Below are 46,095 nucleotides of genomic sequence, written 5' to 3' on the forward strand. Positions count from 1 at the left end.
CACACCCTGATAACGTTCACCCTCTTTCGGGGAGATGGTAATGACCAGATAGCCGTTGCCGACCATCGTTTTCAGATCCGCATCGTCCGCAATATCGCCCTGCACGCGCGCGACGCCACGCAACTGCTGCTGGTTATTGCCGTTGATCACCGCCAGCTGTAAAGGGCCATCGCCCTGCAGCTGAACGGTAATATCACCAGCAAACTTCAGCGTCGCGGTCAGCAGGCTGGTGGCGACCAGCAGCTCCGCCAGCACCGTTTTCACCGGCTGTGGATAGGTGTGATTGGCCAGAATCTGTTCCAGGGTTTCCGACACCGTCACCAGCTCGCCGCGTACGGCATAGTTTTCAAACAGATAACGATGTAATTGATCGTGTTGAGTCATAATCATCTCTCTTTCTGGCGCGAGTTACTCACTCTCGCCGTGTTTAAATCTCATCAGGTCGCGGCGCTCTTTCTTGTCCGGACGTCTGTCAGGGTGCGGCATGGTCAGGGCGTTCATTTTGCGCGCCAGGGCCACTTTTTCACGCTTCTCGATACTTTCCGCCGTCTCTTCATACAGGGCGACGGCTTCACTTGCCGGGCGGCGCTGTTCGGTAATACCGACAATCCGTACCGTACGCTCGTCATTGCCCTGGCGCAGCGTCAGCATGGCGTCCAGCTCGACAATTTTCCCGGGTTTGCTGCGTTGTCCGTTGTAATGCACCTTGCCGCCTTCAATCATCTCCCGCGCCAGTGCGCGGGTCTTGTAAAAGCGGGCGGCCCAAAGCCATTTGTCCAGTCTGACGGTTTCGCTGGGCTTCTCTTTCATCGCCTCTCCTTCGGGGTAAGCGAAGGGATCAGTCGCCGGTAATCATTCAACCCTGGGTGGCGCAGATACTGCTTTTCCGCCAGCCCGGAGTCGGGATTGGTAATGCCCAGGCAGTAACGAATGCCAAATTCCCTCGCGGCATCCAGAATCGCCTCGCTGTCGTCGACAAACAGCGTTTTATGGGCCTCAAGGCCAGTCTCCTCCGCCACGGCGCGCCACAGGCGCTGATCCTCTTTCGGATAACCAAATGTGTGGGTGGAAAGTAATAAATCAAGGTGCGCATCCAGGCCGGTGTGTTTGAGCTTCACCGCCAGATTGTGGGGATGGGCATTGGTCAACAGAATGCGTCGCTTACCGCAGGCCTTGAGCGCATCAAGGAACGGCACCGTATCCTCGCGCAGCGTGGCGCGCGGACCCTGTTCGCTGGTCATCGCACAAATATCCAAACCCAGGCGCTCGCTCCAGTAATCCAGACAGTACCAGTTTAGCGTATGCTGCACGGCGTGATACTCCTGGCGCATGGCGTCTTTCGCCTCCTGCAGATTGAGGCCGCGGGCGGCTCCCCAGGTTTCAGGCACCAGCGTTTGCCAGAAATAGTTGTCGAAAGCGAGGTCCAGGAGCGTGCCGTCCATATCCAGCAGAACGGTATCGACCTCCTGCCAGGCGATATCAAAATGCATGATGACTCTCCAGCGAGCAGAAAATGGGCGACAGGGTATCATACCCTGTCGCCGGGAAAATTAATCTTGCGGGTCAGACGCGGGGAGCAGTACCGGGTTCAGGCAGCTTTCGTAATATTTCTGAATCTCTTCCATACGCTGGCGATGGCGTTGATAACGACGCAGCGCCTGTACGCCGTGGTAAGCCATGCATCCCAGCATCGACAACAGCAGCAGCGTAATGCCCAGATAGCGCCACAGTCCGCTGCGGTCGGGGATGCGGTGCAGATTGATATGCTGGGTGCCGTTGGCGTCGGTAAACAGATTGGTGACGATCCCTTCGGCGTGGAAAGGGGTATGCATGAGCATACCGGCCAGCCGCCGCAGCTCGCTCCACTGCTCATGTGCCGGATAATCATACAGGCTCACCGCCGGCCACGGCTGATTGACCAGCACGCTGCCTTCATCGCTGGCGATCAAGAAACCGCCGGGCGCCGGGCTGTTTAGCGCCTGCGCGGCTCGCGAAGTTTCACGCATTACAAAGGGGGCGGTGGAAGTGGTCACCAGATTCTCCAGCGACTCCGCGCTGACCGGGCGCAGCAGCACGTTCACGCCGTCCAGTTTTCCGGCGGTGGCGCGCTTGGTTAATGCCTCCCAGTTACGGGTATTCCCGAGATTGACCAGCGCGTTTTTCAGGCGCAGGCAGTCATCCTTTGCCGAGCAGAGATCGTTGGTTTTCAGGACGATATCGCCGAAATCATCCAGCAGCACCATGCCTGATTTCTGAATCGCGGAGCGCAGCGCCGGGCTGACGCGGGAGTCATCGTCGGTTTCCGGGTGCAGCTGGCGCTGGACGGACTGCATCAGGGCGGTCGCTTTGCTGACAATATCAGACTCCGGCAGCGGCAGAGGAGGGGCGTCGTTCCATACAATCTGTGAACAATCGAAAGGCAGGAACGGCGAATCCTCTTTGGCCGACCAGCTACCCGGCGTACGGATATTACACATCCCGGTGCCTGTCAGGCGCAGCGTATCGCCAATGCGCACATGGGCTTTTGCCAACTGGTCGACGGTAGTCGCTTCAATCGTCTGGGCGCCCTTCAACCACGACAGGGTGAACTTAAACGGCATATTTAGCGGTACGCTGACCCACAGCATGATCACCACTACCAGCGCGCCGGCGGCGATAATCGCGCTGCGCAGCCAGTACTGTAGCGGGAAGTTTTTCACTTCATCATGGAGCGACAGGTAGCGTCCCTGGCGGGCCACGTGACGGTTGAGATAGATATCAATATCGGTCTGCTGCCCCAGGTCCTGGGCTATCCATGGCTGCCAGTGGCGCGGATAGATAAGATCGATAATGCCCAGCGAGATATTATTGATATGTTCTTGATCGTTTTCGCCAAACAGTCCCCAGCGCTTGGGAACGCCACGCAGGCAGTGGATTTCGCGCAACGCGGCGCGGCGCGGCGGGGCATAGATCCCCCCCACGCCAGCGGCGAGAAGCAGTACCCCCGCGGCCACCAGCCAGGGGGTAAAAACGGCTGGCCCAATCAGGCTGAAATAAAAGAACAGAAAGGAGGCGACGATCAGGATCGCTTCGCGCAGCCCATCCGGCCGGTTGAGGGCGTGTTCTTCCCGACTTTCCCGACGGATCTGCCGTAGCTCTACCTGTTCGCTCTCTTCGCCGCGAATGGAGGCCTGGGTGGCCGATGCGCGTTCCAGGGCGTAGCTTTGCGCCTCCTGACGATAGTCGCTCAGGCTATGTCCGTTAAGGGTGATAACCAGCGGCAGGCTGTCGGTGGGGATCAGCTCAACGCTGTTTTCGTCGTTGATATGCTGTTCCCAGAACGGCGGCAGATGGACTTCCACCGAATCGAGAAAGTAGCGCCATTTATTCGGCGCGTCGGTAGTGATCCCGTAGCGAGTGATGGCTCGCGTCACCGCGTAGACCGTATCACTCTGTTCATTCAGCGCCAAAGCGACGGGTGCGGTCGTTGCGCCGGACGCCGGGACCTGCAGGGTGCGACTGAGCTCCGCAAGATACTTTTCGATAGCCTGACGCTCATCGGCAGGAAGCGGCCGCGTAGTGGCGTCGCTAAAGGCGTGCAGTAGAGGAAGGCGTCGGCGTCTGGCGTGAGACCGGTACCACCATCCGATGAGCAATACGCAGATTAGCAGAGCTGTAAGGAAAATCAGAAAGGTGCCCATGCCCATCCCATCATAGTTATTTTTTTCTTACGATATCGTCGGTGAACGTGAAGACTAACGTCAAGCTGCAGTGTTAGTGGCGCACCTGGTTACAGGGTAGTGAATATGTCATGCAGCAACGTATAAGCTTACCAAAAACGTTAATGCGCAGAAATCGGTAAATTCTCAAACAGAATTCAAGCTATTGACTTTTTTATCTTTATTACTTTCCCCTTTGCCGGTAAAAGGTTACAACTCTGTAAATAAGTAGCGATTTGGATTGCCGAAAGCGTGTTGCGTATCGCACAATGACTGCTTAATCACAGCATAGACCGATGACAATGAGCAAATCATTACAAAAACCCACCATTCTCAATGTTGAAACTGTCGCCCGTTCGCGCCTCTTTAATGTCGAAAGCGTCGATCTGGAATTCAGCAACGGTGTGCGTCGCGTTTATGAACGTATGCGGCCATCCACCCGTGAAGCGGTGATGATTGTGCCGATTGTTGATGATCACATTATTTTGATTCGCGAGTATGCCGTCGGCACGGAATCCTACGAGCTGGGTTTCTCCAAAGGGTTGATTGACCCGGGTGAAACCGTGGATGAAGCAGCGAATCGCGAGCTGAAAGAAGAGGTTGGCTTTGGCGCCAATAAGCTGACGTTTCTGAAGAAGCTCAGTATGGCCCCCTCTTACTTCTCCAGCAAAATGAATATCCTGGTGGCGGAAGACCTCTATCCTGAGTCACTGCCGGGCGATGAACCTGAGCCGCTGCCGCAGGTGCGCTGGCCGCTGGCGCAGCTGATGTCGCTGCTGGATGAAGAAGATTTTAACGAAGCCCGTAACGTCAGCGCGCTGTTTTTAGTGCGCGAGTGGCTGCTGGCTCAGGGCCGGCTCTGAGAGAAAGCGCGCCGTTAGCAGCAATAAAAAAGCGCCCGCAGGCGCTTTTTTTGTCAGAACAGTTCGTGGGTTTCACCACCGCCGTCAGTCAGGGTGGTGCCCACCTCATGGACCGCCTGCTGCGTGGGCTGGGTTCCTTCAATGAAGTATTCCGCGCGGCTGTTGCCCCCGTTAGCCAGCTGACCAGTGCTGCGGTCAATATTCACCGTGACGATCCCCGGCGGCGGGGTTAACGGCTCTTCCGGCACTCCTTCCAGCACGCTCTTCATAAAGCTGTCCCAGGCCGGCTGGGCACTTTTAGCACCCCCCTCATAACCGGAGATCTGATCTTTAATCGCCCCGGAGGCGGTGGTGCGGCCAAGATCGCGACGATGATCGTCAAAGCCGATCCATACCGAAGTCACTACACCTGGGCCGTAGCCTGAGAACCAAGCATCCTTCGAGCTGTTGGTGGTCCCGGTTTTCCCGCCGATGTCATGCCGCTGCAGATCGCGTCCGGCACGCCAGCCGGTTCCCATCCAGCCCGGTTCGCCAAAGATGTTGCTGTTCAGTGCGCTTTTTATCAGGAACGACAGCGGCGTGTTAATCACATGCGGCGCGTATTCCTGGGCGCCGCTCTGTGCAACCAGCGACTGGTTGGCCTGCTCCAGCTGCGGCTGTGGCGGCACGTTGCCGTTCTGCGGTTCCGTCGAGGTGGCGACATCTTCCACATCTTTATTTTCCAGCACGTTGGATTTTGGCGTATCACCGTAAATGACCGGTAAATCACACTGCGGGCAGGCGATTTTCGGACGTTCTTCGAAGAGAACGCCGCCCTGATCATTCTCAATCTTACTGATAAAGAACGGGTTGACCAGGAAGCCGCCGTTGGCCATCACCGAATATCCGCGGGCAACCTGCAGGGGCGTAAAGGAGGCGGAGCCCAGGGCCAGCGATTCTGTGTGGACAATGTTTTGCGCCGGGAAGCCAAAGCGCTGCAGATACTCGGCGGCATAGTCAACGCCCATGGCGCGCATAGCGCGCACCATCACCACGTTTTTCGACTGTCCAAGCCCCTGGCGTAAACGAATCGGACCGGCATACTGCGGCGGCGAGTTCTTCGGCCGCCAGTCGGATCCTGCGCCTGCGTCCCAGCGCGAGATCGGCACATCGTTGAGCATACTGGCCAGCGTTAAGCCTTTATCCATCGCGGCGGTATAGAGGAACGGCTTAATGTTGGAGCCGACCTGACGCAGCGCCTGAGTGGCGCGGTTGAACTTGCTCTGGTTAAAGTCAAACCCGCCGACGAGAGCAATAATCGCGCCGTTTTGCGGATTAATGGAGACCAGCGCTGAGTTGACGTCCGGGACCTGTGACAGCCACCAGCCGTCAGCCACTTTACGAACCCAGATCTGCTGCCCGGCCTGCAGGACGTCGTTGACTTTACGCGGGGTCGCCCCCTGCTGCGTATCCGAGATAAAGCGCCGGGCCCAGCGCACGCCGTCCATCGTCAGAGAAACCGAGTCGCCGTTAGCCAACAGCGCGACGGCCTCCTGGGCATTCGCGGAAGTGACCACCGCCGGGAAAAGCGGGCCGTAGCCAGACTGACGCTTCAGCGAGTCGATGATTTTCTTCGTCTCCCACGGCGTTTCACCGACTTTCCACAGCACGCTGGCCGGGCCGCGGTAGCCGTGACGCATATCGTAATCCAGCACGTTATTGCGTACCGCCTGCTGGGCTGCCTGCTGATTCTTGCGAGTAATGGTGGTGTAAACCCGGTAGCCATCTTCATAGGCCTGCTCGCCGTAGCGATTCACCATCTCCTGGCGCACCATTTCGCTCAGGTAAGGGGCGGAGAAAGCGATTTTCGGCGCGTGATAGCTGGCGTCGATCGCTTCGCTGCGCGCCTCATCATATTGCGCCTGGGTGATGTACCCCTCGCTCAACATACGCGACAGCACCACGTTGCGACGGGCGGTCGCGCGATCCATGGAATAGAGCGGGTTAAAGGTAGAAGGCGCTTTCGGCAGACCGGCAATCACCGCCATCTCACTCAGGGTCAACTGGTCGATAGGTTTGCCAAAATAGACCTGCGCCGCGGCGCCGACGCCATAGGCGCGGTAGCCGAGGTAGATCTTGTTCAGATACAGCTCAAGGATTTCATCTTTGTTCAGCAACTGCTCGATGCGGATAGCCAGAAAGGCCTCTTTAATCTTACGCATCAACGTCTTCTCGGGGCTGAGGAAGAAGTTACGTGCTAACTGCTGGGTGATGGTGCTGGCGCCCTGGGAGGCATGGCCTGAAAACATCGCCACGCTGGCGGCGCGGAAAATACCCACCGGATCGACGCCGTGGTGCTCATAGAAACGGCTGTCTTCAGTGGCGATAAACGCTTTCACCAGCTCGGGGGGAATTTGCTGCAGCGTCACAGGGATACGGCGTTTTTCGCCATATTGCGCAATAAGCTCACCGTCGGCGCTATAGACCTGCATCGGGATCTGCAAACGCACATCCTTCAGGGTTGCGACGTCGGGGAGTTGCGGCTCTATGTATTTGTAGAGGCCAAAAATCGAGCCTGCTCCCAGCAGTACGCAACAGACTGCAAGGATCAATAGATACTTTACGAACTTCACCGGTGTTTTCCCATTTAGTTTTATTTGGGCAGTTTATAAACAAACGCGCGGTAGTATAAAGGCAAGCCAGGTGCATTGATATAGCCGGACAGTTTTGCCGGATAAGGAGATCGTAAGCATGGCTTTCAGAAACTGGCGGATCGGGATGCATATCCAGCAGGATAGCATCGCCATTGTCGCGCTATTGCATGAACGCTCACACTGGGCGCTGCGCCGCTGGTGGCGTATTCCGCTGCCGCCAGGCCTGGTACGGCAGGGGATGGTGGTGGACGTCAGCGCCCTTGGCGCACAGCTTAGCGCCTGGCGGCGGGAGCTACCGGTGCAGCATCAGGTCAGTATCGCTTTCCCCGCCGTTCGCACGCTGCAAAAGCGCCTGCCTTATCCCCAGTTCGCCCTGCGGGATCGTGAACAGGCGACGTGGATAGCCAGCGCGATGACCCAGCAACTGGCGATGCCCGCCGCCTCCTTAAGCATTGATTATGCTCCCACCTCGCGGGATGACGGTTGGCAGGTCACGGCGGCGCAGCGGCTGGACATCAATGTCCTGCGGGCGCTGGCAGGACGGCTACGACTGCGGGTAGCGGCCATCGTGCCGGATGCCAGCGCGCTCGGCGCGTTTGTCCCCTTGCTGAACCCGCAGTCGCAGGGCCTCGCGTGGCGGGATGAAAATCACTGGCTATGGGCGACGCAGGAGGCCTGGGGTTGTGTCACCTGCGATGAGGTGAAGTCGTTAAGCCAGCTGGCGGAGCAGCTTCAGGTTCCTTTGCGTCTGTGCGCTGACGCTGGCGACGAGGCCAGCAACTTAGATGTCTGGCAGGTCATTCACCGCCGGCAGCCTCCTCTGCCGGTCGATGGCGATCGCTACGCTATCGCCCTTGGGCTGGCGCTGGGGAGTGAACACCATGACGCATGCCGTTAATCTTCTCCCCTGGCGCGACCTGCGGCGGCGCCAGCGCCTGCGCTTCATCCTGCTGATTGCTACCGGCATTATGCTGCTGGGATTGATGATCCTGCAGGTATGTCGCACGGTCCGTCTGCAGCATCTCGCCCTGGCGACACTCCACGCGACGGCCGACGCGCAGTTGCTCGCCTCGCTTAAACAGCGCGAGCTTCCAATGCGCGAGGCGTGGCAGCAGCACCAGCGTCATCGTCAACAGCAACGGCGTAGAGCGGCGATCGCCGCCTGGCAACCCAGGCTGCTGGCGCTGGCGGCAGATCTGCCCGCGCAGGCGTGGCTGACGCGGCTGGATTACCAGGGCGCGGTTCTGACCGTGAACGGCCTGGCCCTCAACCTTCAGGCGCTGGCCGGACTGGAGCGCATTCTGACCAATGTGGCGGGATTCGCGCCGGCAAAAGCGGGCGGAACGCAGCGCGACGCCGAGGGACGCTGGCAGTTCAGTTTTACCCTTGCAGAAGAGCGTGCCGATGTGGATTAGCAGCCGGCGCAGCCAGGCGGTGCTGCTGACCCTGTTCGCGATGGGGGGGCTGGGCTTCGGCGTTACGCTCTGGTGCGCTGACGGGCCGCCGCTGGCGGCAGTGTCCCGCGACCCCGTCCTGCAGATGCAATGGCGTCGGGTGATGGCATTGCGCATACCCGCCGGTGAAATCCCAGTGGAGGGCATCGACAAGCAGCCGTTTTCGCCGATAGCCATTCCGCTTGCCGGGGTGAAGCTTATCGCCTGGCGACCTCAGGGTAGCGGGGGCGAGATGGAGCTGACCCTGCCCTGGCAGACGCTGCCCGCGTTTTTTTCCTGGCTGGCGCGCTGCGGGATGAACCCGCGATCGTTCTCGCTGGAGCGTGAGGCGCAGGTGCTCCGCCTGCGTTTGCAACTGGAGGCGGAAGATGGGACGTAAACGCTGGGCTTTACTGTGGCTGCCGCTGTCGCTGCTGGCGGCCGAGCGCGATCCATTTCAGCCGGTAGAGGATCCCTGCCGCACGGTGCAGTTATCACAATGGCGCTATGGCGGCGCGGCCGGGGATGGCGCAGGCTGGACGGGGTTTCTGCAGGACGGGAGCGGCAAATGGCGGCGGGTGCGCATGGATGATCAATTGCCCACGGGCTGGCGGGTGAGCCGGCTGACGGCCGGTGAGCTGGAGATCGCCACGCCTGCGGGGTGTGAACCGCCAGCGTGGCGCTGGCAACGTGAAGGGAAACAATATGATGCGATGGATAAGCCTGCTGCTTCTGCTTCTGCTGCTGCCGCTGGCGGCGGGCGCCGCCCGAAATGAAAAGACAATTTCGCTGGTGGTCGATGACGCGCCGGTGGCTCATGTGCTGCAAGCGCTGGCCGAAATGAACCACAAGAACCTTGTTGTGGCGCCGGACGTTAGCGGTACGCTCTCCCTGCATCTGCAAACGGTTCCCTGGACCCAGGCGTTGCGGGCGGTGGCGGATAGCGCAGGCCTCTCTTTGCAACAGCAGGGAACGGTCATCTACGCGCATACCCAGGCCTGGCAAAAGGCGAATCAGGCGCAGCGTGAAGCGGAACAGGAGAAACGCCTGCAGAACCTGCCCCTGCAGGCCGAGAACGTGACCCTGCACTATGCCGATGCCGAGGAGCTGGCTAAAACGGGCGGTAAGTTGCTTAGCGCCAGGGGGCACCTGATGGCGGACAAACGGACCAACCGTCTGCTGATCCGCGATGATGCCCGGCATCTGCCGGCGTTGAAAGCCTGGGCGCAGGAGATGGATTTGCCCGTCGGACAGGTGGAGCTGGCCGCTCATATCGTGTCGATGAGCGAAACCAGCCTTCGCGAGCTGGGGGTGAAGTGGCGGCTGGCGGAGGCCGGAGGCTCGCCGGGATCAGGACAAATCACCACCCTGAGCAGCGATATGTCGGTGAACGATGCCAGCACCCGTGCGGGGTTTAACATCGGTAAGATTAACGGTCGCTTACTCGAACTGGAACTTTCCGCGCTGGAGCGCAAGCAGCAGGTCGATATTATCGCCAGCCCTCGTTTGCTGGCCTCGCATATGCAGCCCGCCAGCATCAAGCAGGGGAGCGAGATCCCCTATCAGGTTTCCAGCGGTGAAAGCGGCGCCACGTCGGTGGAGTTTAAAGAGGCCGTGCTGGGCATGGAGGTGACGCCGACGGTGCTGCAGCAGGGAAGAGTGCGGCTGAAGCTGAGGATCAGCGAAAATACGCCGGGTCAGGTGCTGAAGCAGGATAATGGCGAGGCGCTGGCCATCGATAAACAGGAGATAGAAACCCTGGTGGAAGTTCGCAGCGGCGAGACGTTAGCGTTGGGCGGCATCTTTTCGCAGAAAAACAAAACCGCCCGCGACAGCGTCCCGCTGCTTGGCGATATCCCGGTGCTGGGGCGTCTGTTTCGTCGCGACGGGAAAGATAATGAACGCCGTGAACTGGTTGTCTTTATTACGCCACGGATTCTGGCGGTACGTTAAGCAGGTTTTTCATGCTAAACACGTTTCAGGTGTTTGACGTGAGGACGGATTTAGCATACAAGGGGTACCGATTTGAGAGTCGGGTACGACATCAATCCTCCCTTTATTGTCCGGCGATTTTATTCAGTTGCCAAACCAGCCGGAGTATTGAGATAATTTTTAGTCTGACTCTCGCTCTATTGCATATGAGGTTTCAGTTCATGCCCTGCGGCGCTGGGTGTCTGCGAAGCGGGTTTATCATTAACGAATAGTCTTAGTAGTACCGAAAAAATGGCAGAGAAACGCAATATCTTTCTGGTTGGGCCTATGGGTGCCGGCAAAAGCACTATTGGGCGCCAGTTAGCCCAACAGCTCAACATGGAATTTTACGATTCCGATCAAGAAATTGAGAAACGCACTGGCGCTGATGTGGGCTGGGTCTTCGATGTTGAAGGCGAAGAAGGCTTCCGCGACCGTGAAGAAAAAATTATCAATGAGTTGACGGAAAAACAGGGGATTGTGCTGGCGACTGGCGGCGGCTCTGTAAAATCCCGTGAAACGCGTAACCGTCTCTCCGCCCGCGGCGTGGTGGTCTACCTGGAAACGACAATCGAGAAGCAGTTGGCCCGTACGCAGCGCGATAAAAAGCGTCCTTTGCTACAAGTCGATGCGCCGCCTCGTGAAGTGCTGGAAGCGCTGGCTGACGAGCGTAACCCGCTGTATGAAGAGATCGCCGATGTGACTATCCGCACAGACGATCAGAGTGCGAAAGTCGTCGCGAACCAGATTATTCATATGCTGGAAAGCAATTGATTCTGGCTTAATAAAAGTGCGTCAGAGTAAAAGTCACTGAGGTGGACGTCGCGTTATGGAGAGGCTTACTGTTACCCTCGGGGAACGTAGTTACCCGATTACCATCGCGGCTGGTTTGTTTAACGATCCAGCTTCCTTCCTGCCACTCAAGTCGGGCGACCAGGCTATGCTGGTCACCAACGAAACGCTGGCGCCGCTTTATCTGGATACCGTCCGCTCTGTGCTGGAGCAGGCAGGGGTCAACGTTGACAGCGTGATCCTGCCCGATGGCGAGCAGTATAAAAGCCTGGCGGTGATGGATACTGTTTTTACCGCGCTGTTGCAAAAACCGCATGGCCGCGACACCACGCTGGTGGCGCTTGGCGGTGGCGTAATCGGTGATTTAACCGGTTTCGCCGCGGCAAGCTATCAGCGCGGGGTGCGTTTTATCCAGGTCCCTACCACTCTGCTGTCACAGGTCGATTCGTCAGTCGGCGGCAAAACCGCAGTGAACCATCCTCTCGGCAAAAATATGATTGGCGCCTTCTGGCAGCCGGTTTCGGTGGTGGTTGATCTTAACTGTCTGAAGACCCTCCCGGCGCGTGAACTCGCTTCCGGACTGGCTGAGGTCATCAAGTACGGTGTGATCCTCGACGGCGAATTCTTCAGCTGGCTGGAAAACAACATTGATGCGCTGCTGGCGCTGGATGAAAAAGCGATGGCGTACTGTATTCGCCGTTGCTGTGAGCTGAAAGCGGAAGTTGTGGCTGCTGACGAGCGTGAAACCGGGTTACGTGCTTTACTCAATCTTGGACATACCTTCGGCCATGCTATCGAGGCGGAAATGGGCTACGGTAACTGGCTGCACGGCGAAGCGGTGGCGGCAGGTATGGTGATGGCGGCGCATACGTCCGAACGGCTGGGGCAGTTCCGCGCGCAGGATACACAGCGCATTATCGATCTGCTCAAGCGTGCAGGCTTACCGGTACGCGGCCCGCAGGAGATGAGTGCGCAGGCGTATTTGCCCCATATGATGCGCGATAAAAAAGTACTGGCGGGCGACATGCGGCTGGTGCTCCCGCTCGCAATAGGAAGCAGCGAGCTGCGCGGCGGAGTGCCGCATGATGTGGTTCTTGGCGCGATTGCTGATACTCAGCAGGCGCAACAATAAGAAGGTCTGGCCGCGTTCGCGCGGCGTTATCATTTCGGGTGATGTGCAATAATCGTGAGCATAAGCCTTTTAGTGGGGTGTTAAATGGATGATTTCAAACCAGAAGACGATATGAAAGCCGATCGCAACGATCGTCGTGCTGGTCGTTCCCGTCAGTCTTCCGAGCGTGATGCCGATCCGCAGATCAATTTTGACGACGTCGATCTTGATGCCGATGAAGGCCGTCCGACGCGCGCCGGTAAGGCCCGTCGCGAGCGTGAAGAGGAAGAGTTCGAAGAAGAACTGGATGCGGAAGACGAGGAACTGCTCGAAGAGCAGCCTGTAGAGCGTCGTCCGCGCAAGCGTAAAAAAGCGCCGGCCAAACCTGCCTCCCGTCAGTACATCATGATGGGCGTGGGGATTCTGGTGCTGCTGCTGTTAATCGTGGGTATTGGTTCTGCGCTGAAATCGCCATCCTCGTCCAGCCAGCAGACCGCTTCCGGCGAGAAGAGCATTAATTTGTCTGACGATCAGTCCACCAGCACGCCTGCTGCCGGTCAGGATCAGACTGCTGCGGCCAACACCACCCCACAGCAGGACGTAACGGTTCCGCCTATTGCCGCGAACCCGACGCAGGGCCAGGCAGTATCAGAGCCGCAGGGCCAGCAGCGTATTGAAGTTCAGGGCGATCTGAACAATGCGCTGACCCAGCAGCAGGGCCAGCTGGACGGCGCCGTGGCTAACTCGACGCTGCCAACTGAACCGGCAACCGTCGCGCCGATCCGTAATGGCGCCAATAGCACTGCGGCGCCGCGCCAGGCGACCGAGCGTCAGACGGCTGCAACGCCGCGTCCGACAGAGCGTAAGCACACCGTTATCGAAGCGAAGCCGCAGACGAAGCCTCAGGCCGTGGCAAAAGCGCCGGTAGAAACGAAGCCGGTTCAGCCGAAGCATGTTGAAAGCGCGGCGACTACCGTCCCGGCGAAAACCACCGTAACCGAAAGCAAACCGGTGGCAACAGCGCAGAGCAAACCGGTAGCAACAGCGTCCACCACCACTGCCGCGCCAGCCGCAACGGCAGCGCCAGCCGCGAAGAGCGGTAAAACGGCAGGTGACGTGAGCTCAATGAAATCTGCGCCGTCGGGTAACTATACCCTGCAGCTCAGCAGCTCCTCTAACTACGACAACCTGAACAACTGGGCGAAGAAAGAGAAGCTGGATAGATATGTTGTCTATGAAACGTCGCGTAACGGCCAACCGTGGTACGTGCTGGTGAGCGGTATCTATGCTTCGAAAGAAGAAGCGAAACGCGCTGTCACCTCGCTGCCGGCGGACGTGCAGGCGAAAAATCCATGGGCAAAACCACTGCATCAGGTACAGGCTGACCTGAAATAATGCCGTGGGGTAGTCTTAAGCGCAGGATGCTGTCGGAGCTTTCTCCACAGCCGGAGAACGTGTAATTAGTTAGGCAGCATGAAAAAGAATCGCGCTTTTCTGAAGTGGGCAGGGGGGAAGTACCCCCTGCTTGACGATATTAAAAAGCATTTGCCGGAAGGCGAGTGCTTAATCGAGCCCTTTGTGGGCGCCGGGTCGGTATTTCTCAATACCGACTTTTCTCGTTATATCCTCGCGGATATCAACAGTGACTTAATTGGCCTGTACAACATCGTTAAATTGCGTACCGACGAATACGTCGCCGCTGCGCGTGAGATGTTTGTCCCGGAAAACAACGTCGCTGAGCGCTACTACCAGTATCGTGATGAATTCAACCAAAGCCAGGATCCGCTGCGTCGCGCGGTGCTGTTCCTGTATCTGAATCGCCACGGCTACAACGGCCTGTGTCGCTACAATCTGCGCGGCGAGTTTAATGTGCCGTTTGGCCGCTATAAAAAGCCCTATTTCCCCGAGGCAGAGCTCTATCATTTCGCCGAGAAAGCACAAAACGCCGAGTTTTACTGCGAATCGTATGAAGAGTGCATGCAACGTGCAGATAGCCGCGCGGTGGTATATTGCGATCCACCCTATGCGCCGCTGACGGCGACGGCGAACTTTACCGCCTACCACACCAACAGCTTCAATCTGGAACAACAGGTACTGCTGGCGCAAAAGGCGGAATCGCTGATGAAAAAGCGGATCCCGGTGCTGATTTCCAACCACCGCACACCGTTGACGCAGGAATGGTATAAAAACGCGGCAGAAACACATATTGTGAAGGTTCGGCGCAGCATCAGCAGCAACGGTGGTACGCGTAAAAAGGTGGATGAGCTGTTAGCGCTCTACCGTCCGCCTAAGACCAAATAAATTTCAAGGAGATGCGGATGAAGCAGTATTTGATTGCCCCTTCGATTCTGTCAGCTGATTTTGCCCGTCTGGGTGAGGATACCGCGAAGGCGCTGGCGGCGGGTGCGGATGTCGTGCACTTCGACGTCATGGACAACCACTACGTGCCGAATCTGACGATTGGCCCGATGGTGCTGAAGTCGCTGCGCAATTACGGTATTACCGCGCCAATCGACGTCCACCTGATGGTAAAGCCGGTCGACCGCATCATTCCTGATTTTGCCGAAGCCGGCGCCAGCATCATCACCTTCCATCCTGAAGCCTCCGAACACGTCGATCGCAGCCTGCAGCTGATTAAAGAGCACGGCTGTAAAGCGGGCCTGGTGTTTAACCCGGCGACGTCCCTGAGCTACCTCGATTACGTGATGGATAAGCTGGACGTGATCCTGCTGATGTCGGTTAACCCGGGCTTTGGCGGCCAGTCCTTTATTCCCCAGACGCTGGATAAACTGCGTGAAGTACGCCAGCGCATCGATGCTTCTGGCTACGATATTCGCCTGGAAGTGGATGGCGGCGTGAAAGCCAGCAATATTGGCGAAATCGCCGCGGCGGGTGCGGATATGTTTGTTGCCGGTTCGGCGATCTTCGGTCAGCCGGACTACAAGAAAGTGATTGATCAAATGCGTAGTGAATTAGCGAAGGTGAGTCATGGATAAATTACAGGCGATCCGCGGCATCGCGTTTGATCTCGACGGCACGCTGGTGGACAGTGCGCCGGGTCTAACCTCGGCGGTTGATAACGCCCTCTACGCCCTGGAGTTGCCGGTGGCGGGAGAAGAACGCGTTGTCACCTGGATCGGCAACGGCGCCGATGTCCTGATGGAGCGGGCGCTGACCTGGGCTCGTCAGGAGCGTGCGACGTTACGGGCGGCGATGGGTAAGCCTTCCGTCGACGATCATGATATTCCGCAAGACGAACAGCTGCGCATTTTGCGTAAACTGTTTGACCGCTATTACGCCGAAACGGCGGAAGAGGGTAGCTTCCTGTTCCCGGCGGTGGCCGATACGCTCGGCGCGCTGCATGCCAAAGGCCTGCCGCTGGCGCTGGTCACCAATAAGCCGACGCCGTTTGTCGCCCCGCTGCTGGACGCGCTCGATATCGCGAAATATTTTACCGTGGTGATTGGCGGCGATGACGTGCAGAACAAAAAGCCGCATCCGGAACCGCTGCTGCTGGTGGCGGAAAAGCTCTCTCTGGCTCCTGCCGAGCTGCTGTTCGTCGGCGATTCGCGCAATGATATTCAGGCGGCCAAAGCGGCAGGCTGCTGCTCTGTCGGCCTGACCTACGGTTATAACTATGGCGAACCGCTTGCGCTGAGCGAGCCGGACTATCTCTTCGACCAGTTTAATGAACTCTTACCCGCTCTCGGGTTACCGCACAGTGAAACTCAGGAATTGAAACATGACTAAGCCCATCGTTTTTAGTGGCGCACAGCCCTCAGGTGAACTGACCATTGGCAACTACATGGGTGCGCTGCGTCAGTGGGTAAACATGCAGGACGATTACCACTGCATCTATTGCATCGTGGACCAACACGCCATTACCGTGCGCCAGGATCCGCAGCAGCTGCGCAAGGCGACCCTGGATACCCTGGCGCTGTATCTGGCCTGCGGCATCGATCCGCAAAAAAGCACCATCTTCGTTCAGTCGCACGTGCCGGAACACGCCCAGTTAGGCTGGGCGCTGAACTGCTACACCTATTTCGGCGAACTGAGCCGCATGACCCAGTTTAAAGACAAGTCCGCACGCTACGCGGAAAACATCAACGCCGGTCTGTTTGATTACCCGGTACTGATGGCCGCTGACATTCTGCTGTATCAGACCAACCAGGTTCCGGTAGGGGAAGATCAGAAACAGCACCTGGAACTGAGCCGCGATATCGCCCAGCGTTTTAACGCCATCTATGGCGATGTCTTTAAAGTGCCTGAGCCGTTTATTCCGAAGTCCGGCGCACGCGTGATGTCGCTGCTGGAGCCGACCAGAAAGATGTCCAAGTCCGACGACAACCGCAACAACGTCATCGGCCTGCTGGAAGATCCGAAATCGGTGGTCAAGAAGATCAAACGCGCGGTGACCGACTCCGACGAGCCGCCGGTGGTACGCTACGACCTGAAAGAAAAAGCGGGTGTCTCCAACCTGCTGGATATCCTCTCCGCGGTCACCGGGAAAACCATTCCTGAGCTGGAGCAGCATTTTGAAGGCAAAATGTATGGCCACCTGAAAGGTGAAGTCGCTGAAGCGGTGTCGGGTATGCTGACTGAGCTGCAGGAGCGCTATCACCGTTTCCGTAACGACGAAGCGTTTCTCAACCAGGTAATGAAAGACGGCGCAGAGAAAGCCAGCGCGCGCGCTTCTCAGACCCTGAAAGCGGTATACGAAGCGATTGGTTTTGTCGCCAGGCCGTAAGCGACGCAACAGCTAAAAAGGCGGGATATTATCCCGCTTTTTTTATGTCTGTCGTCCACGCGGGGGAGGCGAAGGTTAGTGGTTCGAGAACCAGTTCAGTTTATCCCGCAGGCCAACCACGCGACCGACGATGATCAGCGCCGGACTAGCCATCTGCTGCGCCAGGATATCCAGCTGCCCTAAGGTGCCGCTGACCACTTTTTGCGACACGGCGGTGCCGTTCTCGACGATGGCGGCGGGCATATCTTCAGCCATGCCGTGAGCAATGAGCTTCTCGCGGATCGCCGGCGCCTGGTTCAGACCCATGTAGAACACCAGGGTTTGCTTCTCCACCGCCAGGTTCGCCCAGTCCAGTTCGCCGCCGGTTTTCAGGTGGCCGGTGACCAGGCGGACGCCCTGGGCGAAATCGCGGTGTGTTAACGGGATCCCCGAGTAGGCGGAGCAGCCGGAGGCGGCGGTGATGCCTGGAACAACGGAGAAGGGGATGCCCGCCTCACAAAGGGTTTCCAGCTCTTCCCCTCCGCGGCCAAAGATAAAGGGATCGCCGCCTTTCAGCCGGACCACGCGTTTTCCTTTTTGCGCTTCACGCAGCAGGATCTGGTTGATCTCCTCCTGCGGGACGCAGTGGTAGCCAGAACGTTTGCCGACGAACACCCGGTCGGCATCGCGACGCACCAGATTCATGATGTCGTCGGAAACCAGCCGGTCATAAACCACCACGTCAGCCTGCTGGATCTGCTGCAGACCTTTGAGCGTGAGCAGCCCGGCGTCGCCGGGGCCGGCGCCAACCAGCACCACCTCGCCGCGATGCTCCAACGGCTCCGTCAGCAGCTGCTCGGTGGTATCCGCCACCGCCTGCCGATCGTCATTGGCCAGCGACTGCGCCAGCCGGTCGTTCACAAACAGCTTCTCCCAAAAGCGGCGGCGTTCGCCCACGCTGGCAAACTGCTGCTTAACGCGCGCGCGCAGATGGCCGGCATAGCGGGCCAGCTGGCCGAGATGCAGGGGTAAGACTGACTCCAGCTTCTCGCGCAGCAGGCGCGCCAGCACCGGCGATGTCCCGCCCGAAGAGACGGCGACCATCAGCGGCGAGCGGTCGATGATGGACGGCATAATAAAGCTGGCCTGGCGCGGGGCATCCACCACGTTACAGAAGATACGCCGCGCTTCGGCTGCATCGCTGACCTGCTGGTTCACCGTCTCATTATCGGTAGCGGCAATGGCCAGCCAGCAGGTGTCCAGCAGCGAGGGGATAAACTCCCCCTGCACCAGGGTTAGCATCTGTGAATCGGCCCACACCTGAAACTGCGGGGTGAAGTCGAGCGCATTGACCGTGACGTTTGCGCCAGCATCCAGTAGCAGACGGGCCTTGCGTTCGGCGACATCCCCGCCGCCAACCAGTAAACAATCCCGCTGGCGCAACTGGCAGAATATGGGTAAGTGATCCACAGAATAACCTCATGAAAATAAGGGGTAGAAAATGCGTGGTCGTAGAATAGCAGCAAAGGTAATACAAAACATGCGACTTATCCCGCACTCATGCGTTGTCGGTCAGAAGTGTTGCTTATGTCTCCCCCCGTAGCCGGGGGGAGGAAGAGGACTTACGCTTTAAGCTGCACCTGGCCGTCTTTCACCCGGGCGTCGAAGCGGGCGATGGAGTGGCTGGCATCTTCCATGCACAGGCCGTCGCTCAGGCGGAAGCGCTGCTTTTTCAGCGGGCTGGCAACCCATAGCGCGCCGTCATGTTCGGCGATAATCCCGCGAGACAGCACGCTGGCGTTGAAGAACGGGTCAATGTTGCTGATGGCGAATACCCTGTCGTCCTGGTAGGGACGGAAGACTGCCACCTGCTGCTGGCCGAGCAGCGCGCAGACGCCGGTGGCCGGCAGGATGTCGTCAATTTTGCAGATGTTTACCCACTGGCTCATACGTTTTCCTCCACCAGCGTGACCGGGATGCGCTCATAGGGCGTGGCCGGGCGGTGCTGGTCACGTTCCGGCACCACCTGTACGTTCGGGTCGCGCTGGTCGCTGTTGATAAAGTGTTTGAAGCGGGTCTGCGCCGCCGGGTTGTTGACGGTTTCGGTCCACTCGCAGGCGAAGGCGGCGCGCAGGCGAGCCAGCTCCTCTTCCAGATGGTCGTTCAGGCCCAGCTTGTCATCGATGATGACGCTGCGCAGATAGTCGATGCCGCCTTCCATGTTGTCCAGCCACGGCGCGGTGCGGGTCAGCTTATCGGCGGTGCGGATGTAGAACATCATAAAGCGGTCGAGATACTTAATCAGCGTCTCGCGATCAAGGTCCGCGGCCAGCAGATCGGCGTGGCGCGGCTTCATCCCGCCATTACCGCACACGTACAGGTTCCAGCCTTTCTCGGTGGCGATGATCCCCACGTCTTTGCCCTGGGCCTCCGCACATTCGCGGGTGCAGCCGGAGACGCCGAACTTCATTTTGTGCGGGGTGCGGATGCCTTTGTAGCGGTTTTCCAGTTCCACGCCGAAGCCGACGCTGTCGCCGACCCCGTAGCGGCACCAGGTGCTACCGACGCAGGTTTTCGCCATCCGCAGCGCTTTGGCGTAGGCGTGGCCGGTTTCGAAGCCCGCTTCAATCAGCTGACGCCAGATCTCCGGCAGGTCGTCTTTCTGCGCGCCAAACAGGCCGATGCGCTGGGAGCCGGTGATTTTGGTGTACAGATTGAATTCACGCGCGATACGGCCCACGGCGACCAGCCCTTCCGGCGTGATTTCGCCGCCAGCGGAGCGCGGGATCACCGAGTAGGTGCCATCTTTCTGAATGTTGGCAAGGAAGTTGTCGTTGGTGTCCTGCAGCGGCGTGTGCTGCGGTTTGAGGATGTACTCATTCCAGCAGGAGGCCAGCAGAGAGCCGACGGTCGGCTTACAGATCTCGCAGCCATAACCCTGACCGTGTTTTTCCAGCAGTTCGTCGAAGGTTTTAATGCCTTCCACGCGGATCAGGTGGAACAGCTCCTGGCGGGAGTAAGCGAAGTGTTCGCACAGGTTGTTGTTGACCTCGATGCCCTGTTTCGCCAGTTCGGCATTGAGCACCTGCGTCACCAGAGGGATACAACCCCCGCAGCCGGTTCCGGCTTTGGTTTCCGCTTTCAGCGCCGCGACGGTGTGGCAGCCTTTGTTGATGGCGGCGATCAGGTCGCCTTTACTGACGTCAAAGCAGGAGCAGATCTGCGCGCTGTCCGGCAGTTTATCGACGCCGATCGACGGCTTGCCGCTGCCGGCGTGGGCCGGAAGGATCAGCGAATCCGGATTTTCCGGCAGCTCGATAGCGTTGAGCACCAGTTGCAGCAGATTGCCATAGTCGCTGGTGTCGCCGACCAGCACCGCGCCGAGCAGCGTTTTATTGTCGGCGCTGACGATCAGGCGCTTATAAACTTCTTTGCTTTCGTCGAGATAGACGTAGCTGCGGGCGCCCGGCGTACGGCCGTGGGCATCGCCGATCCCGCCCACGTCCACACCCAGCAGCTTCAGCTTGGCGCTGAGGTCGGCGCCGGTGAAGCTGTTTTCACTGCCGAGGAGATGGTCGACGGCCACCTGGGCCATTTTATAACCCGGGGCGACGAGGCCATACACGCGGTTGTTCCAGCTGGCGCATTCCCCGATGGCGTAGATGTCCGGGTCGGAGGTCTGGCAGCTATCGTTGACCATGATGCCGCCGCGCTGGGCGACCGCCAGCCCGCACTGGGTGGCCAGCTTATCGCGCGGGCGGATCCCGGTTGAGAAGACGATGAAATCGACCTGCAGCTCGCTACCGTCGGCGAAGTGCATGGTTTTACGAGCCTCGGTGCCCTGCTGGACGATCTCTTTGGTATTTTTACTGGTGTGAACTTTCACGCCCATGCTTTCAATTTTGCGCCGCAGCTGCTCGCCGCCCATCTGGTCGAGCTGCTCGGCCATCAGCATCGGCGCGAACTCGATCACGTGGGTTTCCACGCCGAGGTTTTTCAGGGCGCCTGCGGCTTCCAGGCCTAGCAGGCCACCGCCGACCACCGCGCCGCGTTTGCTGCGACGGGCGCAGGATTCAATCGCGTTAAGATCTTCAATGGTGCGATAGACGAAGCAATCCTGAGTTTCCGCGCCTTTAATTGGCGGGATCCAGGGGTATGAGCCGGTCGCCATAATCAGCTTGTCGTAGAACACGGTGCGCCCGGCGCTGGAGTGGATCACCTTCTCCTGGCGGTTGATGGTGATCGCCCGTTCGCCGACCAGCACCTTGACGCCGTGTTTCTCATAGAAACCTTCGCGCACCAGCGACAGCTCTTCTGCGGTATGGTGGGAGAAATAAGACGACAGGTGGACACGGTCGTAGGCGATACGCGGTTCTTCACAGAACACGGTAATGTCGAACTGTCCGGCAGGCGCCTTATCGAGAAGCTCTTCGATAAAGCGATGGCCAACCATGCCGTTACCGATGATAGCGATTCTGACTTTGCTCATTTTTGCCTCGATTTCTTTTCTATTACCGCCTACCTTAACGATTCAGCCATCAGGCTTATTGATGCAAATCAATGACAACTTCACCTACCACTTAATGGGTATATAATTGATTTGTCTGTATTTTTCTAAGTTATGGAAAACGCTGGCTTTTCCTTTTTGCTGATTTTGTGTACAAGAATTGGATGGGCCGCGATTGGGGTTGGGCAGAAAACTAGCCATATTGAATGGAGAAGGTGATATGACAGCAGCGCCGCTTTGGTTAATTCAGAACGTACGCCTGGCAGACCGCGACGGCCTGTGGCAAATAGCGATTGATAAGGGCCGCTTTGGCGAGATCACGCCGATGGGCGAGGCGCGCGACGAAAGCTACGAGGTGTTGAACGCTCGCGGCGGGCTGGCGATCCCGCCTTTTATTGAGCCGCATATCCACCTGGATACCACCCAGACGGCCGGCGAGCCGCACTGGAACCAGTCCGGCACCCTGTTCGAGGGGATTGAGCGCTGGGCGGAGCGAAAAGCGCTGCTCAGCCATGAGGACGTCAAAGCCCGGGCGTGGAAAACCCTGAAGTGGCAGATCGCCAATGGCGTGCAGTTTGTCCGCACTCATGTCGACGTCTCCGATCCCACATTAACGGCGCTGAAGGCGATGCTGGAGGTCAAACGGGAGGTCGCGCCATGGGTCGAGTTGCAGATAGTTGCTTTTCCACAGGAGGGGATCCTCTCTTACCCCAATGGCGAAGCGCTGCTGGAGGAGGCCCTCAAGCTGGGGGCGGATGTTGTTGGGGCCATCCCGCATTTTGAGTTCACCCGTGAATATGGGGTGGAGTCGCTGCATATCGCCTTCCGGCTGGCGCAAAAATATGATCGCCCGCTGGATATTCACTGCGATGAAATTGACGATGAACAGTCGCGCTTTGTTGAAACCGTTGCCGCGCTGGCGTTAAAGGCGGGGACAGGGGCGCGGGTGACGGCCAGCCATACCACCGCCATGCACTCCTATAATGGCGCTTATACCTCGCGCCTGTTCCGCCTGCTTAAGCTCTCCGGTATCAACTTTGTCGCCAATCCGCTGGTGAATATTCATCTGCAGGGCCGGTTTGATGACTATCCGAAGCGACGGGGGATTACCCGAGTGAAGGAGCTGATGGCGGCGGGGATCAATGTGTGCTTTGGTCATGATGACGTCTTTGACCCGTGGTATCCGCTGGGGACCGGCAATATGCTGCAGGTCCTGCATATGGGGCTGCACGTCTGCCAGCTGATGGGCTACCAGCAGATCAACGACGGCCTGAAGCTTATCACCGACAACAGCGCCCGCACATTTGGCCTGGAGGATTACGGCATAGTCAGCGGCAACCCGGCTAACCTGATCATTCTCCCGGCGGAGAATGGCTTTGAGGCCGTCCGCTGCCAGGTGCCTGTGCGCTGGTCAATTCGCCAGGGAAGGGTGATCGCGACCACACAGCTGGCGCAAACCTGGATCCAGACCGACCGCGGTGGCGAGGAGCTCTCTTTTATGAGGAACAGCCCCCTTGCGGACGCAAAGGGGCCGAAGGCTTAGTGAGACGCCGCCTGAGCGTTGTTCTGGCGGTGACGGGAGACGAAGCCGAGGATAAAGCACATCACGAATACCACGGCATAGAGGCCGTTAGCGGTGTGCAGCGCTGCCAGTGGACCGCTGGCAGCCACAATCGGGCCGGTGACCACGAAAGTGAGCATGGTGCCGATGGTGCCGCAGGTGAGGATAAAGTTCACCAGCTTCGGCGAAGCGACCCGCGTCTGCTGCGAGCCGAGCGTAATGATCGAGGTGTAGATGGCGCTGGAGAAGAAGCCCAGGGTCAGAATAAACCACGGCATATGCTCCGGGGAACCATTGATAAACAGGTACATCAGCACCGTCGCGAGCCCGGCGAGGACGGTTAAGATACGCTGCAGGTCGAAGAAGCGCAGGATGAAGCTGAATGACCACATGCCGATCATGTAGGACATCCAGAAATCGCTCACCAGTTTACCGGCATCCCCGAGGCTCATGCCCAGGCTCTTCGCATATTCCGGTACCCAAGAGATAAAGCCCAGCTGACCGAGGATGTAGCACAGCGCCGCAACGGAGAGGAACAGCACGCCGATGCCCCACTTCTCTTTCACTACCGGCTGGCTGTTTTCGCTCTGCGCTTTTTTGCCCAACACCGGAAAATCACAGCCGAAAGTCAGGACGAAAATGGCGACATACACCAGACCAATACAGGCGTAGACCCAGTACCACTCGATGCTGCGCGCCAGCAGGACGGCGGCGACCATCGGGAAAATCATTCCCGCCATGCTAAAGAAGGAGTCGGTAAACAGCAGACGCGCTCCGCGCTGACGGCCTTCATACATATGGGTGATCAGGAAGGTCCCGATCGACATGGTGATCCCGCTCACCAGCCCGAGAACGAACATCGACGCGGAAAACAGCGCCAGGCTGTGGCTGAGCATCAGGCCGGCCACCGCCAGCACCATCAGAATAAAGCCAAAGCGCAGCTGAGTTTTCAGCGGCACGATTTCCATCAGCCAGGCATTGAGGAAGATAGAGATCAGAATACCGGCGTTCAGAAAGGTAAAGGTGTTGCTCATACTGGAAACGGGCAGATGGAAATAATCCGCAATGTTACCCATCACCATCCCGGTGACGATCACCAACGCGCCGGTCAGGGCGTAGGAGAAGAAGCTGATCCATGTGAGCTTAATACGGTTGCTGTTAGTCATGACTGGCCTGTGAATAGAAAGGTAAAGCGCGTTGACGCTGCGCCGGGCGGACAGATTTTATTCGTTCAGGTGATGTAATCAAATGTTTATTGTGAAAGTGGTTATCTTTTGCATGGTTTAATGTGACATGCATCACACTTTATTCGCCGCACAGGAGAACGTTTGCGCGGTTACAATTATTACAGCTAAGTAAAATTTGGTAAAAGGCTGGCCCAGGATGCAAAGGCTCTTTAGAATCAAGGCACTCGCTTTTATTCTGCTCCGTTAAGGAATTTCCATGCTCAAATCAACACTGGCGGCGATGGCTGCCGTTTTCGCCATTTCAGCGTTCTCCCCGGCCATGGCGGCAAAGGGCGATCCGCATGTGCTGCTGACCACCTCGGCAGGGAACATTGAGCTTGAGTTAAACAGTCAGAAAGCCCCGATTTCCGTGGATAACTTCCTGAAGTACGTCAACAGCGGCTTCTACAACAACACCACCTTCCACCGCGTGATCCCGGGTTTCATGGTGCAGGGCGGCGGCTTTAACGAGCAGATGCAGCAGAAACAGCCTAACCCGCCGATTAAGAATGAAGCAGACAACGGCCTGCGCAACACCCGCGGTACCATCGCGATGGCGCGTACCGCCGACCAGGATAGCGCCACCAGCCAGTTCTTCATCAACGTGGCGGATAACGCCTTCCTTGACCATGGTCAGCGCGACTTTGGCTATGCGGTGTTTGGCAAGGTAGTGAAAGGTATGGACGTCGCGGATAAGATCTCCCAGGTCCAGACCCATAACGTCGGCCCATACCAGAATGTGCCGACCAAACCGGTTGTTATCCTCTCTGCGAAAGTGCTGCCCTAATCCTTCCACGGCGCGGTGTGCTATCGCCGCGCCCGGTTGCCTCCCGGCATAACCTGAAATTGCTGCTTATACTTGTGGCACACAGGGGACGATAAGGGGGGCGACGATGCGTCCACTCACCGAAAAGCAAAAATCCCGACTCTGGGAACAGACACGCAATACCAATTTTCAGGCCAGTCGTCGCCTTGAAGGCGTGACGGTGCCGCTGGTTACGTTGACTGCCGAAGAGGCGCTGGCGCGTCTGGCGACGCTGCGGAGGGAGTATGAGCGATAAATTCGGCGATGAACGCGATCCTTACCTCTACCCGGCGCTGAATGTCCTGCGCAACCGCCTCGGCATCCGGCAGGCTAAAAATCTGCAACAGGCCGCCTTTGAGATGACGGCGTTGCGGGCGGCAACCTTGCCGCTGGGGCCGCGGGTGCGCGGCTTACCCTATCTATGCGCGATTCATCATCAGCTGTATCAGGATCTGTTTGACTGGGCCGGCCGGTTGCGTGAAGTGAACCTCTATCTGGGCGATACGCCGTTCTGCCACTTTGCCCGGATCGAGGAGGAGGGGAACGCCCTGATGCAGGCCCTTGAGCAGGAGGATTATCTCAATGGCCTGCCGCGCGAGACCTTTATCGAACGCCTGAGCTGGTTCTATGGCGAAATTAATGTGCTGCATCCTTTTCGTCTTGGCAATGGCCTGACCCAGCGCATTTTCTTTGAACAGCTGGCGATACATGCCGGCTACCTGCTTGACTGGCGTGACGTCGACCCCGCCGGCTGGAGCGCGGCCTGCCAGCAGAGCGCGATGGGCGATCCGGCTCCGCTGGTGGCGATCTTTCGCAAAGTGGTAAGCGAAGCGCGGGAATCTGAGTAGAATAGCCCGGTTTTGATTGTTCCGGAGCCGCTATGATCCTGCTTATCGATAACTATGACTCTTTCACCTGGAATCTGTATCAGTACTTCTGCGAACTGGGTGCGGAAGTACTGGTCAGGCGCAATGATGCGTTGACGCTGGAGGAGATAGCTGCGCTGGCGCCGGAGAAAATCGTGATCTCGCCAGGCCCCTGCACGCCGAATGAGGCGGGGATTTCCCTCGCGGTTATCCGCCACTATGCGGGGAAAACGCCGCTACTGGGCGTCTGTCTCGGGCACCAGGCGATAGCCCAGGCGTTTGGCGCGACCATCGTACGGGCGGCACAGGTGATGCATGGTAAAACCTCGCTTATCGAGCATAACGGCGAAGGGGTGTTTCAGGGGCTGAATAATCCCCTGACGGTGACCCGTTATCACTCGCTGGTGATTGATCCGCCGACGCTCCCGCCCGAGTTTATCGTTACCGCCCGCAGCGCCAGCGCTGAGATTATGGGGATCCGCCACCGCGATTGGGATCTTGAGGGCGTGCAGTTTCATCCGGAAAGCATCCTCAGCGAGCAGGGCCATCAATTGCTGGAAAACTTTCTGAAGCGGTGATTTTCAGTTGCCATTGACTGATTTTTTATGCATATTTTGTGATTATATTTTCATGATTACATCTGCATAACGAAGAGGGATGGGCAAGACATGGCAACTGAACAACCGGCAATCACCCGCGCCACATTCGATGAAGTTATTTTGCCGATTTATGCACCAGCAGAATTCATCCCGGTGAAAGGGAAAGGCAGCCGCGTCTGGGATCAGCAGGGCAAAGAGTATGTTGATTTTGCCGGTGGTATCGCGGTGACGGCGCTCGGCCATTGCCACCCGGCGCTGGTAGCGGCGCTCCACGAGCAGGGCGAAACGCTGTGGCACACCAGCAACGTCTTTACCAATGAGCCAGCGCTGCGTCTGGGACGTAAACTTGTCGAGGCCACCTTCGCCGAGCGCGTGGTGTTTATGAACTCCGGTACGGAAGCCAATGAAACGGCCTTTAAGCTGGCGCGTCACTATGCGGTGACCCGCCATAGCCCGTATAAAACCAAAATCATTGCCTTCCATAATGCCTTCCATGGCCGCTCCCTGTTTACCGTTTCCGTCGGTGGGCAGCCGAAGTACTCCGATGGTTTCGGCCCGAAACCGGCGGATATTGTCCATGTTCCCTTCAACGACCTGCAGGCGGTAAAAGCGGTGATGGATGACCACACTTGCGCAGTGGTGGTGGAGCCGATTCAGGGCGAAGGCGGCGTGACGGCAGCGACGCCGGCCTTCCTGCAGGGGCTGCGTGAGCTGTGCGATCAGCACCAGGCGCTGTTAGTCTTTGATGAAGTGCAGTGCGGTATGGGGCGTACCGGATCGCTGTTCGCCTATATGCATTACGGTGTGACGCCGGATATTCTGACCAGCGCCAAAGCGCTCGGCGGCGGCTTCCCGGTCAGCGCCATGCTGACCACCCATGAGATCGCCAGCGCCTTCCATGCGGGTTCCCATGGCTCAACCTACGGCGGCAACCCGCTGGCCTGCGCGGTCGCCAACGCCGCCTTCGATCTAATCAATACCCCGGCGGTGCTGGATGGCGTGAGCGCGAAGCGCGAACTGTTCGTCAAACACCTGCAGCAGCTGGATGCTGAATTTGATCTGTTCAGTGATATTCGCGGGATGGGCCTGCTGATTGGCGCCGAACTCAAGCCGCAGCACAAGGGCCGCGCGCGTGATTTCCTCTATGCCGCTGCGCAAGCCGGCGTCATGGTGCTCAACGCCGGGCCGGACGTGATGCGTTTTGTTCCCTCGCTGATCATCGACGAGCAGGATATCGCCGAGGGGATGGCGCGTTTTGCCCAGGCAGTGGCAAAGGTGATTAACGGCTGATCTTCCGCAGCCAGATGCCATGATGCGGCCGCTGACGCCATGCCACTGACGAAATGGTATGCATGGTGTTCAGATGGCCCAGAATGCGTTGCAGGTGTTGCTCCAGGGTGCTTAACGGACCGTTCGGCACCTCTGTTTCCGGCGACTCCAGAATATTGGCATCCCCTGCGCTGCCGGGACCATCGCTGTCCAGCCGCTGCTGGCAGCGTTGCAAGGCAATCTCACAAGATTCGAGATAGCGCTGGGCAAGATCCGGGGTGAGCATCGTATGCTCCCGGGCCAGGGTGGTCATAGCGTTGATGTGTTCGACGATGAACTGACTGTGCGTCACCCACAGCTTCATATCTTCCAGGTAGTGGGTATTAAACCCGGGCTCCTGCATCGCCTGATTCAGGGAGTTGTAGAGCGCGTTATGCGCCTGGTTGACGCGCATGCGTTGATAGGCCAGCGCGGGGGCTTTTGGATCGGCGCTGAGGATCAGGCGAATCGCCTGCTGGTCGGCCTCCAGCGCATCGTGGGCGTTTTTTTTCAGCAGGCCGCTCTGCCACTGCGGCCACAGCCAGACCATCCCGCCGAAGGCGATCAGGCAGCCGATAAGCGTGTCGATAAGCCGGGCGATAATAAACTGTTCGCCGTTGAGCGTCAGCAGTTGCAGGGTATACACCGCCGTCACCGTAAAGCCTACCATCGCCCAGCCATAGTGTTTACGGATGATCAGATAGCTGAGCAGGGTAATCAGCAGCATGCCACTCAGGGTATAGCTCTCCGGAACGTGAAAGTGCAAGGTTAGCCCGGCGATGACCAGACCGGCGAGCGTTCCCGCCGCCCGGTGAACAATTCGCACCCGCGTGGCGCCGTAGCCATTTTGCGTGACGAAGAGTACCGTCATCAGGATCCAGTAGGGCTTCGGCAAATGCAGGGCGTTGCCCATCAGGCTGGCGACACTCAGCATCACGCTGATGCGGGCGGCATTGCGCAGTGCGGGTGATTTCAGCGACAGATAATTCTTTAGCGCGGGAAACAGCGGTAAACGACGCTCTTTGTCGGCCATCAGATCCCGGGCATACAGGGGGCGCTGGGTATGCAGCACCCGGGCGATACGGCTAAAGTGCCAGGCGCAGAACTGACCGACCGGGTTGTCCGGATGCTGGCGGGCGATCTTTTCCAGAGCCTCAATCTGTTTATCCATCTGAAAGCGCTGCGGAAAGCGATGATAGAGAATATCATCCGCCAGCACGCGCAGGCGGGCAGCGACGGTTTGCGCATTCCAGCGGATCACCGCTTCGGCATGGCTGCGTTCCACCAGCTTTTGCACCTCTTCTGGCTGATGCAGGCTAACCGAAATATGTTCCTGTAGATCCAGCCCAACCTGGAACGCCCGCAGCAGACGCTTGTGGTCGTTGCGTTGGTTGGCGGCCAGCATATGCATCTGCTGATAGCACTGGGTAATCAGGTCGACTACCTTCTGCTGGCGGGTGAGCAGCGGCGGCAGGGCGGTCGACGGATCGGTATGCTGGGTCAACAGACTGTATTTGGCTTCACAATAGTCAGCCAGTTCCCGGTAAAGCAGGCTGAGCGACTCCCGCAGCGGCTGTTCGCGCCACAGCCAGAACCAGAGCCAGTTAAACACGCCGTACCACAGCGTACCGAAAGCGTAGATCAGCAGTGGTTCCCAGATGGGCATATTGCCCGCCAGGCTCAGGGTAAAGATAGCGGCGATCAGCGACGCGGGCAGCAGGCGCGCGTGCAGCGAACTGATCTCCGCGGTGACGCCGAGCAATAGCGCCAGGCCGCTGAGAATAAGCGGCAGGGGAATGGCCTGAGCGAGCAGCAACTGCACCACCAGACTGCATCCGGCAAACAGACAGCCGCCGATAATCAGACGTTTGAAAAAGCGCTTATGTGGGGTATCAAGACCGGCAATGTTGCAGCAGGCGGGCACTAAGGAAAACAACAGCCCCTGCTGGAGATGGCCGAGCAGAAGACCGATGGCCACAGGCAGACACAGCACCAGCGTTTGCCGCAGTGCATAGTTGACTTCCGGGTGGTAAATCAGCCTGCGCCACATGAGGGAAAAACAAAAACGGCGTACTGCAGGAGCAATACGCCGCTTAGCAACTTAACGGGTGCCGTAGACGACGATAGTTTTACCGTGTGCGGAAATCAGGTTCTGATCTTCCAGCATTTTCAAAATACGGCCAACTGTTTCACGAGAGCAGCCGACGATCTGACCAATTTCCTGACGGGTAATTTTAATTTGCATACCGTCCGGGTGGGTCATGGCATCAGGTTGCTTCGCCAGGTTCAGCAGCGTCTGGGCGATACGGCCCGTCACGTCGAGGAAGGCGAGGTTGCCCACTTTCTCAGACGTGACCTGCAGACGGCGAGCCATTTGCGAAGAGAGGCGCATCAGAATGTCCGGGTTAACCTGGATCAGCTGACGGAATTTCTTATAAGAGATTTCGGCCACTTCACATGCGGTTTTCGCCCGTACCCAGGCGCTACGCTCCTGACCCTCTTCAAACAGGCCTAATTCACCGATGAAATCGCCCTGGTTGAGGTAGGAGAGGATCATCTCTTTACCTTCTTCATCCTTGATGAGTACAGCCACGGAGCCTTTAACGATGTAGTACAGCGTTTCTGCTTTTTCACCCTGGTGGATCAGCGTGCTCTTTGATGGGTACTTATGAATGTGGCAATGAGACAAGAACCATTCAAGGGTAGGGTCTGTTTGCGGTTTGCCAAGCACCATGCGCGGTTATCCTCTGTTATAAGCTATCTCCGGGCGCCGACACTACACGGCGTCCGGGCATGCAATCGTATTGTTTCCCTATACCTGGGAAGCTGGCTGATGATTTTTCGACAGCCCGTAATGTGAACTCCTCTGCATACATGCAGTACATCAATGTAATACTGTAGCATCCAGACTGTTTTAGCATAGCTTTCGCCGCATGTCTCCTGGTGTCTCGCTTCAGCATGACGCAGGTCGCCTTCCGTTGCGAGAATTGTTATGTGCGCGTAATCTGACAGGAAAATTGCGATACTGGAGTTAAATTTTATGCAAGCGCGTGTGAAATGGGTTGAAGGGTTAACCTTTATCGGGGAGTCCGCGTCAGGACACCAGATTCTGATGGATGGCAACTCCGGGGATAAGGCACCCAGCCCGATGGAGATGGTGCTGATGGCGGCGGGCGGTTGCAGTGCGATCGATGTGGTTTCTATTCTGCAAAAAGGTCGCCATGAGGTGACCAACTGCGAAGTGAAGCTGACGTCGGAGCGCCGCGAAGAGGCGCCGCGTCTGTTTACGCATATTAATCTGCACTTTATCGTCACCGGTAAGGCGCTGAAAGATGCCGCGGTCTCCCGGGCGGTGGATCTGTCGGCAGAGAAATACTGCTCGGTGGCGCTGATGCTGGAAAAAGCGGTGAAGATCACCCACTCCTATGAAGTGATCGAGGCGTAGTCTTCGCCTGCCGTTGTGAAGCATCTCAACCCCGGCCTGGCCGGGGTTTTTTCTTTTAGCCGATCTTGCGGCCTTCCATCAGGCGCTCGACCAGCGGCGTCATGATAAGCTCCATCGCCAGCCCCATTTTACCGCCCGGCACCACCAGCGTGTTCATGTGCGAGATAAACGACCCCTGCAGCATCGCCAGCAGCCAGGGGAAGTCGATATTCTGCAGGTTACGGAAATGGATCACCACAAAGCTCTCGTCCAGCGAGGGAATAGTTTTCGCGGCAAACGGGTTGGAAGTGTCTACCGTCGGCACGCGCTGAAAGTTGATATGGGTGCGGGAAAATTGCGGGGTAATGAAGTTGATGTAGTCTTCCATCGAGCGGACGACTGAGTCCATCACCGCCTCCCGGGAGTGGCCGCGCTCGCTGGTGTCGCGAATAAGCTTTTGGATCCACTCGAGGTTAACGATAGGCACTACGCCGACCAGCAGGTCGACATGGCTGGCGACATCATGATGCGGCGTGACAACCCCGCCGTGCAGCCCCTCATAGAACAGTACGTCTGTCGGCTCCGGCAGCGGCTGCCAGGGGGTGAAAGTCCCTGGCACCTGATTCCACGGTACGGCTTCGTCATAGGTGTGCAGGTATTTCCGCGACTGGCCTTTTCCGTGGCGGCCATAGTCGACAAAGGTCTGCTCCAGCAGGCCAAAGTCGTTCGCCTCCGGGCCAAAGTAGCTGATATGTTTGCCCTGATCCCGCGCCTTGCGGATCGCCATGTCCATTTCCGGGCGGGTGTAGCGATGAAAGCTATCGCCTTCCACCTCCGCGGCGTGCAGGTTTAGCTGCGCGAAGATTTTGCGAAAGGCAAGGCTGGTGGTGGTAGTGCCCGCGCCGCTGGAGCCCGTGACGGCGATCACCGGATGTTTGGCAGACATAACAACTCCCTGGTTAAACGATGTAGTGGCGTCGCCTTAGCCGTTAAACAGCGCGCGCGGCATAATATTGACCGTCTCATGCAGTTCCGACCACACAAGAACCGCCTCTCCGCGTTTCAACTGCTGTTTTACATCGGCGACTTTATCGGCAAGTGAACGTTCATGTTCACCATAATCGGTGCCTTCACGTAACACAAAGCTTTCAATCAGGTTATCCAGCGTTTCGGGATCCAGATCCTGCCAGGGAATAATCATACGGGGACCTCCAGCCAACGGTTTAACCAGTCCGGGATGCGTCTTTCCAGCCACATCTCCGGCTTACGCAGGGTGCCGCCGACGAAACCAACGTGGCCGCCTTGCTCAGTTAATTGATACTCAACGTTCGCCGGCAGTTGCTCCTGCGGTGGTATGGAGTGGTGATCCATAAATGGATCGTCTTTCGCGTGAATGATGAGCGTTGGCTTAGTGATATCGCTGAGCCGCGGCATGGCGCTGCATTGCCGGTAATAATCCAGCGCATCGGCGAAACCATGGATTTTGGCGGTGATCATATCGTCAAATTCCCGGATGCGGCGCATCCCTTTAAGCTGGCGTAAATCGACAGGCAGTGAGCCAGGATACGCTTTCAGCTTGCGTGAGGCATTGGCTTTTAACAGATTGAGCAGATAGCGCTGATAAACCCGCGAGAAGCCCTTATCCATATGATAGCTGCAGGCTTCCAGCATAAAAGGCGCGGAGACGATCACCGCCGCATCCAGCGGGCAGCGGTCGCCTTCTTCTGCCAGCAGGCAGCCCAGCATATTGCCGCCCAGTGAATAGCCGACGGCCGCGGTCGGCGCGGGGCCAAACTCGCGCTGTAGCCAGTGCAGAAACCAGGTGCCATCTTCTGTTTCGCCGGAGTGATAGATGCGGTTATTGCGGTTAGGTTCGCCGCTGCAGCCGCGGAAATGCATAACCACGCCCAGCCAGCCGCGCTGCATCGCCGCATGGATCAGACCATGGGCGTACGGGCTGTGCAGGCTTCCTTCGAGACCATGAAAGACGACGAGGCGCGGCTTATGGCGCGCCTGATGCGGGTCTTCGCTCCAGGCCAGATCGACAAAATCGCCGTCCGGCAGCTCAAGGCGCTGCCAGTGCGGGGTAAAGCGCAATTTACGGCGGATCAGCCGCGGCAGCATGGTTTGCAGATGACGATTGCCCACGCCGCGCATCGGATGGAACTCACGCGAATCGTTTTCGGGGGGCGTCATGTCTGTGGGGATGATTTCAACCATAGCACCAGAACAATTAATAAACGTGATGATGACTATACCGCGCAGGGCGCACAGGGGTTAGCCAATATGTGGTCTTGTGGCCAGCGACGCCAGGTTACAGCAAAAACAAATCATTGATGTCACTGATGGCAGGCCATGGAGAGGGCAGAAACCCACCCTGCCAGCGGCATCGTACGCGCAGGCAGGATGAGGAAGTCAATATTAGCCTTCCTGAAGCATCTGCTCCAGCTGCTCCTGGGCCTCCAGCCAGGCCATTTCACACTCCTCCAGCCCGGACTTCGCGCTGGCCTGCTGCTGCAGGCATTCGGTTAGTTCGGCTTTACGTGAGGCGTCATAAAGCTCACTGTCGCCAAGTTTTTCTTCCGCACTGGCCAACTGCGCGTTGAGCTTGTCCATCTCTTTTTCCAGACGGGCGATCTCTTTGCGCAGCGGTTGGGTCTGGCTGCGCAGTTCCGCTTCCCGACGCTTCTGGTCCTTGCGCGCCTGGGCGCTGTTGCCGCTCTCTTTTGGCGCGTCGCTGCTCTGTGATTCCTGTTTTTGCGAATCGCTGAGCCACTGCTGATAATCTTCCAGATCGCCGTCGAACGGCTCGACTTTACCGTCATGGACGAGGTACAGATCGTCGGTGGTGGAACGGATCAGGTGACGATCGTGCGACACGACAACCAGCGCTCCCTCAAAGTCGATCAGCGCTTCGGTTAAGGCCTGACGCATATCGAGGTCAAGGTGGTTGGTCGGTTCATCGAGCAGCAGCAGGTTAGGGCGCTGCCAGACGATCAGGGCCAGTACCAGGCGCGCTTTTTCTCCACCGGAGAAGCGGCGGGTCTCTTCGCTGACCTTATCGCCCTGAAAACCAAAGCCGCCCAGATAATCACGCAGCTTTTGTTCCAGCTCCTGCGGCGCCAGGCGAGCCAGATGCTGTATCGGTGATTCATCGGCCCGCAGGAACTCCAGTTGATGCTGGGCGAAGTAGCCGAGCTTGATACCTTTTGCGAGACCGATCTCGCCGCTCACCGGCTGGAGTTCACCCGCCAGCAGCTTAATCAGAGTCGACTTCCCGGCGCCGTTGCGGCCCAGCAGGCCGATGCGCGAGCCCGGCACCAGATTGAGCTTGATGGAGTCGAGGATAATACGCTCGCCGTAGCCGGCGCTGACTTTCTCCATCTTCAGCAGCGGGTTAGGCAGACTCTCTGGCTGGCGGAAACTGAAGTGGAATGGGTTATCTACGTGCGCCGGGGCGATAAGCTCCATCCGCTCCAGCATTTTGATACGGCTTTGCGCCTGCTTGGCCTTGGTGGCCTTCGCGCGGAAGCGGTCGATATAACTTTGTAGATGCGCAACGCGCTGCTGCTGGCTTTCGTACATCGCCTGCTGCTGAGAGAGACGGGTAGCGCGCTGCACTTCGAACGAGCTGTAGTTACCGGTGTACTCAAACATCGTCTGCTGTTCGATATGGATAATTTTGTCGACGATAGGATCGAGAAAATCGCGATCGTGGGAGATCAGGATCAGCGTACCTGTGTAACCCTTAAGCCATTTTTCGAGCCAGATGACGGCATCGAGGTCGAGGTGGTTAGTCGGTTCATCGAGCAGCAGCAGATCGGAGCGGCAAATCAGCGCCTGGGCGAGGTTAAGGCGCATACGCCAGCCGCCGGAAAAATCGCTGACTGGCCGCTCCAGCTGTTCGTTGCTGAATCCCAGACCGTGCAGCAGGCTGGCAGCGCGCGAACGGATGGTCCAGGCGTCGATGGCGTCCAGCTTGCCGTGGACCGTGGCGATGGCATGGCCGTCGTTGCGCTCATTTGCCTGCTGGAGCGCGGCTTCCAGCTGGCGGTATTCACGATCGCCATCAATAACATAATCGATAGCCGGCTGAGGCAGCGCCGGGGTTTCCTGATTCACCCATGCCAGCTGCCAGCTGCCTGGAAAGGTCATACTGCCGCCGTCAGCGCTTATCTCGTTTTTCAAAAGCGATAGCAGCGTCGATTTCCCGCAGCCGTTTTTGCCCACCAGACCGACCTTTTGGCCAGGGTTGATGGTAGCGGTGGCGTTGTCCAGCAGGACGCGTACGCCGCGACGAATTTGTAACGAGGAGAAAACAATCATAAGGCGCCGTATGTTCAGACTATGTTAATTTGTCATTATGATAATGTAGTGTGGAAGCGAATCGCTTCACCGGGCCGCCATGGTAGCCCAAAACGAAGACGATACACAAAGTCATTCTGGCGGTGTCAGAACACCGGGGATGCGCAGGCCGCCAGAAGACCTACGGGAGGGGAATGATGTCTCAGACAGCGAAAGTGTTGCTGCTGTATGCCCACCCAGAATCTCATGATTCCGTGGCCAACCGGGTTTTATTAGAGCCGGCCTTACAGTTGCCGAACGTCACCGTGCACGATCTTTACGCGCACTATCCGGATTTTTTTATCGATATCGCTCATGAACAGGACCTGCTGCGCCAGCATGAGGTGATTGTTTTCCAGCATCCTTTATATACCTGGAGCTGTCCGGCGCTGCTCAAGGAGTGGCTGGATCGTGTGTTAAGCCGCGGCTTCGCCAGCGGTGCCGGAGGAAACGAACTGGCGGGAAAGTACTGGCGTAGTGTGATCACCACCGGCGAACCTGAGAGCGCCTACCGTCGCGATGCCAATCGCTATCCGATGAACGATATTTTACGTCCTTTTGAACTGACCGCCGGCATGTGCCGTATGCACTGGATGAGCCCCATTATTGTCTACTGGGCCCGGCGGCAACAGCCAGAGGAATTGCGTAGCCGCGCTCGAGCCTACCGGGACTGGCTGGCCAATCCCCTTACCGCCGGAGGTATACATGGCGGGATCTGATTTGCTGCTGGCGGGCGTTCTTTTTTTGTTCGCCGCCGTTATTGCCGTACCTCTGGCCTCAAGATTGGGTATTGGCGCGGTGCTGGGCTATCTGCTGGCCGGGATTGCGATTGGCCCGTGGGGACTTGGGTTTATCAGCGATGTGGATGAAATTCTCCATTTCTCTGAGCTCGGTGTGGTGTTTCTGATGTTTATCATCGGCCTGGAGCTTAATCCGGCCAAGCTATGGCGGCTGCGGAGCTCCATCTTCGGCGTCGGCGCGGCGCAGGTGATGCTCAGCGCGGCGATCCTTGGCGGTCTGCTGATGACGACCGGGTTTTCATGGCAGGCGGCGGTGGTCGGCGGGATCGGCCTGGCGATGTCTTCCACCGCCATGGCGCTGCAGCTGATGCGTGAGAAGGGAATGAGCCGCAGCGAATCGGGGCAGTTAGGCTTTTCGGTCCTGCTGTTTCAGGATCTGGCGGTGATCCCGGCGCTGGCGCTGGTGCCCCTGCTGGCCGGTTCCGCGGATGAGCATGTTAACTGGCTGACGGTCGGTATGAAGGTCCTGGCCTTTGCCGGGATGCTGATTGGCGGACGCTATCTGCTGCGGCCGGTGTTCCGTTTCATCGCCAGCTCAGGGGTCAGGGAAGTATTTACTGCCGCCACGCTACTGCTGGTCCTTGGGTCGGCGCTGTTTATGGAGGCGCTGGGGTTGTCGATGGCGCTGGGTACCTTTATCGCCGGCGTGCTGCTGGCGGAAAGCGAGTATCGCCACGAACTGGAAATCGCTATCGATCCGTTCAAGGGGCTGCTGCTTGGGCTGTTCTTTATCTCCGTCGGCATGGCGCTGAACCTTGGCGTGCTGTATACCCATCTGCTGTGGGTGGCGGTGAGTGTGGCGGTGCTGGTGGCGGTAAAAATGCTGGTGCTCTATCTCCTGGCCCGTCTCTATGGCCTGCGAAGTTCAGAGCGGATGCAGTTTGCGGGCGTATTAAGCCAGGGCGGTGAGTTCGCGTTTGTCCTCTTTTCGCTGCCCGCCTCTCAGCGGTTGTTCCAGCATGACCAGATGGCGCTGCTGCTGGTGGCGGTGACGTTATCGATGATGACGACGCCGCTGCTGATGAAGGGGATAGATAAGCTATTGTCGCGACGGCTGAATCCGGCAGATGATACCGATGAGGCGCCGTGGGTGGAGGATGACAAGCCGCAGGTGATTATTGTCGGGTTTGGTCGCTTTGGTCAGGTTATCGGTCGCCTGCTGATGGCCAATAAGATGCGTATTACAGTGCTGGAGCGGGACATCAGCGCGGTGAATCTGATGCGAAACTATGGCTACAAAGTCTATTTTGGCGATGCCACCCAGCTGGAGCTGCTGCGCTCGGCGGGAGCGGAAGAGGCGCAGTCGATCGTCATCACCTGTAATGAGCCGGAAGACACCATGCGGCTGGTGGAAATGTGTCAACAACACTTTCCACATCTGCATATTCTGGCCCGCGCACGCGGTCGCGTTGAGGCGCATGAGCTGCTGCAGGCCGGTGTGACGCAGTTTTCTCGTGAAACCTTCTCCAGTGCACTGGAACTGGGGCGCAAAGCGCTCATCACCCTGGGGATGCATCCTCACCAGGCCCAGCGCGCGCAACTGCACTTCCGACGGCTCGATATGCGAATGCTGCGCGAGTTAATGCCAGTGCATACTGATACGGTACAGGTATCTCGCGTGCGGGAAGCCCGACGCGAACTGGAAGAGATTTTTCAGCGTGAAATGCAGAAAGAAAGTCGGCAGCTGGACGGCTGGGACGAGTTTGAATAAAGGTAAATCATATGGCAGTGCGTAAACGTTTTATTGCCGGGGCGAAATGTCCGGCGTGCCAGGCGCAGGATTCGCTGGCGATGTGGCGTGAGAATAATGTCGATGTCGTTGAATGCGTTAAGTGTGGTCACCAAATGCGTGAGGCGGATAAAGAGGCCCGCGAGCATGTACGCAAAGAGGAGCAGGTGATTGGCATTTTTCATCCCGACTAGCGTTATCCGTCGGCTTTTTTTAAGCTAGAGGGTACACGGCTGCAGAATTCCGCTACAATCTGCGCCACTATTCTTCCCATCTCAGGAGATATCATGAAAGTAGCAAAAGACCTGGTGGTCAGCCTGGCCTATCAGGTACGTACAGAAGACGGTGTGTTGGTTGATGAGTCTCCGGTAAGCGCGCCGCTGGATTACCTGCACGGTCACGGCTCCCTGATTTCCGGCCTGGAAAACGCGCTGGATGGCCACGAAGTGGGCGACAAATTTGACGTAGCTGTCGGCGCTAACGACGCTTACGGCCAGTATGACGAAAACCTGGTGCAGCGTGTACCGAAAGACGTCTTTATGGGCGTTGATGAACTGCAGGTTGGTATGCGCTTCCTGGCGGAAACCGATCAGGGTCCAGTACCGGTAGAAATCACTGAAGTTGAAGACGACCACGTTGTGGTTGATGGCAACCACATGCTGGCTGGCCAGAACCTGAAGTTCAATGTGGAAGTTGTCGCTATTCGTGAAGCAACGGCTGAAGAGCTGGAGCATGGTCACGTGCATGGCGCTCATGGCCACGATCACGATCATGACCATGGTCATGACGGTTGCTGCGGCGGCCACGGCCACGATCATGGTCACGACCATGAACACGGCAAAGGTGGTTGCGGTAACGGCGGTTGCGGTTGCCACTAATGGCGTCGCGTTCGCGCGGATAGCCAAAAAAAGCGGGGAAACCCGCTTTTTTTACGTCTCAATAATGGGGAGGCGGCGTCTCTTCTGCCTGAGAGGCGATATGGGACGGTTGGGTCGCCTTCAGTTTCTCGATCATCAGACGCATATGCTCCCGCATCTTCGCCATCTCTATCTCGTGGGCGGTCACGGTTTTATTGAGGTCTTCGATGGTGATTTCCTGAAACGCCAGCCGGCTTTCCAGCTCTGCAAGGCGCGTTTCTAATGTGCTATCGTGCATGGGTAACCTCTTTAGTCTGATCCTGCGAGCGGATTCTACTTAAGTTTCTCTTTTCGCGCAGCATCGCTGCGTCTGACAGGAAACTTATTCATACAAAAATAGTCCTAAAAGAGGCGATATTCAGGAACGTCCGTATGTAGATTTTAACGGCAACGTTCTATAGTACGTTTTTTGCTTTTTACGATAACCCTGGGGTGAGAGGCCCCGGCCCTGGAGAAATGGATGAAATCACTGTTTAAAGTAACGCTGCTGGCGACCACAATGGCCGTCGCCCTGAATGCACCGCTGACCTTTGCTGCGGATACGGCGGCGAAGGCAGCCCCAGCGGCTGAGAGTAAATCGGCATTTAAAAATGACGATCAGAAATCCGCCTATGCACTGGGCGCGTCTCTCGGGCGTTACATGGAAAACTCCCTGAAAGAACAAGAAAAGCTGGGCATTAAGCTGGACAAAGCCCAGTTGATCGCCGGCGTACAGGACGCGTTTGCCGATAAGAGCAAGCTGTCCGACCAGGAGATCGAACAGACTCTGCAGGCCTTTGAAACGCGCGTGAAGACCGCGGCTCAGCAGAAAATGGAAAAAGACGCGACTGAGAACGAAGCCAAAGGCAAAACCTTCCGCGATAGCTTTGCTAAAGAGAAGGGCGTGAAAACCTCGAAAACTGGCCTGCTGTATAAAGTCGAGAAAGAAGGCACTGGTGATGCGCCGAAAGACAGCGACACCGTGGTGGTTAACTACAAAGGCACCCTGATCGACGGTAAAGAGTTTGATAACTCTTATACCCGCGGTGAGCCGCTCTCTTTCCGCCTGGACGGCGTGATCCCGGGCTGGACGGAAGGCCTGAAGAACATCAAGAAAGGCGGTAAAATCAAGCTGGTCATTCCACCGGATCTGGCTTACGGCAAAACCGGCGTTCCGGGGATCCCGGCCAACTCTACGCTGGTCTTTGACGTAGAACTGCTGGATATCAAACCGGCGCCGAAGGCGGATGCACAGCCGGAAGCCGCTGGCGACGCGAAAGCCGCAGACGCGAACGCTGACGCTAAGAAGTAATCGGGTTCAGGCCGCCGTCTCGTCAGAGGCGGCGGCTTTTTTATTGAGCGCAGATATAATTAAAACTGGAAAGATCCTCAGGCGCTGTATTACTTTAGATAGCTTAATAATGATGATGAGCCTGCCCTGACAATAACGACAGGCTCCTGAAAAGGAGTGCTTTTTTTCATGTCCAGGTCGCTTTTAACCAACGAAACCAGCGAGCTTGACCTGCTGGATCAACGTCCCTTTGACCAGACCGATTTCGATATTCTTAAATCTTATGAAGCGGTGGTGGACGGGTTGGCGATGCTCATCGGTTCGCACTGTGAAATCGTGCTGCATTCTTTGCAGGATCTTAAATGCTCTGCCATCCGTATCGCCAATGGTGAACATACCGGCCGCCAAATCGGTTCACCGATTACCGATCTTGCGCTGCGCATGCTGCACGATATGACGGGCGCCGATAGCAGCGTTTCCAAATGCTACTTCACCCGTGCCAAAAGCGGCGTACTGATGAAGTCGGTGACGATAGCCATTCGCAATCGCGATCATCGGGTGATCGGTCTGCTGTGCATCAACATGAATCTGGATGTGCCTTTTTCCCAGATCATGAGCACCTTTATTCCGCCAGAAACGCCGGAGGTCAACTCACCGGTGAACTTTGCTTCCTCGGTTGACGATCTGGTCGCGCAGACGCTGGAATTCACCATTGAAGAGGTGAACGCCGATCGCAGCGTGTCTAATAATGCGAAAAACCGCCAAATCGTGCTGAATCTCTACGAAAAAGGGATCTTCGATATCAAAGACGCCATTAACCAGGTGGCCGATCGTCTGAATATCTCCAAGCATACCGTCTACCTCTATATCCGCCAGTTCAAGAGCGGCGATTTCCAGGGGCTGGATAAGTAATGCGTTTTGCCCTCACGGTGACTGGCCCTGCCTATGGGACCCAGCAGGCGAGCAGCGCCTGGCAGTTTGCCCAGGCCGTATTGCAGGAAGGTCATGAACTGGCATGTGTTTTTTTCTATCGCGAAGGCGTACTCAACGCTAATCAGCTGACGGCGCCCGCCAGCGATGAGTTCGATCTGGTGCGCGCATGGCAGTCACTGCACGATGAACAAGGTGTGGCATTGCACATCTGCGTGGCGGCAGCCTTACGTCGAGGCGTAACGGACGAACGTGAAGCGCAACAGCTCGCGCTGGCCAGCCACAATTTGCAGCCGGGTTTCACGCTGAGCGGGCTCGGCGCGCTGGCGGAAGCCGCGCTCACTTGCGATCGGATGGTGCAGTTCTGATGAAACGTGTGGCTTTTATTTTTTCCTCCGCGCCGCACGGCAGCGCCGCCGGCAGGGAAGGGCTCGATGCCTTATTAGCAACCTCCGCGCTCACCGACGAGATTGGCGTGTTCTTTGTAGGCGACGGCGTTTTTCAACTGCTGCCCGATCAACGGCCGGGTGCAGTGCTGGCTCGCGACTACATAGCCACCTTTAAACTGCTGTCACTGTATGATATCGATCAGTGCTGGCTGTGTGCCGACTCCGCGCGGGAGCGCGGTCTGGACCCCGCTACTCCGTGGGCGGTGGATGTCGAATGCCTGGCGCCGGATGCCCTGCGCGCCCGTCTGCATGAATTTGATGTGATTTTGCGTTTCTGAGGTCCCCATGCTCCATACGCTCAGTGTTTCTCCCTGGCATGCCGATATCGCAGCAATGCTTCGCGTGATGGATCACGGCGACGATCTGTTATTGCTGTCTGATGGCGTCACGGCGGCCATCGCCGGCGGTCGCTTCCTTGAGATCCTGCAATCCGCCCCCATAACCCTCTATGTGCTGCAAGACGACGTTGACGCCCGCGGGCTGGCTGGTCAAATTGCGGACAGTGTCGGTAGGGTTAGCTATACTGATTTCGTCAGACTCACGGTAAAACATGCCGGTCAGCTGGCCTGGTGATGGCGGGATCGTTGTATATTTCTTGACACCTTTTCGGCACCGCCCTAAAATTCTGCGTCCTCATATTATATGAGGCGATTTATTACGTGTTTACGAAGCAAAAGCTAAAACCAGGAGCTATTTAATGGCAACAATTAACCAGCTGGTACGCAAACCACGCGCACGCAAAGTTGCAAAGAGCAACGTGCCTGCGCTGGAAGCCTGCCCGCAGAAACGTGGCGTATGTACTCGCGTATATACCACCACTCCTAAGAAACCGAACTCCGCACTGCGTAAAGTTTGCCGTGTGCGTCTGACTAACGGTTTCGAAGTCACCTCCTACATCGGTGGTGAAGGTCACAACCTGCAGGAGCACTCCGTGATCCTGATCCGTGGCGGTCGTGTTAAAGACCTTCCGGGTGTTCGTTACCACACCGTTCGTGGTGCGCTTGACTGCTCCGGCGTTAAAGACCGTAAGCAGGCTCGCTCCAAGTACGGCGTGAAGCGTCCTAAGGCTTAATGGTTCTCCGTTAAGTAAGGCCAAACTGATTTACCTTAATGTCATACTAAACTCTTAGAGTTTTGGACAATCCTGAATTAACAACGGAGTATTTCCATGCCACGTCGTCGCGTCATTGGTCAGCGTAAAATTCTGCCGGATCCGAAGTTCGGATCAGAACTGCTGGCTAAATTTGTCAATATCCTGATGGTAGATGGTAAAAAATCTACTGCAGAAGCAATCGTATACAGCGCGCTGGAGACCCTGGCTCAGCGCTCTGGTAAAAATGAACTGGAAGCTTTCGAAGTCGCTCTCGACAACGTGCGCCCGACTGTAGAAGTTAAGTCTCGCCGCGTTGGTGGTTCTACTTATCAGGTTCCAGTTGAAGTTCGTCCGGTTCGTCGTAATGCTCTGGCAATGCGTTGGATCGTTGAAGCTGCTCGTAAACGCGGTGATAAATCCATGGCTCTGCGCCTGGCGAACGAACTCACTGATGCTGCAGACAACAAAGGTACTGCAGTTAAGAAACGTGAAGACGTTCACCGTATGGCCGAAGCCAACAAGGCGTTCGCACACTACCGTTGGTAATCCCTTCGGAGTCATAGTCACCAGGCGGGCGCTTCAGATGAGTCGCCCGCTCTGGATAACTTAACTGAACGCCTAAAGAAATAAACGAGGAATCAAATGGCTCGTACAACACCCATCGCACGCTACCGTAACATCGGTATCAGTGCGCACATCGACGCCGGTAAAACCACTACTACCGAACGTATTCTGTTCTACACCGGTGTAAACCACAAAATCGGTGAAGTTCATGACGGCGCCGCTACCATGGACTGGATGGAGCAGGAGCAGGAACGTGGTATCACCATCACTTCCGCTGCGACTACTGCATTCTGGTCTGGTATGGCTAAGCAGTATGAACCGCACCGTGTAAACATCATCGACACCCCGGGGCACGTTGACTTCACTATCGAAGTAGAACGTTCCATGCGTGTTCTTGATGGTGCGGTAATGGTTTACTGCGCAGTTGGTGGTGTTCAGCCACAGTCTGAAACCGTATGGCGTCAGGCAAACAAATATAAAGTTCCGCGCATTGCGTTCGTTAACAAAATGGACCGCATGGGTGCGAACTTCCTGAAAGTTGTTGGTCAGATCAAAACCCGTCTGGGCGCGAACCCGGTTCCGCTGCAGCTGGCGATTGGTGCTGAAGAAGGTTTCACCGGTGTTGTTGACCTGGTGAAAATGAAAGCCATCAACTGGAACGATGCAGACCAGGGCGTTACCTTCGAATACGAAGATATCCCGGCTGACATGCAGGACCTGGCTGACGAATGGCACCAGAACCTGATCGAGTCCGCTGCGGAAGCTTCCGAAGAGCTGATGGAGAAATACCTGGGTGGTGAAGAACTGACTGAAGAAGAGATCAAAAAAGCTCTGCGTCAGCGTGTTCTGAACAACGAAATCATCCTGGTAACCTGCGGTTCTGCGTTCAAGAACAAAGGTGTTCAGGCGATGCTGGATGCGGTAATTGATTACCTGCCATCCCCGGTTGATGTTCCGGCAATCAACGGTATTCTGGACGACGGTAAAGATACCCCGGCTGAGCGTCACGCAAGCGACGAAGAGCCGTTCTCTGCACTGGCGTTCAAAATCGCTACCGACCCGTTTGTTGGTAACCTGACCTTCTTCCGTGTGTACTCCGGTGTGGTTAACTCTGGTGATACCGTACTGAACTCCGTGAAAGCTGCACGTGAGCGTTTCGGTCGTATCGTACAGATGCACGCTAACAAACGTGAAGAGATCAAAGAAGTTCGCGCGGGCGACATCGCTGCTGCTATCGGTCTGAAAGACGTAACCACTGGTGACACCCTGTGTGACCCGGATGCGCCGATCATTCTGGAGCGTATGGAATTCCCTGAGCCGGTAATCTCCATCGCCGTTGAGCCGAAAACCAAAGCTGACCAGGAAAAAATGGGTCTGGCTCTGGGTCGTCTGGCTAAAGAAGACCCGTCATTCCGCGTATGGACTGACGAAGAGTCTAACCAGACCATCATCGCCGGTATGGGTGAGCTGCACCTCGACATCATCGTTGACCGTATGAAGCGTGAATTCAACGTTGAAGCGAACGTCGGTAAACCTCAGGTTGCTTACCGTGAAGCGATTCGCGCGAAAGTTACCGATATCGAAGGTAAACACGCCAAGCAGTCTGGTGGTCGTGGTCAGTACGGTCACGTTGTGATCGACATGTACCCGCTGGAGCCGGGCTCTAACCCGAAAGGTTACGAGTTCATCAACGACATCAAAGGTGGTGTAATTCCTGGCGAATACATCCCGGCCGTTGATAAAGGCATCCAGGAACAGCTGAAAGCTGGTCCGCTGGCAGGTTACCCGGTAGTTGATATGGGTATCCGTCTGCACTTCGGTTCTTACCACGACGTTGACTCCTCTGAGCTGGCGTTTAAACTGGCTGCGTCTATTGCCTTTAAAGAAGGCTTTAAGAAAGCAAAACCAGTTCTGCTTGAGCCGATCATGAAGGTTGAAGTAGAAACTCCGGAAGAGAACACTGGTGATGTTATCGGTGACTTGAGCCGTCGTCGCGGTATGCTGCGCGGTCAGGAATCCGAAGTAACCGGCGTTAAGATCCACGCTGAAGTACCGCTGTCCGAAATGTTCGGTTATGCAACTCAGCTGCGTTCTCTGACCAAAGGTCGTGCATCATACACCATGGAATTCCTGAAGTATGATGATGCGCCGAACAACGTTGCTCAGGCCGTTATTGAAGCCCGTGGTAAATAATCCACAGGATTAAAACCTAAGTCCCGTGCTCTCTCCGAAGGGGAGAGCACTATAGTAAGGAATATAGCCGTGTCTAAAGAAAAATTTGAACGTACAAAACCGCACGTCAACGTTGGTACTATCGGCCACGTTGACCATGGTAAAACTACCCTGACTGCTGCCATCACTACCGTTCTGGCTAAAACCTACGGTGGTTCTGCTCGTGCATTCGACCAGATCGATAACGCACCGGAAGAAAAAGCTCGTGGTATCACCATCAACACCTCTCACGTTGAATATGACA

General features: G+C 57.1%; 49 protein-coding genes (1 of these 49 cut by a window edge). 33 read left to right on the forward strand and 16 right to left on the reverse strand.

Translation table 11 applies throughout. The features are described 5' to 3' along the window. The 4 genes in view from hslO to CW267_RS02030 are tightly spaced (at most 60 nt apart) and all read right to left on the reverse strand, a layout consistent with a single transcriptional unit that may run on beyond the window. Positions 1-390 carry the 5' portion of an Hsp33 family molecular chaperone HslO gene (gene hslO / locus CW267_RS02015; RefSeq protein WP_008807007.1) on the reverse strand. Its footprint begins 495 nt before the window's first position, so only the first 390 of its 885 coding nucleotides appear in the window; its start codon is at positions 388-390; the stop codon falls past the left edge of the window. A gap of 18 nt (positions 391-408) precedes the next feature. After that, positions 409-810, reverse strand: a complete 402-nt coding sequence (gene hslR / locus CW267_RS02020; protein ID WP_008807008.1) for a ribosome-associated heat shock protein Hsp15 — start codon at positions 808-810, stop codon at positions 409-411. Next, positions 807-1,490 carry a GMP/IMP nucleotidase gene (gene yrfG, locus CW267_RS02025; protein WP_004181456.1) on the reverse strand — a complete coding sequence of 228 codons (684 nt, stop codon included), beginning with the start codon at positions 1,488-1,490 and terminating at the stop codon, positions 807-809. The genes hslR and yrfG overlap by 4 nt, the downstream gene beginning before the upstream one ends. A 60-nt stretch (positions 1,491-1,550) precedes the next feature. After that, positions 1,551-3,680 carry an intracellular growth attenuator family protein gene (locus CW267_RS02030; RefSeq protein ID WP_100781139.1) on the reverse strand — a complete coding sequence of 710 codons (2,130 nt, stop codon included), beginning with the start codon at positions 3,678-3,680 and terminating at the stop codon, positions 1,551-1,553. Between the two features lie 320 nt (positions 3,681-4,000). Here CW267_RS02030 and nudE point away from each other — a divergent pair, with 320 nt between their 5' ends. Then, entirely contained in the window at positions 4,001-4,561 is a 561-nt protein-coding gene (gene nudE, locus CW267_RS02035; RefSeq protein WP_012967138.1) for an ADP compounds hydrolase NudE, read from the forward strand. A 53-nt stretch (positions 4,562-4,614) separates the two neighbouring features. On the opposite strand, the gene mrcA is transcribed toward nudE, so the two are convergent. Next, positions 4,615-7,173, reverse strand: coding sequence for a peptidoglycan glycosyltransferase/peptidoglycan DD-transpeptidase MrcA (gene mrcA / locus CW267_RS02040; protein ID WP_008807011.1), 2,559 nt, complete (start codon positions 7,171-7,173; stop codon positions 4,615-4,617). A 118-nt stretch (positions 7,174-7,291) separates the two neighbouring features. On the opposite strand from mrcA, the gene CW267_RS02045 reads away from it, so the two are divergent. The 12 genes from CW267_RS02045 to trpS all read left to right on the forward strand — a co-directional run bounded on the left by CW267_RS02045 (position 7,292) and on the right by trpS (position 17,248). Beyond that, complete coding sequence (locus CW267_RS02045; RefSeq protein ID WP_012967139.1) at positions 7,292-8,092, forward strand: hypothetical protein; 801 nt, start codon at positions 7,292-7,294, stop codon at positions 8,090-8,092. Beyond that, the gene (locus CW267_RS02050) at positions 8,076-8,609 is read left to right on the forward strand and encodes a PilN domain-containing protein (protein ID WP_012540413.1); all 534 of its coding nucleotides are present in this window, start codon (positions 8,076-8,078) and stop codon (positions 8,607-8,609) included. Before CW267_RS02045 ends, CW267_RS02050 begins: the two co-directional genes overlap by 17 nt. Next, positions 8,599-9,027, forward strand: coding sequence for a hypothetical protein (locus CW267_RS02055; protein WP_023323339.1), 429 nt, complete (start codon positions 8,599-8,601; stop codon positions 9,025-9,027). Before CW267_RS02050 ends, CW267_RS02055 begins: the two co-directional genes overlap by 11 nt. After that, entirely contained in the window at positions 9,017-9,403 is a 387-nt protein-coding gene (locus CW267_RS02060) for a HofP DNA utilization family protein (RefSeq protein WP_100781138.1), read from the forward strand. The genes CW267_RS02055 and CW267_RS02060 overlap by 11 nt, the downstream gene beginning before the upstream one ends. Beyond that, positions 9,333-10,580 carry a DNA uptake porin HofQ gene (hofQ, locus tag CW267_RS02065; protein WP_100781137.1) on the forward strand — a complete coding sequence of 416 codons (1,248 nt, stop codon included), beginning with the start codon at positions 9,333-9,335 and terminating at the stop codon, positions 10,578-10,580. The genes CW267_RS02060 and hofQ overlap by 71 nt, the downstream gene beginning before the upstream one ends. A gap of 270 nt (positions 10,581-10,850) precedes the next feature. Then, a complete protein-coding gene (aroK, locus tag CW267_RS02075) occupies positions 10,851-11,372 on the forward strand; it encodes a shikimate kinase AroK (protein WP_002920267.1) in 522 nt (173 codons plus the stop codon). Positions 11,373-11,427: 55 nt separating this feature from the next. Beyond that, positions 11,428-12,522: a 3-dehydroquinate synthase gene (aroB, locus tag CW267_RS02080; protein ID WP_008807017.1), complete on the forward strand. Its 1,095-nt coding sequence runs from the start codon at positions 11,428-11,430 to the stop codon at positions 12,520-12,522. 84 nt (positions 12,523-12,606) lie between these two features. Further along, the gene (gene damX, locus CW267_RS02085) at positions 12,607-13,896 is read left to right on the forward strand and encodes a cell division protein DamX (protein WP_100781136.1); all 1,290 of its coding nucleotides are present in this window, start codon (positions 12,607-12,609) and stop codon (positions 13,894-13,896) included. A gap of 78 nt (positions 13,897-13,974) precedes the next feature. Next, on the forward strand, positions 13,975-14,802 hold the full coding sequence (dam, locus tag CW267_RS02090; RefSeq protein ID WP_008807019.1) for an adenine-specific DNA-methyltransferase: 828 nt from the start codon (positions 13,975-13,977) through the stop codon (positions 14,800-14,802). Positions 14,803-14,819: 17 nt separating this feature from the next. Continuing rightward, positions 14,820-15,497, forward strand: coding sequence for a ribulose-phosphate 3-epimerase (rpe, locus tag CW267_RS02095; protein WP_008807020.1), 678 nt, complete (start codon positions 14,820-14,822; stop codon positions 15,495-15,497). Continuing rightward, positions 15,490-16,251, forward strand: a complete 762-nt coding sequence (gene gph, locus CW267_RS02100) for a phosphoglycolate phosphatase (RefSeq protein ID WP_012540418.1) — start codon at positions 15,490-15,492, stop codon at positions 16,249-16,251. The genes rpe and gph overlap by 8 nt, the downstream gene beginning before the upstream one ends. Next, complete coding sequence (gene trpS, locus CW267_RS02105) at positions 16,244-17,248, forward strand: tryptophan--tRNA ligase (RefSeq protein ID WP_008807022.1); 1,005 nt, start codon at positions 16,244-16,246, stop codon at positions 17,246-17,248. The genes gph and trpS overlap by 8 nt, the downstream gene beginning before the upstream one ends. 75 nt (positions 17,249-17,323) lie before the next feature. Here the strand turns inward: trpS and cysG are convergent, their stop codons facing one another. The 3 genes from cysG to nirB form a co-directional block, all read right to left on the reverse strand. Continuing rightward, positions 17,324-18,697, reverse strand: coding sequence for a siroheme synthase CysG (cysG, locus tag CW267_RS02110; protein WP_012967144.1), 1,374 nt, complete (start codon positions 18,695-18,697; stop codon positions 17,324-17,326). Positions 18,698-18,849: 152 nt separating this feature from the next. Further along, the gene (gene nirD, locus CW267_RS02115) at positions 18,850-19,176 is read right to left on the reverse strand and encodes a nitrite reductase small subunit NirD (protein ID WP_012540420.1); all 327 of its coding nucleotides are present in this window, start codon (positions 19,174-19,176) and stop codon (positions 18,850-18,852) included. Beyond that, positions 19,173-21,716 (reverse strand): nitrite reductase large subunit NirB, encoded by a 2,544-nt coding sequence (gene nirB, locus CW267_RS02120; RefSeq protein ID WP_008807025.1) that lies wholly within the window; start codon positions 21,714-21,716, stop codon positions 19,173-19,175. Before nirB ends, nirD begins: the two co-directional genes overlap by 4 nt. Positions 21,717-21,954: 238 nt before the next feature. Between nirB and CW267_RS02125 the strand changes: the two genes are divergently transcribed. Further along, complete coding sequence (locus CW267_RS02125; protein ID WP_004188347.1) at positions 21,955-23,277, forward strand: cytosine deaminase; 1,323 nt, start codon at positions 21,955-21,957, stop codon at positions 23,275-23,277. Here the strand turns inward: CW267_RS02125 and tsgA are convergent. Further along, positions 23,274-24,461 carry an MFS transporter TsgA gene (gene tsgA, locus CW267_RS02130; RefSeq protein WP_002920240.1) on the reverse strand — a complete coding sequence of 396 codons (1,188 nt, stop codon included), beginning with the start codon at positions 24,459-24,461 and terminating at the stop codon, positions 23,274-23,276. The two genes, CW267_RS02125 and tsgA, sit on opposite strands and share 4 nt — an antisense overlap. A gap of 277 nt (positions 24,462-24,738) precedes the next feature. Here tsgA and ppiA point away from each other — a divergent pair, with 277 nt between their 5' ends. From ppiA to argD, 5 genes are all read left to right on the forward strand, one after another. Continuing rightward, positions 24,739-25,308, forward strand: coding sequence for a peptidylprolyl isomerase A (gene ppiA / locus CW267_RS02135; RefSeq protein ID WP_002920238.1), 570 nt, complete (start codon positions 24,739-24,741; stop codon positions 25,306-25,308). Between the two features lie 106 nt (positions 25,309-25,414). Beyond that, positions 25,415-25,582, forward strand: a complete 168-nt coding sequence (locus CW267_RS02140) for a YhfG family protein (protein ID WP_012540423.1) — start codon at positions 25,415-25,417, stop codon at positions 25,580-25,582. After that, positions 25,572-26,174: a putative adenosine monophosphate-protein transferase Fic gene (locus CW267_RS02145; protein ID WP_008807028.1), complete on the forward strand. Its 603-nt coding sequence runs from the start codon at positions 25,572-25,574 to the stop codon at positions 26,172-26,174. Before CW267_RS02140 ends, CW267_RS02145 begins: the two co-directional genes overlap by 11 nt. A gap of 32 nt (positions 26,175-26,206) precedes the next feature. After that, a complete protein-coding gene (pabA, locus tag CW267_RS02150; protein ID WP_008807029.1) occupies positions 26,207-26,770 on the forward strand; it encodes an aminodeoxychorismate synthase component 2 in 564 nt (187 codons plus the stop codon). 90 nt (positions 26,771-26,860) lie between these two features. Further along, positions 26,861-28,081: a bifunctional acetylornithine/succinyldiaminopimelate transaminase gene (gene argD, locus CW267_RS02155; protein WP_008807030.1), complete on the forward strand. Its 1,221-nt coding sequence runs from the start codon at positions 26,861-26,863 to the stop codon at positions 28,079-28,081. Here the strand turns inward: argD and CW267_RS02160 are convergent. Both CW267_RS02160 and crp read right to left on the reverse strand, forming a co-directional pair. Continuing rightward, positions 28,071-30,149 carry a YccS/YhfK family putative transporter gene (locus tag CW267_RS02160; RefSeq protein ID WP_044613555.1) on the reverse strand — a complete coding sequence of 693 codons (2,079 nt, stop codon included), beginning with the start codon at positions 30,147-30,149 and terminating at the stop codon, positions 28,071-28,073. The two genes, argD and CW267_RS02160, sit on opposite strands and share 11 nt — an antisense overlap. Positions 30,150-30,200: 51 nt before the next feature. Further along, positions 30,201-30,833, reverse strand: a complete 633-nt coding sequence (gene crp / locus CW267_RS02165; protein ID WP_000242758.1) for a cAMP-activated global transcriptional regulator CRP — start codon at positions 30,831-30,833, stop codon at positions 30,201-30,203. Between the two features lie 306 nt (positions 30,834-31,139). On the opposite strand from crp, the gene CW267_RS02175 reads away from it, so the two are divergent. Next, positions 31,140-31,544 (forward strand): OsmC family protein, encoded by a 405-nt coding sequence (locus tag CW267_RS02175; RefSeq protein ID WP_004202200.1) that lies wholly within the window; start codon positions 31,140-31,142, stop codon positions 31,542-31,544. A gap of 55 nt (positions 31,545-31,599) precedes the next feature. Here the strand turns inward: CW267_RS02175 and CW267_RS02180 are convergent, their stop codons facing one another. The 4 genes from CW267_RS02180 to CW267_RS02200 form a co-directional block, all read right to left on the reverse strand. Further along, positions 31,600-32,469 (reverse strand): phosphoribulokinase, encoded by an 870-nt coding sequence (locus CW267_RS02180; RefSeq protein WP_008807033.1) that lies wholly within the window; start codon positions 32,467-32,469, stop codon positions 31,600-31,602. A 36-nt stretch (positions 32,470-32,505) separates the two neighbouring features. Then, complete coding sequence (locus tag CW267_RS02185) at positions 32,506-32,724, reverse strand: YheU family protein (RefSeq protein WP_002920151.1); 219 nt, start codon at positions 32,722-32,724, stop codon at positions 32,506-32,508. Beyond that, positions 32,721-33,719 (reverse strand): hydrolase, encoded by a 999-nt coding sequence (locus CW267_RS02190; protein WP_162493231.1) that lies wholly within the window; start codon positions 33,717-33,719, stop codon positions 32,721-32,723. The genes CW267_RS02185 and CW267_RS02190 overlap by 4 nt, the downstream gene beginning before the upstream one ends. Positions 33,720-33,944: 225 nt before the next feature. Continuing rightward, on the reverse strand, positions 33,945-35,849 hold the full coding sequence (locus tag CW267_RS02200) for an ABC transporter ATP-binding protein (RefSeq protein ID WP_032740262.1): 1,905 nt from the start codon (positions 35,847-35,849) through the stop codon (positions 33,945-33,947). A gap of 173 nt (positions 35,850-36,022) precedes the next feature. Here CW267_RS02200 and kefG point away from each other — a divergent pair, with 173 nt between their 5' ends. The 4 genes from kefG (at position 36,023) to slyD (ending at position 39,274) form a co-directional block, all read left to right on the forward strand. Continuing rightward, positions 36,023-36,586, forward strand: coding sequence for a glutathione-regulated potassium-efflux system ancillary protein KefG (gene kefG, locus CW267_RS02210; protein ID WP_008807037.1), 564 nt, complete (start codon positions 36,023-36,025; stop codon positions 36,584-36,586). Then, positions 36,573-38,378 (forward strand): glutathione-regulated potassium-efflux system protein KefB, encoded by a 1,806-nt coding sequence (gene kefB / locus CW267_RS02215; RefSeq protein ID WP_008807038.1) that lies wholly within the window; start codon positions 36,573-36,575, stop codon positions 38,376-38,378. Before kefG ends, kefB begins: the two co-directional genes overlap by 14 nt. Positions 38,379-38,389: 11 nt before the next feature. Next, the gene (locus CW267_RS02220; RefSeq protein ID WP_002920143.1) at positions 38,390-38,590 is read left to right on the forward strand and encodes a YheV family putative zinc ribbon protein; all 201 of its coding nucleotides are present in this window, start codon (positions 38,390-38,392) and stop codon (positions 38,588-38,590) included. Between the two features lie 93 nt (positions 38,591-38,683). Beyond that, on the forward strand, positions 38,684-39,274 hold the full coding sequence (gene slyD / locus CW267_RS02225) for a peptidylprolyl isomerase (RefSeq protein ID WP_008807039.1): 591 nt from the start codon (positions 38,684-38,686) through the stop codon (positions 39,272-39,274). Between the two features lie 58 nt (positions 39,275-39,332). Here the strand turns inward: slyD and CW267_RS02230 are convergent, their stop codons facing one another. Then, positions 39,333-39,551 carry a protein SlyX gene (locus tag CW267_RS02230; protein WP_002920136.1) on the reverse strand — a complete coding sequence of 73 codons (219 nt, stop codon included), beginning with the start codon at positions 39,549-39,551 and terminating at the stop codon, positions 39,333-39,335. 222 nt (positions 39,552-39,773) lie between these two features. Here CW267_RS02230 and fkpA point away from each other — a divergent pair, with 222 nt between their 5' ends. The 9 genes from fkpA to CW267_RS02280 form a co-directional block, all read left to right on the forward strand. Then, positions 39,774-40,604 carry an FKBP-type peptidyl-prolyl cis-trans isomerase gene (gene fkpA, locus CW267_RS02235; protein WP_022064590.1) on the forward strand — a complete coding sequence of 277 codons (831 nt, stop codon included), beginning with the start codon at positions 39,774-39,776 and terminating at the stop codon, positions 40,602-40,604. 168 nt (positions 40,605-40,772) lie between these two features. Further along, complete coding sequence (locus tag CW267_RS02245; protein WP_002920130.1) at positions 40,773-41,495, forward strand: transcriptional regulator; 723 nt, start codon at positions 40,773-40,775, stop codon at positions 41,493-41,495. Beyond that, positions 41,495-41,881 (forward strand): sulfurtransferase complex subunit TusD, encoded by a 387-nt coding sequence (gene tusD / locus CW267_RS02250; protein WP_008807041.1) that lies wholly within the window; start codon positions 41,495-41,497, stop codon positions 41,879-41,881. The genes CW267_RS02245 and tusD overlap by 1 nt, the downstream gene beginning before the upstream one ends. After that, complete coding sequence (tusC, locus tag CW267_RS02255; RefSeq protein WP_008807042.1) at positions 41,881-42,240, forward strand: sulfurtransferase complex subunit TusC; 360 nt, start codon at positions 41,881-41,883, stop codon at positions 42,238-42,240. Before tusD ends, tusC begins: the two co-directional genes overlap by 1 nt. 7 nt (positions 42,241-42,247) lie before the next feature. Continuing rightward, positions 42,248-42,535 carry a sulfurtransferase complex subunit TusB gene (tusB, locus tag CW267_RS02260; protein WP_008807043.1) on the forward strand — a complete coding sequence of 96 codons (288 nt, stop codon included), beginning with the start codon at positions 42,248-42,250 and terminating at the stop codon, positions 42,533-42,535. Between the two features lie 124 nt (positions 42,536-42,659). Beyond that, a complete protein-coding gene (rpsL, locus tag CW267_RS02265) occupies positions 42,660-43,034 on the forward strand; it encodes a 30S ribosomal protein S12 (RefSeq protein ID WP_002920115.1) in 375 nt (124 codons plus the stop codon). Between the two features lie 96 nt (positions 43,035-43,130). Continuing rightward, positions 43,131-43,601, forward strand: coding sequence for a 30S ribosomal protein S7 (gene rpsG / locus CW267_RS02270; RefSeq protein WP_008807044.1), 471 nt, complete (start codon positions 43,131-43,133; stop codon positions 43,599-43,601). A 96-nt stretch (positions 43,602-43,697) separates the two neighbouring features. Continuing rightward, a complete protein-coding gene (gene fusA / locus CW267_RS02275) occupies positions 43,698-45,812 on the forward strand; it encodes an elongation factor G (protein WP_008807045.1) in 2,115 nt (704 codons plus the stop codon). Between the two features lie 69 nt (positions 45,813-45,881). After that, the coding region (locus CW267_RS02280; RefSeq protein ID WP_227256966.1) for a GTP-binding protein at positions 45,882-46,095 on the forward strand (214 nt) is incomplete at its 3' end.

Origin of the sequence: Klebsiella sp. X1-16S-Nf21 (genome assembly GCF_002837615.1) — a bacterium.
Taxonomy (GTDB): Bacteria; Pseudomonadota; Gammaproteobacteria; order Enterobacterales; family Enterobacteriaceae; genus Klebsiella; species Klebsiella variicola.

Excerpts from the sequence above, each read along its gene's own strand:
- CW267_RS02055 (WP_023323339.1), top strand. The coding sequence starts at position 8,599 with ATGTGGATTAGCAGCCGGCGCAGCCAGGCGGTGCTGCTGACCCTGTTC.
- CW267_RS02060 (WP_100781138.1), top strand. The coding sequence starts at position 9,017 with ATGGGACGTAAACGCTGGGCTTTACTGTGGCTGCCGCTGTCGCTGCTG.
- trpS (WP_008807022.1), top strand. The coding sequence starts at position 16,244 with ATGACTAAGCCCATCGTTTTTAGTGGCGCACAGCCCTCAGGTGAACTG.
- CW267_RS02160 (WP_044613555.1), bottom strand. The coding sequence starts at position 30,149 with ATGTGGCGCAGGCTGATTTACCACCCGGAAGTCAACTATGCACTGCGG.
- CW267_RS02050 (WP_012540413.1), top strand. The coding sequence starts at position 8,076 with ATGACGCATGCCGTTAATCTTCTCCCCTGGCGCGACCTGCGGCGGCGC.
- tusC (WP_008807042.1), top strand. The coding sequence starts at position 41,881 with ATGAAACGTGTGGCTTTTATTTTTTCCTCCGCGCCGCACGGCAGCGCC.
- pabA (WP_008807029.1), top strand. The coding sequence starts at position 26,207 with ATGATCCTGCTTATCGATAACTATGACTCTTTCACCTGGAATCTGTAT.
- damX (WP_100781136.1), top strand. The coding sequence starts at position 12,607 with ATGGATGATTTCAAACCAGAAGACGATATGAAAGCCGATCGCAACGAT.
- tusB (WP_008807043.1), top strand. The coding sequence starts at position 42,248 with ATGCTCCATACGCTCAGTGTTTCTCCCTGGCATGCCGATATCGCAGCA.
- hslR (WP_008807008.1), bottom strand. The coding sequence starts at position 810 with ATGAAAGAGAAGCCCAGCGAAACCGTCAGACTGGACAAATGGCTTTGG.
- CW267_RS02185 (WP_002920151.1), bottom strand. The coding sequence starts at position 32,724 with ATGATTATTCCCTGGCAGGATCTGGATCCCGAAACGCTGGATAACCTG.
- nirB (WP_008807025.1), bottom strand. The coding sequence starts at position 21,716 with ATGAGCAAAGTCAGAATCGCTATCATCGGTAACGGCATGGTTGGCCAT.
- crp (WP_000242758.1), bottom strand. The coding sequence starts at position 30,833 with ATGGTGCTTGGCAAACCGCAAACAGACCCTACCCTTGAATGGTTCTTG.
- rpe (WP_008807020.1), top strand. The coding sequence starts at position 14,820 with ATGAAGCAGTATTTGATTGCCCCTTCGATTCTGTCAGCTGATTTTGCC.
- CW267_RS02180 (WP_008807033.1), bottom strand. The coding sequence starts at position 32,469 with ATGTCTGCCAAACATCCGGTGATCGCCGTCACGGGCTCCAGCGGCGCG.
- kefG (WP_008807037.1), top strand. The coding sequence starts at position 36,023 with ATGATGTCTCAGACAGCGAAAGTGTTGCTGCTGTATGCCCACCCAGAA.
- CW267_RS02125 (WP_004188347.1), top strand. The coding sequence starts at position 21,955 with ATGACAGCAGCGCCGCTTTGGTTAATTCAGAACGTACGCCTGGCAGAC.
- aroK (WP_002920267.1), top strand. The coding sequence starts at position 10,851 with ATGGCAGAGAAACGCAATATCTTTCTGGTTGGGCCTATGGGTGCCGGC.
- dam (WP_008807019.1), top strand. The coding sequence starts at position 13,975 with ATGAAAAAGAATCGCGCTTTTCTGAAGTGGGCAGGGGGGAAGTACCCC.
- yrfG (WP_004181456.1), bottom strand. The coding sequence starts at position 1,490 with ATGCATTTTGATATCGCCTGGCAGGAGGTCGATACCGTTCTGCTGGAT.
- rpsG (WP_008807044.1), top strand. The coding sequence starts at position 43,131 with ATGCCACGTCGTCGCGTCATTGGTCAGCGTAAAATTCTGCCGGATCCG.
- CW267_RS02245 (WP_002920130.1), top strand. The coding sequence starts at position 40,773 with ATGTCCAGGTCGCTTTTAACCAACGAAACCAGCGAGCTTGACCTGCTG.
- gph (WP_012540418.1), top strand. The coding sequence starts at position 15,490 with ATGGATAAATTACAGGCGATCCGCGGCATCGCGTTTGATCTCGACGGC.
- CW267_RS02190 (WP_162493231.1), bottom strand. The coding sequence starts at position 33,719 with ATGACGCCCCCCGAAAACGATTCGCGTGAGTTCCATCCGATGCGCGGC.
- CW267_RS02045 (WP_012967139.1), top strand. The coding sequence starts at position 7,292 with ATGGCTTTCAGAAACTGGCGGATCGGGATGCATATCCAGCAGGATAGC.
- aroB (WP_008807017.1), top strand. The coding sequence starts at position 11,428 with ATGGAGAGGCTTACTGTTACCCTCGGGGAACGTAGTTACCCGATTACC.
- nirD (WP_012540420.1), bottom strand. The coding sequence starts at position 19,176 with ATGAGCCAGTGGGTAAACATCTGCAAAATTGACGACATCCTGCCGGCC.
- CW267_RS02030 (WP_100781139.1), bottom strand. The coding sequence starts at position 3,680 with ATGGGCACCTTTCTGATTTTCCTTACAGCTCTGCTAATCTGCGTATTG.
- argD (WP_008807030.1), top strand. The coding sequence starts at position 26,861 with ATGGCAACTGAACAACCGGCAATCACCCGCGCCACATTCGATGAAGTT.
- slyD (WP_008807039.1), top strand. The coding sequence starts at position 38,684 with ATGAAAGTAGCAAAAGACCTGGTGGTCAGCCTGGCCTATCAGGTACGT.
- fusA (WP_008807045.1), top strand. The coding sequence starts at position 43,698 with ATGGCTCGTACAACACCCATCGCACGCTACCGTAACATCGGTATCAGT.
- CW267_RS02230 (WP_002920136.1), bottom strand. The coding sequence starts at position 39,551 with ATGCACGATAGCACATTAGAAACGCGCCTTGCAGAGCTGGAAAGCCGG.
- CW267_RS02140 (WP_012540423.1), top strand. The coding sequence starts at position 25,415 with ATGCGTCCACTCACCGAAAAGCAAAAATCCCGACTCTGGGAACAGACA.
- nudE (WP_012967138.1), top strand. The coding sequence starts at position 4,001 with ATGAGCAAATCATTACAAAAACCCACCATTCTCAATGTTGAAACTGTC.
- CW267_RS02200 (WP_032740262.1), bottom strand. The coding sequence starts at position 35,849 with ATGATTGTTTTCTCCTCGTTACAAATTCGTCGCGGCGTACGCGTCCTG.
- tsgA (WP_002920240.1), bottom strand. The coding sequence starts at position 24,461 with ATGACTAACAGCAACCGTATTAAGCTCACATGGATCAGCTTCTTCTCC.
- tusD (WP_008807041.1), top strand. The coding sequence starts at position 41,495 with ATGCGTTTTGCCCTCACGGTGACTGGCCCTGCCTATGGGACCCAGCAG.
- CW267_RS02145 (WP_008807028.1), top strand. The coding sequence starts at position 25,572 with ATGAGCGATAAATTCGGCGATGAACGCGATCCTTACCTCTACCCGGCG.
- fkpA (WP_022064590.1), top strand. The coding sequence starts at position 39,774 with ATGAAATCACTGTTTAAAGTAACGCTGCTGGCGACCACAATGGCCGTC.
- hofQ (WP_100781137.1), top strand. The coding sequence starts at position 9,333 with ATGATGCGATGGATAAGCCTGCTGCTTCTGCTTCTGCTGCTGCCGCTG.
- kefB (WP_008807038.1), top strand. The coding sequence starts at position 36,573 with ATGGCGGGATCTGATTTGCTGCTGGCGGGCGTTCTTTTTTTGTTCGCC.
- CW267_RS02220 (WP_002920143.1), top strand. The coding sequence starts at position 38,390 with ATGGCAGTGCGTAAACGTTTTATTGCCGGGGCGAAATGTCCGGCGTGC.
- CW267_RS02175 (WP_004202200.1), top strand. The coding sequence starts at position 31,140 with ATGCAAGCGCGTGTGAAATGGGTTGAAGGGTTAACCTTTATCGGGGAG.
- rpsL (WP_002920115.1), top strand. The coding sequence starts at position 42,660 with ATGGCAACAATTAACCAGCTGGTACGCAAACCACGCGCACGCAAAGTT.
- ppiA (WP_002920238.1), top strand. The coding sequence starts at position 24,739 with ATGCTCAAATCAACACTGGCGGCGATGGCTGCCGTTTTCGCCATTTCA.